Genomic DNA, 57,671 nt, shown 5'->3' on the forward strand with positions numbered 1-57,671 from the left:
TTGTCTAGCGCGCCGCAACAGGTCAAGGACGGCACGGCACTGTTCCTGCAGAACGCCGGCTTCCTGTGGGTGCCGCTGTTGCTGGCCTGCGTCGTCGCGGCGTGGTTCGGCATGAACGACATCGCCAGCGTGCGCTCGTCCTTCGCTCAGCAGGCGCTGATCTTCCGGCGCAAGCACAACTGGCTGATGTGCTGGCTGTACGTCGGCACCTTCGGTTCGTTCATCGGCTTCTCGGCCGGGTTCCCGATGCTGATGAAGACCCAGTTCCCCGAGGTCAACGCGCTGGCCTATGCGTTCCTCGGCCCGCTGGTCGGCGCACTGACGCGTCCGCTGGGCGGCATGCTGGCCGACCGCCTGGGCGGGGCGCGGATCACCTTCTGGGTGTTCGCGCTGATGGCTGCGGCGGTGTTCGCGGTACTGCACTTCCTGCCCGGCGCGCACGGCGCAGGCAACTTCTTCGGTTTCCTGGCCTCGTTCCTGGCGCTGTTCGTGCTCACCGGCATCGGCAACGGCAGCACGTTCCGGATGATCCCGGTGATCTTCCGCACGCTGCACGAGCGCTGGTCGTCGCGCGCCGATGCGCAGGGCAAGGCCGCGGCGACACGGCAGGCGGGCATCGAATCGGCCGCGGTGGTCGGGTTCTCCGGCGCGATCGGCGCCTATGGCGGATTCTTCATTCCCAAGAGCTATGGCTCGTCGATCGCCCTGACCGGCGGTCCGGAGGCGGCGCTGTACGTGTTCGTCGCCTTCTATTGCACCTGCCTGGCGGTGACTTGGTGGTGGTACTACCGGCGCGGTGCCGAGGTTCCGTGCTGATCCGGCCGCCTGGCCGCGCAACGATTGGAAACACCCAAGCCACGATGCACACATTAGCGATGGGAGAGGCACGATGAGTTATTTCCTGGACCGGCTGCAGTTCTTCAAGCGAGCGCCAGAGCGCTTCGCCGACGGACACGGGGTCACCAAGAGCGAGAGCCGCGAGTGGGAGAACGGTTACCGCGCCCGTTGGCAGTACGACAAGATCGTGCGGTCCACCCACGGCGTGAACTGCACCGGCTCGTGCAGCTGGAAGATCTACGTCAAGAATGGGCTGGTGACCTGGGAGACGCAGCAGACTGACTACCCGCGCACGCGCCCGGACCTGCCCAACCACGAGCCGCGCGGCTGCCCGCGCGGCGCCAGCTACTCCTGGTACCTGTACAGCGCCAACCGGCTGAAGTACCCGCTGGTGCGCGGCGCGTTGCTGCGCATGTGGCGGCAGGCGCGCAAGACGCTCTCGCCCGTGGACGCGTGGGCCAGCATCGTCGAGGATCCGGCCAAGGCCATCGCGTACAAGTCGCGGCGCGGCATGGGCGGCTTCGTGCGCGTGCAGTGGGACGAGGCCAACGAGATCATCGCCGCGTCCAATCTGTACACGGTCAAGGAGTACGGCCCGGACCGGGTGATCGGCTTCTCGCCGATCCCGGCGATGTCGATGGTGTCCTATGCCGCCGGCGCGCGTTACCTGTCGCTGCTGGGCGGCGCCTGCCTGTCTTTCTACGACTGGTACTGCGACCTGCCGCCGGCCTCGCCGCAGGTCTGGGGCGAGCAGACCGACGTGCCGGAATCGGCCGATTGGTACAACAGCCGCTACATCATCGCCTGGGGTTCGAACGTGCCGCAGACGCGCACCCCGGACGCGCACTTCTTCACCGAGGCGCGCTACAACGGCACCAAGACCGTGGCAGTCACGCCCGATTACTCGGAAGTGGCCAAGCTCACCGACCACTGGCTGCACCCCAAGCAGGGCACCGACGCGGCGCTGGCGATGGCGTTCGGCCATGTGATTCTGCGCGAGTTCCACGTCGACAGCCCCTCGCAGTACTTCACCGACTATTGCCGGCAGTATTCGGACATGCCGCTGCTGGTGCGGCTGGAGCGTCGCGCGGATGGACGCCTGGTGGCGGGGCGCTACCTGCGCGCCAGCGACCTGGGCGGCCTGGGCGAGGACAACAACCCGGAATGGAAGACGCTGGCGTGGGACGAAGCCAGCGGCCGCATCGTGGTGCCGAAAGGCTCGATCGGCTTCCGCTGGGGCGAGCAGGGCAAGTGGAACATCGAACAGCAGGACAGCGCCGGCGCTGCGACCCGCTTGCGGCTGAGCCTGAAGGACGATCACGAGGCGATCGAGGCGGTCAGCTTTCCATATTTCGGCGGCATCGAGAGTGCACCGTGGACAGCGTCCACGTTCCAGGACGTGCTCGAACGCAATGTGCCGGTGCGCCGCCTGCAAGGCGCCGACGGCACGATCGAGGTGACCACGGTGTACGACCTGCTGCTGGCGCAGTACGGCGTGGATCGCGGCTTCGGCGGCGGCAACGTGGCCACCAGCTTTGACGAGGACGTGCCCGGTACGCCGGCCTGGCAGGAACGCATCACCGGGGTGCCGCGTGCCGACGTGATCGAGATCGCGCGCGAATTCGCGCGTACCGCCGACAAGACCCGCGGGCGCAGCATGATCATCGTCGGTGCGGCGGTGAACCACTGGTACCACAACGACATGAACTACCGCGGCCTGATCAACATGCTGGTCATGTGCGGCTGCATCGGCCAGACCGGCGGCGGCTGGTCGCATTACGTCGGTCAGGAGAAGCTGCGCCCGCAGACCGGCTGGCAGCCGCTGGCGTTCGGACTGGACTGGAGTCGTCCGCCGCGGCACATGAACGGGACCTCGTTCTTCTATTTCAATTCGGACCAGTGGCGCTACGAGAAGCTGGAGGTGAAGGAAATCCTGTCGCCGCTGGCGGACCCGAGCAAGTTCACCGGCACCATCGCCGACCTCAACCTGCGCGCGATCCGCATGGGTTGGTTGCCGAGCGCGCCGCAGCTGGACCGCAATCCGTTGCAGCTGACCCGCGAGGCCGAGCGCGCCGGCGTGGCGCCGGCCGAGTACGCGCTGACGAAGCTGAAGGATGGCACGTTGGATTTCGCCTACGCCGATCCGGATTCGCCGCAGAACTTCCCGCGGGTGATGTTCATCTGGCGCTCCAACCTGCTCGGTTCCTCCGGCAAGGGCCACGAGTACATGCTGCGGCATTTCCTGGGCACCCGCCACGGCGTGCAGGGCAAGGACCTGGGCGAGGAGGGCGCGCGCAAGCCGGACGAGGTGAAGTGGCACGACGCGCCGGCCGAGGGCAAGCTCGACCTGCTGGTGACGCTGGACTTCCGCATGTGCACGACCGCGCTGTACTCGGACATCGTGCTGCCCACCGCCACCTGGTACGAGAAGGACGATCTCAATACCTCGGACATGCACCCGTTCATCCACCCGCTGTCCAAGGCGGTGGACCCGGCCTGGGAATCGCGCAGCGACTGGGACATCTTCAAGGGCGTGGCCAGGACGCTGAGCGCGATGGCGCCCGGCGTGCTGGGCGTGGAGCAGGACCTGGTGCTGGTGCCGATCCTGCACGACACCCCCAACGAACTGGCGATGCCGATGGGCGTGACCGACTGGACCAGGGGCGAGTGCGAGGCGGTGCCGGGCAGAACCATGCCGTCGATGACGGTGGTCGAGCGTGACTATCCGAACCTGTACAAGAAGTTCGCCTCGCTCGGCCCGCTGCTGGACAAGCACGGCAACGGCGGCAAGGGCATGAACTGGGATACCCGCGACGAGGTGGCCTTCCTCGGCAAGCTCAACCATACCGTGCTGGAGGACGGCGTCAGCCACGGACGTCCGGCGATCGAGTCGGCGATCGACGCCTGCGAGGTGATCCTGCACCTGGCGCCGGAAACCAATGGCCACGTCGCGGTGAAGGCATGGGAATCGCTGGGCAAGTTCACCGGCCGCGAGCACACCCATCTTGCGGTGGGCAAGGAGCACGAGGCGATCCGCTTCCGCGACATCCAGGCGCAGCCGCGCAAGATCATCTCCTCGCCGATCTGGTCGGGGCTGGAGGACGACCACGTCAGCTACAACGCCGGCTACACCAACGTCCACGAGCTGATCCCGTGGCGCACCCTGACCGGGCGCCAGCAGTTCTACCAGGATCACGAGTGGATGATCGCCTTTGGCGAAGGCTTCATGGGCTATCGCCCGCCTGTGGACACCAAGGCCGCCGCGCCGATGCTCGGGCGCAAGCCGAACGGCAACAAGGAGATCGTGCTGAACTGGATCACCCCGCACCAGAAGTGGGGCATCCACAGCACCTACAGCGACAACCTGATCATGCAGACGCTCTCGCGCGGCGGCCCGATCGTGTGGCTCAGCGAGGACGACGCGCGCAGCGCCGGCATCGTCGACAACGACTGGATCGAGCTGTTCAACGTCAACGGCGCGATCGCCGCGCGCGCGGTGGTCAGCCAACGGGTGATGTCCGGCATGGCGATGATGTACCACGCGCAGGAACGCATCATCAACACGCCCGGGTCGGAGGTCACCGGCACCCGCGGCGGCATCCACAACTCGGTCACACGAGTGGTACTCAAGCCCACCCACATGATCGGCGGCTACGCGCAGCTGTCCTACGGCTTCAACTACTACGGCACCTGTGGCACCAACCGCGACGAGTTCGTGGTGGTGCGCAAGATGGACAAGGTCGATTGGCTGGATGGCGAATCCGCGAAGGTCGCGGCAGGGGAGGTGGCGTGATGAAAGTTCGTGCGCAAATCGCGATGGTGTTGAACCTGGACAAGTGCATCGGCTGCCATACCTGCTCGATCACCTGCAAGAACGTATGGACCTCGCGCGAGGGCGTGGAATACGCCTGGTTCAACAACGTCGAAACCAAGCCCGGCGTGGGCTATCCCAAGGAATGGGAGAACCAGGACAAGTGGAACGGCGGCTGGGTGCGGACCGCCGCCGGCAAGCTGATCCCACGCGCCGGCGGACGTTTCCGGATGCTGGCGAAGATCTTCGCCAACCCCGACCTTCCGCAGATCGACGACTACTACGAGCCGTTCGAGTTCGACTACCAGCACCTGCATACCGCCCCGGACGTCAAGCACCAGCCCACCGCGCGCCCGCGCTCGCTGATCAGCGGCCAGCGCATGGAGAAGATCGAATGGGGGCCGAACTGGGAGGAAATCCTCGGCACCGAGTTCGCCAAGCGATCCAAGGACCGCAATTTCGACAACGTACAGAAGGAGATCTACGGCGCGTTCGAGAAGACCTTCATGATGTACCTGCCGAGGCTGTGCGAACACTGCCTGAATCCTGCCTGCGTGTCGGCGTGTCCATCGGGCGCGATCTACAAGCGCGAGGAGGACGGCATCGTGCTGATCGACCAGGACAAGTGCCGCGGCTGGCGCATGTGCGTGTCGGCCTGCCCATACAAGAAGATCTACTACAACTGGAAGAGCGGCAAGTCGGAGAAGTGCATCTTCTGCTACCCACGCATCGAGATGGGCGAACCGACCGTGTGTTCGGAAACCTGCGTCGGCCGCATCCGCTACCTGGGGGTGATGCTGTACGACGCCGACCGCATCCAGAGCGCCGCCGCGGTGCCGGCCGAAAAGGATCTGTACCAGGCGCACCTGGACATCTTCCTGGACCCGGAAGACCCGCAGGTGATCGCCGCCGCACGCGCCGAGGGCATCCCGGACAGCTGGCTGCAGGCGGCCAAGGCCTCGCCGGTGTACAAACTGGCGATCGACTGGAAGCTGGCGCTGCCGCTGCATCCGGAATACCGCACGCTGCCGATGGTGTGGTACGTGCCGCCGCTGTCGCCGATCCAGTCGGCGGCCGAGCGCGGCCACATCGGCATGAACGGCGAGCTGCCGGACATCGCATCGCTGCGCATTCCGGTGCGCTATCTGGCCAACCTGCTGTCGGCCGGCGACGAGGCGCCGGTGGTGCGCGCGCTGGAGCGGTTGATGGCGATGCGCGCGTGGCGCCGCGCCAAGAACGTGGACGGCGTGGAAGACCTCGCGGTGCTGCAGCAGGCCGGACTCAGCGTGGCGCAGGCCGAGTCGATGTACCGGTACCTGGCGATCGCCAACTACGAGGACCGCTTCGTGATCCCCACCGCACATCGCGAGTACGCCAACGACGCCTTCGGCGAGCGCGGCGGTTGCGGCTTCACCTTCGGCAATGGCTGCAATGGCGACAGCGCGGCGGACCTGTTCGGCAACCGCAAGCCCACCGGCCACACGGTGCCGTCGCCCAATCGGCGCGGAACCGAGGAGGTGGTCCGATGAGCCTGCTCAAGCTGATCGGCGTGCTGATGGATTATCCGCAGGACGCTCTCTGGCAACACGGCGAGGAACTGCTGCAGGCGGCCGACGATCCGGCCTTGTCGGCGCCGCGCCGCGCCGCGCTGTGCGGCTTCGTGCAGGAGCTGCTGGCCGAGGACCCGCTCGCGGTCCAGGACCGCTGGCTGTCCATGTTCGACCGCGGCCGGGCGATGAGCCTGCTGCTGTTCGAGCACATCCACGGCGAGTCCCGCGATCGCGGCCAGGCGATGGTCGACCTGATCGAGGCCTACCGCAAGAACGGTTTCGAGCTGTCCGCGCGGGAGTTGCCGGACTACCTGCCGCTGCTGCTGGAATATCTGGACCAGCGGCCCGACGCGGAGGCGCGCGACTGGCTGGGCCATGTCGGCCATATCGTCGGCCTGCTGGCGGCGCGCGCCGCCGAGCGCGAGAGCGGCTACGCGCTGCTGTTCGAGCTACTGCTGGAATACGCCGATGGCGAGGTGAACCTGGCGCTGCTGCGCAAACGCGCCAGCGGCGAGGCGCGCGACGACTCGCCCGAGGCGATGGACCGGTTGTGGGAAGAAGAAGCGGTGCGCTTCGGCGCGCAGGCGCCGGGCGAAGACTGCAAGCCGGTCCCGCGGCCCGTCGCAGGCATCCAGGCCATCAACGAGGTGAAGCCATGAACCACTTGCATCAGTTCGCATTCCAGATCTATCCGTACATCGCATTGGCGGTGTTCTTCGTCGGCAGCTGGGTGCGCTTCGACAAGTCCATGTACACCTGGCGCACCGGCTCCAGCCAGCTGCTGTCCGACCGCGGCATGCGCATCGGCAGCAACTGCTTCCATGTCGGCGTGCTGGCGATCCTGGGCGGACACCTGGTCGGATTGTTGACGCCACACGCGCTGTACGAGCACTTCATCACCGCGCCGCAGAAGCAATTGCTGGCGATGGTCGTCGGCGGCGTGTTCGGCGCGCTCTGCTTCGTCGGCATCGCCATCCTGCTGGTGCGCCGGCTGACCAATCCGCGCGTGCGCGCCACCGGCACCTTCGGCGATACGCTGGTACTGGTGCTGCTGTTCGCACAGTTGGTGCTGGGCTTGATCAGTATCGGCTATTCGACGCAGCACATGGACGGCGCAGTGATGATCCGGCTCGGCGAATGGGCGCAGCACATCGTCACTTTCCGCTGGGGCGCGGCCGACTACATCAGTGACGTCTCCTGGGTGTACAAGACCCACGTGTTTCTGGGGATGACCCTGTTCCTGATCGCCCCGTTCACCCGCCTGGTGCACGTCTGGAGCATTCCGCTGAGCTACCTGTGGCGCCCGTACCAGGTGGTGCGGCGGCGTCAGGCGCCGCTGAACTACGACGGGAGGCGCTGAAAATGGCCGCCACCTTGTCCGTGCCGCGGCGCCTGCCGCTCACCGTGATCGATTCGCAGCAGCCGGTGGCGGAGGAGGCGCACGCGCACCACGACGATGCGGATGCTGGCCCGCGCACGCTGGGCGCGCCGGCGCCGTGCCTGCTGTTCGTCGGCGATACGCCGATCAGCGAGGCGGACATCGCGCAGGAGATGCAGTTCCACCGCGCGATGCGGCCGCAGGTGTCGCGCGCGGCCGCGGCGCGCGCGCTGGTGGTGCGCGAACTGCTGCGCCGCGAGTGCGAGCGCCTGGGATTGGCGGCGCAACTGCCTGCCGACGGGCGCGAATCAGCCGAGGAGGCCACGATACGCATGCTGCTCGAGGGCGAGATCGAGCAGCGGGTGCCGGACGAGCAGGCCTGCGCGCGGTACTACGCGCAGAACGCCGAGCGCTTCCGCTCGCCGGACCGGGTCAAGGCCAGACATATCCTGTTCGCGGCGCCGGCCGACGATGTGGGCGGGCGCCACGAGGCGCGCCGCCGCGGCGAGGGCCTGATTGCCGAGCTGCAGCAACGCCCGGAGCTGTTCGCCGACTTCGCCATGCGCCATTCCGACTGCCCCTCGCGCGAGCAGGGCGGCGAGCTGGGCTGGCTGCAGCGCGGGCAGACCACGCCGGAGTTCGACCGCCAACTGTTCCGCCTGCGCCAGGGCCTGGCCGGGTTTCCGGTGGAATCGCGCTGGGGCTATCACGTCGTCGTCGTCGACGACATCGAGCCGGGCCTGCCGCAGACCTTCGAGCAGGTGCATCGGCGGATCGCCGACTACCTCGAACTGCAGTCGCGGCAACGCGATCTGCAACGCTACCTGCAGCTGTTGCAGGAACGCTACGGGGTGAGCGGCCTGGATGCCATCGAGGCGGAAGCGGAGGCCTGAGCCGGCATGGCCTCCCGCCATCCCTCCAACCGCCCAAGATGCAGGCAGGCGTGCCTGTGCCTTTCACTACGAATGCAGACCATGCGATGAACGCCGTCCTTCCCTCCGCTGCCCAGCAGCGCGCCTTGTGGCTCAGTACCTTCGCCTTCACCACGTGCTTCGCGGTATGGATGATCTTCTCGATCGTCGGCATCCAGATCAAGCAGCAACTGGGACTCAACGACACCCAGTTCGGCCTGCTCATCGCCACGCCGGTACTGAGCGGTTCGCTGATCCGGGTGAACCTGGGCGTGCTGACCGACCAGATCGGCGGCCGACGCCTGCTGACCGCGGTGATGTTGTGCGCGGCGGCGTCCACCTGGCTGCTGACCTATGCGCGCAGCTACCCGCAGTTCCTGTTGGCGGCGCTGTTCGTCGGCATCGCCGGCGGCGCGTTCTCGGTCGGCGTCGCCTACGTCTCCAAGTGGTTCCCGGCGGCGAAGCAGGGCACCGCGCTGGGCGTATTCGGCGCCGGCAACATCGGTGCGGCCGTGACCAAGCTTCTGGCGCCAATGCTGATGGTGGCGGCCGGCTGGACCACGGTGGCGAAGGTATGGGCCGTGGCGCTGGCGGTGATGGCGGTGATCTTCTACCTGTGCACCCAGGAAGATCCCTCGCAGGCCGAACGCAAGCGCTCGGGCGTCAAGCCGATGTCGTTCCGCGAGCAGATGCGGCCGCTGGCGAAGCTGCAGGTGTGGCGCTTCTCGCTCTACTACTTCTTCGTGTTCGGCGCGTTCGTGGCGTTGGCGTTGTGGTTGCCGCGCTACCTGATCGGCGCCTACGGCATGGACATCCGCCAGGCCGGCCTGGTCGCGGCCTGCTATTCGATCCCGGCGAGCCTGTTCCGCATCGCTGGCGGCCTGCTGTCGGACCGCTATGGCGCGCGCCGGGTGATGTACTGGACGCTGAGCGTATCGGTAGTGTGCACCTTCCTGCTGGCGTACCCGGATACCCGTTACGTGATCAAGGGCATCGACGGCGACATCGCCTTCCACCTGGCGGTTGGCGTGGTCCCATTCACCGTGCTGGTGTTCGTGCTCGGCTTCTTCATGTCGCTGGGCAAGGCCGCGGTGTTCAAGCACATTCCGGCCTACTACCCGCAGCACGTCGGCGCGGTCGGCGGCGTGGTCGGCATGATCGGCGGGTTGGGGGGCTTCGTGCTGCCAATCGCCTTCGGTGCGATGAACGACCTGATCGGGGTGTGGACCAGCTGTTTCATGCTGTTGTTCGTGCTGGTGAGCATCGCCCTGGCGTGGATGCACTTCGCGGTCCGGCGCATGGAGCATCGCCAGCATCCCGGCCTGCGCGCGCAGACCGACCTGCCGGAGATCGCCGAGGCCGCCGCCGCAGCGAACGCACCTCTGGCCTGAACCGCCTGCAGCGACGCCTGAGACAGGACGGCGCCCACGGTTGCGGGGCGAACCGGTCGGGCTGCGCCGCATCCGGAACGTCGGCGCATCCGTTCGCGACACTGCTCGCCCCGGCACACGGTCGACACCCGAGCGCGATCGTCGCGTTCGAGCGCCGACTTGATCTTGATCAGGGCCTGGCTGGCAAGTGGCCGCTAACGTGTCCGGCATGGAATGCTCCCCGTTCGCGATCGACCGGACTGCGCTGGCACGCTACCTGCCTGCAGCACCGCACTGGCCGTTGCATCCGCCTTGCGCGCACTACGTCTGCGGCTTCGGCGATGCCGATTTCGCCAAGACGGTGCGGGTCGGCAACGACCACCTGATCCCGCGCTCGCTGACGTTGTGCTTCGGCGCTCCGCGGGGCGGGTCGCCGATCGCGCCGGGCGAGTACCTGCACTGCCTGTTGCGCGCGCTGGCGCGGAGCGCGGCGCTGTTCGACGAGGATCGCGAAGTGCTGTACATCGTGCTGGGCGAAGGCTTGCCCGAGCTGATCGGCTGCGGCGGCGTGGCGCGCTTGCTCAATGCGATCCCGCAGTCGCTGCGCACGGTCGCACGCGCGGACGTGGCCGTGCTGTTGCGGCCAGGCAATTCGGTGGCGGCGCGTTCGCTGGTGGCCGCGGGCTGTACCCGCGGGGTACTGCTCGACGACGGCACCGCGTCCGCGGCGTCGCGGCTGGCCGCGCGCGAGGCAATCGCCGGCGCCGGCTTTGCCGCCACCGGTCACGTGCTGGCCGGATACCCGGATGCCTTGCGGCTGGAGGAGGTATTGTCGTGGCGACCGGATCGGGTGGGACTGGCCTGGCTGGCGGCGGTCGGTCCCACGCTGCCGCGCCTGCTGGCCGATGCGGTGCAACGGCTCGGCGAGGCCGGCTATGCGCCTGCCGGGGCGGACACCTTCGCCGTGGCGTCCAGCCCGCCCTGGCGCCGCGGCAGCCGTGCGCAGTATTGCGACCTGACCGGAACGGTGCGCGCCGAGCGTACCGACCTGATCGGCATCGGTGCGGGGGCGGAGAGCCAGCTGGGCGAGGTGTTCTGCCAGGCGATCGGCGATCCGGCGCGCTGGTGCGCGGCCGTCGCCGCCGGGCGGCTGGGCATCGAGCGCGGGCTGGTGCAATCGCAGGACGAGGCCATGCGCGCGGAGATCATGCAGTCGCTGGCCTGCGACTACCGGCTGGATGCGCGGGCGATGCAACGCACCGATGCCATGCCGTTCCACGACGATTTCGCGCTGGCGCTGGCGCGGCTGCGACCGCTGGAGGAGCAGGGACTGGTCAGCTGGAACGACCAGGTGCTGTCGCTGTCATTCACCGGCACGCTCCTATGGCGTATCGTTGCCGCATGTTTTCAGCATCCAGCGTCGGCTCTCTAGCCGGTAACCCGTCGCCGCATTGCGGCATCCTCGTTCGCGTGTCCAGGTGCGGCCGATGACGTCGTCCGCTCCCCCGCTCAATCCGGCCGCGTCGAGCGATGGCGACGAGCTGCGCTTCTGCTCGACCTGCGCGTTCTCCGATGCCTGCATCTCGCAGGGCTACGACAAGTCGATGCTCTCCGAACTGCATGTGCTGGTGGATCATGTCGGCCCGTTCCATGCCGGCGACTACATCTTCCGCACCGGCGAGGAATTCCGCGCCATCGCCGCGGTCCGGGCCGGCATGGTCAAGACCTTCGTCAACGACAGCAACGGCAACGAGCAGGTACTGGGCTTCAGCCTGCCGGGCGAAGTGATCGGCCTCAACGCGATCCATTCCTCGCGCTTTCCCTGCAACGCTGTGGCGCTGGACACGGTGCTGCTGTGCCAGTTCTCCTTTCCCAAGATGACCCTGCTGGCCTCGCGCATGCCGGGCCTGCAGGCCAAGCTGTTCAGCCTGCTCAGCGCGGAGATCGGCAAGGCGTCGATGCTGGCCGCCGACTACCGCACCGAAGAGCGCATGGCCGCATTCCTGCTCGACCTGTCGCGGCGCTACGCGCAGCGCGGCTTCTCGGCCACGCGTTTCAACCTGACCATGGCGCGCACCGAGATCGCCAACTACCTGCGCATGGCGCCGGAAACGGTCAGCCGCGTGCTGCGCCGGCTCGGCGACGACGGCATCATCGCGATCAAGCAGCGCGAAGTGGTGTTACGCGATCCGGCGCGGCTGGAGGCGTTCGCGTCCGGCGGGGGAGCCCCGTAGCCAGATGCTTCTAGATCGCGCCGCTCGCGTCGCGGCCAGCGACACGTGCCGCATGCGCTGTCTTGCGCGTTCCTGCAATGCACGAATGTGAGCCCCGGTCCGCTTGACTGCGGTCAAGGCGGTGCCGCGTACCGCGGCCTACAGTGTCCGTGTCCCGGATGCGACCGCAGTTGCGCGGCGCGACGGTGCATGCACGAGAGACCGCCATGTCCATCCATTCCGAAACGCCGCTGACGGCGGAACGCATCGCACTGATGCAGGCCGCGTTGCGAACCACCGATCCTGGCGCCGAACTCAGCGTCGATCGGGCCAGCGGCCAGCTCGACATCGTGACCTCGCTGCCGGCGCACGAGGTGCTGGCGGTGCTCGGCAGGTTCGGCGCGAAGCCCGAACTGGTCGCCGATGGCAATGCGCCAGCTGACGGTGGCGGCTGCTGCGGGTGCTGTGGCGGATGAACGCGCGGCGGGACGCGGCATCCGCGCGCGCCACCGCCACGCCGGTTGCGTCGCCACCTAGGCACACGAGCGCACTCCACCCGCCGGTACCGCGCCGGCTGCCGATCTGTCCCAATCGCAACGGCAGCGCCATGCGGCAATGCCTGATCTGCGATGTCGGCGCGCTCTGCCTGGCCCGTGGTCACGAGCAGCGCGTGCACGACATGCACCTGCATGTCGTGCACAGCGGCCCGTACCCGGCGGGCGCCTGCCTGTTCCACGAAGGCGATCCGATGTCGGCGTTGCTGGTGGTGCGCAGCGGCACGGTCAAACTGGTCGTCGGCGCGCCGTCGGGCGAGGAACAGATCCTCGGTTTCGCGATGCCCGGAGACGTGATCGGGCTGGACGCCATCCACGCCGAACGCCACGGCTGCAGCGCGCGCGTGCTTGAGGCCACATCGCTGTGCCGCCTGCCGCTGGCGACGGTCACGCGGTTGACCGAGACCGTTCCCGGCCTGCAGCGCAACCTGTTGGACCTGCTCAGCCGCCACCTCGATCGGAGTACCCGCCTGCTGATCGGGCGCTACGAGGCAGACCAGCGCCTGGCCGCCTTCCTCATGCTGCTGTCGCAGCACGCGCAACGGCGCGGGCTGTCCGCGCAGCGGCTGCACCTGGGAATGCCGCGTACGGACATCGCCAACTACCTGCGGCTCACTCCGGAAACCGTGAGCCGCACATTCCGGCGCTTGCAGTTGCGGCGGCTGATCGACGTGAGCAGGCGCGAGCTGCAACTGCTCGACCTGGCGGCGTTGCATCAGATGGGTGGCGCGCTGCTGCCGGTCTGACGCGCCATGGTGCGCCGGTCGCCTTTGGCGACGCGGGGTTTACGAAGCATGCCAGTGGGCGCGCCCCGCCCGCGATGGTGGCGCTCAGCCGCCCTTGCCGTCGCGGCGCGGACTCAGGGAGATGCGGCCGATCCGGGCTACCCAGGGAGCCAGCGCCAGCAGCCAGCCGACGGCGGCCGCCACCTGCCAGCGCAACGGGTCCGGTGTCAGTTCGGCGACGACCCGCATCGTGGCCACACCCTGGATCGCGGCGAACGCGAACCAGGCCACCGGCGGCATCGTCAGCGGGCGGCCGGAATGGCCCTGCGTCACCCGCGTCACCATCGCCACCAGCAGGCTGCCGAACAGGCCGATGGACAAGGCGTGGATCGGCCCACGGCCCAGCAACAACTGCCCGGTGAGCAGACAGCCCACGCTCTGGACCACGTATAGCGCGTAGGTGACCGGCAACCAGGCCATGCCGATGAACAGCGCGGCCAGCAGACCGGGCATGCGGCCGCGTGGCCACCAGCGCCATAGCGCGTACGCGGCGAGCGCAAGCGCAGGCGCGTCGGCCAGCCATAGCGAGGCGTCGGCGCCGGCCAGGGCCAGCGCCAGGTGCGCGAGCAGCGTTGCCCACATCGCAGCCAGCCACCACAGTGGGCGCCACGCCACGTAACCCGGCACCGCGTTGCCGGCGAAGAACGGGAACATGCGATGGGCGACGCTCAGGTACAGCGGCAGCAGCAGGCCGAAGCTGCCCAACGCGACGTTGATCGCCATCAGCCTGCTCTCGCCGGCGGCCACGCCCGCGAACGCCAGCAGGCCCAGCCAGCCAAGCAACAACGCCGCGTAGCACGAGTATGCGTGCCAGGTACGGCCGCGCTCGGCCTTCAGCAGCCCGCCCAGCACCACCAGCGCGCCGCTCCAGCCGGCGATGGCCAGCGCCAGTCCCAACCACAGGCCCGGCGCCCAGCCCAGCATCGCCAGCAGCAGCGCCGCCTGTCCGCCGAACAGCCCGGCGCCGATCGGCACATAGCGTCGGCGCGGCAGTTCCGGCAGTCCCATCCAGCGCGGGAACACGGTCAGCAGGAAGCCGAACACGAAACTGGGCAGCACCAGGTACTGCATCGCCAATGCGTGCAGCCAACCGGCCGGCAACGGTGTTTGCGGCAGCGACCAGCCGCCGTGCAGGCCGGCCAGCCACAGGGCCCACCAGGCCATCAGCAGCAACAGGTTGCCCGCGCCGACGAAGAACAGCAGCCGATGCGGCGCGCGCGCCAGCATGGCCGGAGAAGGATGCGCGTGGGACGCGGGTAGGTTAGGCATGGCCGCTAGTTTCCAGTCGCGGCCCGGGCGTGTCCTTGACCTTGGTCAGGCGCCGCCGCGATACCTGGCGGCGGTCTGTAAGAGGCGCTCGCGACCGCTTCGCTAAGCCCACGTGCGGGCAGGTCAATTGCACGATTGCCGGACTGCGTCCCCTGTCGACGGGAAGGCACAGGTGCACCAGGGTGCCCTGCCAAACATCCCGTTGCCAGTACCGCGGCGGAATGAAGCCGAACAAGCTGATGGTAGCGATCACCGTCAACGAGGGGGCGGTGTCAAGTTTGGGTGCTGAATTCCAATCTGAGCGCAGGATGTCCAGGGCTGCCCAAGAACGTCCTACCAAGTGGTTGAACAATAGTGAGTCAAATTGCGAGTCAAAGTGGTGGACCGTCCTGATGAAGTTTTAATTTTTACAATGGCTTGTAGGGTTAATTCGGTTGCTGGTGGGCACCACAAGCATGCAAAGGCAATTGCATGTTATCTGCTCTTGAAAAATAAGCGGACGTGAGAAGTAAACCTGCCCCGGTTTTGTTCCCTCTGTCTCGCATGGTCGCTAGGTGCTAGCGTGAGCTCACGAGACGAAGGTCAGCGCGCTTGTGACCAGATCGCGCGCCAGAGTTGCCACCTTTAAGCCCGGTTAGCGCGAGTCCAAATACGAGTTGGTCAATTTCCTCGACGGTGACGCAAAGTTCGCTTGCGATGTCACTCTTGGAAATGTCTTCGTCGCGAAGTGCTGCGAAGACCTTCTGAAGAACTTGCGATGTTTCGCGCTGTCCTTCATTTGGTTCGCTTTTCCGGTAGCCGCGTTTGGAAATCTCTACAAAGAGAGACTGGTAGTGCCAGTCGCTCAATGCGCCAACTGTGTGCAAGCGATAGGTGAGCGCTGCCACCGAAACGCCCCAAGTCCTCTTGAGCTGGATGAGCCGATCCACAGTTGCCATGTGTGGTGCCTCGGCAAGTACGCTTGCTTGTGGCATTAGGAACGCCGAGGCAAAGCTGTTGGCTTCCCGCTCCGCTTCCCTTCCTTGAGGCGAACCGTGGCGGTGCAATACGAGATGCCCCAACTCGTGCGCCGCATCGAAGCGGCCGTGCTCAGCCGACTTGCCCGTGTTAAGGAATACGAAGGGGGTGCTCTGCCGCCACATGGAGAAGGCATCAACCTCGGCAGCGTCGATAGAAAGTGAAAAGACCCTTATGCCTTTGGCTTCTAGCAGGTGAATCATGTTCTTGATAGGAAGCTCGCCCAAGCCCCACGCGGCACGAAGTGCCTGCGCAGCAGCTTCCGGACTGGCTTCACGACTGAGATCCGGCAGGTCATGGGCGGGTAGCTGAAACCGTTGTTCGATCCAGTCGTTGAGCATGAGCGCGATGGCGCCGCTGCCCAACGCGGTGTCGCGTTGGGCAGCTGTCATCTTTGACAGGGCACGGAAACTGGCGATATCGGGGGTGGGTTCGTCCACAGCCTCCCCATAAAAAAATGAAACAGGAAAACCAAGCGCACTACTTATGGCAGCCAGGCGTTCGGTATCGGGGCTGAACTCGCCCTTCTCATAGGCAGAGACAGAACGAAGCTCGACGCCGATAAGCGCGGCGAGCTTGGTCATCGTCAATCCCCGACGCTTCCGCGCCAGGGTCAAGCGCGAAGGGTTGAAGATGACAGGCACGTTCATGCCCGTCGTTTGATGTCGATCGTGATATCCGGCTGATCATTGGTACTTGGCTTGATCTCGTCGAGGTCTGGATCGTTGGGCAGCATGCCAAGCATGATACGTTCGCGCCAAGCGTCGATATATCCGTCGTTATTGATGGACAGGGGTAGTGACAGCTCGCTTCTGACACCCTCTGCGCCGCGATGGACGAGAAGAATCCAGGTCATCCGGTTTTCGTCTTGTGTAATAGCAGGTTCCGGAATCGGGGGGCAGTCCAGAGGCAGCAGCAACTGGTTCTGGTTGGCGATGACGACATCCACGGTGCGGGGGCCCTTGGATGATTTTGTTGTCGGACTGGCATATGACTGGCCAGTGCCCTCATCGCCGGTAGCAATCGCAATGGCAATCTCGCCTTGTGGATCGATTACCAGACAATAGTTATTCTCGTTTGACCGCGACCATCCTTTTGGCAGCAGGTACTCACGTGATGCCCGAATCATCTGCGCCCAGGCAGTGAAGCCCGGATACAGGGGTGGGTCGTTAGCGGTGCAGGCCGCATGCGCGTACTGCCCCCGGCGTACGATATTGGTTAAGATCGTATGGTTGAGGCCAAGGGTCTGCAAACGGCCCAAAACCTCGTCCGCCTTCACATAGATATTGGGGAGCATTGTCTCGGTTCCTGCACCGGGGCATCCGGCTTCCGGTTTTTTTACCACGATCCAGGGAGAAAAACCAGAAGTAATCGGGTTTGACAGCGGTGCGGATGACTAGGAACCTTGGCCTCACAGGGCCTGCCGGCCCATGGCACCAGAGGAAGTCCGGAAGCGGCCTGAGCCGGACTGGTCTTTTGTCGCCTCTTTGCCAGTATGGCGCCAGCTGCCTTCTATTGACTTTTGCTATCGGGCAGCGAGTCCTGGACCTGTAAAGTCCGTGCGCCGACGGCGCGCACTGGGTTGATGGCGCCTGCCACGAGTGCCTTGGTCGGTCGCTTGCGTCTCAAATCAAAATTGTAGTAACGTAACTACATTGAAGATGTAGGAGGTGCCCAATGACCATCACAACCCTATCCAGTCGGGAACTGAATCAGGACGTGACGCGGGCAAAGAAGGCCACTAAGAGCGGCCCGGTGTTCATCACGGATCGCGGCAAGCCTGCGCATGTGTTGTTGAGCTTCGAGGACTATCAACGGCTGACCAGGCAGCGGCGCAACATTGCCGACGCACTGGCGATGCCAAGTGTTGCAGACATCGAGTTCGAGCCGCCGCGCGTGACGATTGGAGCCAGGCCGGCTGATCTCTCGTGATGTACGTGCTCGACACCAACGTGCTGTCCGAGCTGCGCAAGGTGCGGCTCGGCAGAGCGGATGCGAATGTGGCGGCGTGGGCGGAAAGCGTCGATGCCGCCGATCTCTTCATCTCGGCCATCACCGTCATGGAGCTTGAGCTGGGCGTTCTGTCGATCGAACGCAAGGACGCTACCCAGGGCGCCATGCTGCGTTCATGGCTGGAACACCACGTATTGCCTGAGTTCTCCGGGCGCACATTGCCGATCGACACCGCTGTGGCGCAACGCTGCGCTCGGCTGCATGTACCAGACAAGCGTGGCGAGCGCGACGCGCTCATCGCGGCGACGGCGTTGGTGCATGGCATGGTGGTGGTCACGCGCAACGTCTCTGATTTCGAGCCCACGGGAGTTCCCATTGTCAATGCGTGGGAGCCGTTGCCATGATCGCCTACGCGCTTATGCGCAAGGCAATTTGAAGTTGTCCGCTATGAAAAAAGTGAGGGTTGGAAGTCAACCCGACCCCGTTGATTGCACTTATCGAGCATTTAGCCAACCGCCGCGATGTGGCCTGGGGGTTATGACAAAGATCCTAGGCCGCGCGGCGCCGACATTAGTATCTGTTGTAGTCGAATCGACAGCGGAATAACACCTCGGTGGGCTCATAAGCTCCGCGTCTGCCACGTGACCGGCCTGTCTCCGAGATCAGGTGCAGGTTCTTGCGAGCGCGCGAAGCCAGGACATATAGCAGCTTGTTTGCCGCGACATCACCGTCGGCATCGCTGAAGTGGGGCACCATACCCTGGAGAAGCCCGAATGCAATAACGACGTCGAACTCTGCGCCCTTAACTCCGTGGATCGTCGACACAGTAATTCCGTTTCGCTCGCGGAACACTTTTTGGAAAAACGACAAGTTAGTGATGTAGGCCGCACCAGCGTTCTGCAACCGCTCCAGCCGTGCCTGTGAACTCGCGAAAAATGCCTCGCGGTGCTCCAGAAGCCCGGGAAACAAATTCAGATTGATTCTCAGGCGATCAAGCAAAGCGACGAACGCCTTGTCAAGATATTTCAGGCCGTCTACTTCCTTGATGCTCAGGGAGTTGGACTCCCGCAGCAGTGCCTTTCCAGTGATCCTCGACGTGTCGACACCGAGATCTCTCAGGTCGGAGATAACGTCCCTGGCCCATCGCATGCGTCGCACCAGCATTTGAGGCGATGACTCAGTCAGCAAGATCTTGGAGAGTTTAAACCAAAAGTTATCGGGGTCATTGCTGAATGGCACCAATCCCGGGCCGTCGAACTGCTGCTCGGGAAGCAGCGCGACAAGCTTTCGGGTGGTCGATGCCAGCAGAATCCACCACGGAGCCAGAACGCAGATCTCTTCGGGCGCATGCCCTTCAGACAAACTCTTTTGAATAAGTCTAACCAGCTCATCATTAAGGTCTGCATGCGCAACAAGCCGGTTATAAGAGACTTGGCTTGGAAAGCCAGCCATCTTTCCGGCGCCCTGTATGTCGGTCGCGTGTACATTGAAATTGGAAAAGTGTCCAATGATCCTAGCGCTTGAGCGATAGTTCAATCGCAGCGCCATCTCCCTAATGGGGATGTTCGTGAGCGCGCGAAATTCCGTCGCTGAAATTGCATATCCGCCAAGCGATCCGTAAATCGCCTGATTCGGATCTCCTACGATGAAGGTCCTAGTGCTACCAGCTCCCGCCCTCAGGATGGCTCCCACCAGGTTGTACTGGATCTGCTTTGTATCTTGATACTCATCGACGAGTACATAGGAAAATACTTGGGCGAGCAGCGCCCCGATATGCGGCTGATCCCGAATCAGCACCTGTGAGTACCAGAGGATCAACTCGAAATCGATCCTCCTCGCATTCGCCAGCTCTCGAAAGTAAGCCGATAGCACCCGGTGGATGTTTTCATGCTTCCGTGTGTCGGGACACCCCAGCCGGTAACCATTCTCTTCGAAGTAATAGTCGCAGTCATACAAGGTTACGTCTCGGTACGGTGCGCAGAGCCGCTCAAGCATCTTTTCCTGGTCGTGTCGATCCAAAACCGTGTACCCACGTGCGAGCTCCGGAACATAGATTCCGTAAGGTTTGATGATCCATTCGAGACAGAACGAATGGATGGTTCCGATCCATAGCGCCGTAGTATCGACCCCGAGTGCCTCGATTCGCTCCTGAATCTCGTCAGCGGCCCGGTGGGTGTAGGTGATGGCCACGACGATGCGCTTGTCACTGCGCCGGGACAGCTCATAAGCAATCTTGTATGTCAGCGTACGCGTCTTTCCGCTGCCCGGGCAGGCGACCAAGAAGACGCTCGACGGCTCTTCGACTGCGGCCGCTTGCTCGGGATTCAGTTCGGTGGCATCCCAGACGAACATCAGGTCATCCCAGCCAGGAACGCATGGACCACGTCACCTGGCAACGCCGTTACAGCCGCGACACGAAGGGTTGGCAAATCGGTCTCCGAGCGACCGAAACGCTCCAACTCTGTGTTGAAAGCCGTCAAGCGCGGACGCGCGAGGAAATCGACGGCCAACAAGCAGCTCATTCGATGCCGAAGGATTCGCATGATCAACGGTCGTGAGAACTGACCATGCGCAAACAGCACGGCGTCGCGGATGTATCCGGGAACCACGGCTTGGTGATCCAGTGTTTGCGCAAGCAAGATGGCGAACCAACCCTTGCCTCCTTGCTCGGCCATCGTCAGGGTGCGGAAGCCACTGTGATGAAGGAGGCCCGAGCGAAGCTCGGTCGTTGCCTGCGCGATCGTCGCTGGTGCCTTGTAGACTTTGTCGACGCAGCGCACGATCGCTTCATGATTACCCGCCCCGACAAAATCCACCTCGAAGGTGTGCGCGGCGTAGAAGCTCCGCACCCATACGTTGCCAGCCCCAAATGTGTCCAGATCGGTCTTCCGATGCGCCCCAGCCGTTTGCGAGCCGATCGCCTTGCGCTTCCTAGCTGCAAAAGCGTCGTCGTCCGCCGGGTTCGGCGTAGTGTCGAAGAAGATCGTGTCCAGGTCCGTTACGATCGCGCACCGCTTGCGGATCCGGAGGTCGTGAAACAGGACCGCGACGTTCTTGAATCCGGTGCTGCGGATATTAATGACGCTGAGTCCCAACTCGTCCACGCTCAGGCCCAAGACCTGCTTCACAAGCGCGGGGATTAGGATCTCTTCCGCGTCCCCTTCCACCAGGATCACGCTCTTGGCGAACAGCAGGTTGCTCCGAACTGCGTCCAGGTATCGCTGGATGCTGGTTACCTGAGCAACATCCAGTCCGGTCGCTGGCTGGTAGGCCTCGCAGAACGCGCCGCGTCGTCCCAGGATGTTGACGCTGCTCACGTTGCTCACCTCAGAGATGTGCGTGGAGTGCGTCGTGTAGATGACCTGGGCATCTTCGTAGCCGATGCGATCGAACAGCGTCTTCTGAATGTGGGTGTGGATATGTGCTTCGGGCTCTTCGATGAGCAGAAAGTTCGCGATCGCCATCTTCTCGCGCTGGTACTTGAACTCCAGCAGCTTGAGCGTCAGGTAGATCAGGTTAGCGCCGCCAAGGCTGAGCTCATTGATCGTCCCCTCATACCCGTCCTCTGACTCCCCGACAAACAGACGCAGCGACTGAAACAGCTGCTCCGCTTCCTCGGGCAGGTCCGACCGGATCGACAGCGACGCTGGGGAGTAGGTTTGGCCGGCAGTGTCTTTAATGGTCTCGCGGATGTGCTTGCGCACCGACTGCACGTCCTCGAGCCCTTCGATGGCGCCATTGAGAGCGCGCACTTGGGCCACGATGGGCAAGAGAGCTGCCGCGTTGATCTCACCGCTCTTGCTCTTCAGAAGAGTGAGCAGCGGATTGGTGCGGTTGTTGTGAAACTCGGCCACGACGTCGCGCAGCGCCTGTATGAAGGTGAGTGACACCTCCTTGGTGACCGACAGAAAGCCCGGCACCTTCGCGCCAAGTTCGGGGAACTCGGTTTCGTCGTTGAAGGAACAGAAGTCGAAGTGTCCGACGATCCGTTGATACGTAGCTGGTTCATTGAAATCAGCGCTGCTTCGGCCGGTGAAGATGGTCTCGTAATCGTCGATGGTGATCCCGTCGCGAATCGCCTTCAGCGCCGCAAAGTCTAAGTCATCGAGGGCGGCCAGCTTAAGCCGAATTTCCTTCTTGGGGCGAAAGATTAGGTTGTATGTAGCCTTGGAAATTGGTCCTGCGTGGATCTCAGCTGTGCCGTGCAAGAACAGCGCCTGAACTACCTCGTCAGGGCTGAGGTTGTCGAATTCCATGCTAATGATGATCCAATGGCCCTTCCACTGATCCAGCGTGCGGCTGAAATCGGACTCTTCCAGCCGGTAAGCTGCGCGGACCATGTTGTCGTCCAGGAGCAGACGGATGGCGCGTAGGATGTTGGACTTGCCCGCGCCGTTCTCTCCGATGATGGTGTTGACACCACGCTGAAACTTCAGTGTGGTGTTTTTGAAGTTTCGGTAATTGACAAGCGTGAGTTTGGAAATGTGCATGTCTTTTTGCCTTGTGCTCCCTGGGGAGTCAACGTCCATTTGAAGGCTATCGTAGCGTGACAGCGACGGCGAGAGCGCAGTCGCTGGCGGCCAATTGCCGCAATCCCGCATGACCCACGCCCAGAAAGTTGGGTCACCGAAAGCGGACGTCGGAGGGCAGCAGCGCTATAAAGTGATGCAGCTTAGGAGGCAACCTGGTCCAAACAGCGCAGAATGGCTCTAGGTTCACCTCTTCCGTAGTCACATGGCCCTCGATATCGGGGTCAGGTTGACTTAATCCGCACCGGAAGGATGTCCTGCAGATGTCTACAGGCGCCCTATTTTAAGCGTTGACAGCTTCTTTGGGTCGAGTAACTATTTACTTGCTGCGGCAAATTCCGCAGCCGGGTTTGGTCTCCCGAAATCACTTGGCGACTCCCACCCAGATGGAGGACGTCATGTCCGGTAGTGATTACGCTCGTTCAAAGACCAAATCCCCTCGCCGCGCCGCCAAGGCGCCGCCATGCTGGCTCAAGCTCGAATCGCCCGACCCCTTGGACGCGATTGCCGCCGAACCGCTGCCTGGTGCAGCGTCTGCACCGCCTGAGTGCCCTGACGCCGACGCCGTCGTCGCGCCCAGGCGCTCGGTCCCGCGCCGGCCCACGCAATGCACCATTGGTTATCGCTACTACGATGTGGACCGCGGCGGCATGCGGGTCGGGCGGCAGGTGCCCAGCCTGCGCTTGCATGGCCTGTGGCTGGAAGGCCTCGGCTTCGCGGTGGGCGGCAAGGTGCGCATCACGATGGCCAATGGCGCCCTGCTGATCACGGCCGTGCCGGTGGAGCCACCGCCTGCGGCGAAGAAGCGACGTAGGTTCAAGGTGGCGCCGTAGCCGCTCGGTTTTGGAGGTGGCGTTGCCGGGGCGGCCGGCGTGCGCCGAAGCGCTTGAGGGGTGGAGACGGCGCGGCGCTGGCCGCGTCGTCGCTACGCGCCAGCCCCTTGGGCGGAGTCGCCTCCTCATAAGACGGGTGCATCGGCCGTCCCTGTGGGCAATGCGGACGATGTGCGGCGATTGGCCGCCCCAATCTCTGCAGAAAGCGCGGTGATTGTGTCTGCGGAGAATCGCTCCCATCGTCACCGCATCATGCGCGGTGAACGCCCTACCTCTGGCAACGCAAGGACTGGTCGAACTGGTGATGCACCAGCTGGGACCTGGTGCATGATCCGATGGATGAGCGATGAGGGCGTTGCTGGCTGCGCCGATGCCGACGAGGCTGCGGCGTCCAACCGTCGGTGACGGTGCATGCAGTAGGTCAATTTACCTGCATATCAGTTATTTGAACTTTATTTGTTTTGCAGGTATTTTGCGTTTAGCTGGATGACGGGTACCACCCAATGCCTACACGCCACGTTCTGGTCACCGCGACGCAGCTTGGCGCGACGCTGCAGGCCGCACGCAAGGCCCAGGGGCTGACCCAATCTGCCCTGGCCGGCCGTCTCGGCCTGAGCCAGTCGCGGGTTTCCCATCTGGAGTTGAACGCCCATGCCTTGAGCGTGGAACAGCTCCTGGCGTGGTGCGCGGCGCTGGGGTTGGAGTTGACCATCGGCACCCGCGGCGACCCTGCCGCGTCCTCCAGCACGCAAGCGGAGTGGTGAGATGGGGCGTCGATCGCACGGCCGCAGCCTCTCCATCTGGACCAATGGTGTGCGCGTGGCGCGCTGGACGCTTCCTGCGCGCGGAGACATGGAACTGCACTACGACGCGGACTGGGTCGGCGCCGACCTGGGCCGGCCGCTGTCGCTGTCGCTGCCGTTCAATCTGCAGAATCTGCCGCTCAAGGGCGAGAAGGTCTTCAACTACTTCGACAACCTGCTGCCGGACAGCGATGCGATCCGCCGGCGCGTGGCGCAGCGCTTCAGGGCGCCATCCACCGATCCCTTCGATCTGCTGAGCGCGATCGGGCGCGACTGCGTGGGGGCCGTGCAGATTCTGGGCGAGGACGAGGTACCGCAGGATATCGAACGTATTGACGGCGTACCGCTGTCCGAAGGGGACATCGAACGGCACCTGATCGAAACCGTCTCGCCGCACGCCTTTGCCGCGCACCACGACCCGGATGCGGACTTCCGCATTTCCTTGGCTGGTGCGCAGGAGAAGACGGCCTTGCTGTGGTGGGAGGGGCAGTGGTACGCGCCGCGCGGCGCCACGCCGACCAGCCACATCTTCAAGCTGCCGATGGGCCTGGTGGGCGGGCGGCGGGCGGACTTCAGCACCTCGGTCGACAACGAATGGCTGTGCCTGCGGCTGTTGAAGGCCTATGGCTTAAACGTGGCCGATGCGCGCATCGCCCGCTTCGGCCAGCAGCGTGTGCTGGTGGTGGAGCGCTTCGACCGGCGCCTTGCGCCCAATGGGCAGTGGCTCATGCGCCTGCCGCAGGAAGACTTCTGCCAGGTCGCAGGGTGTTCGCCGTTGCGTAAGTACGAGAACGAAGGCGGCCCAGGGCTCACCGCCTTGTTCGGCACATTGCGTCAGTCGGTCAATGCCGACGCCGACATGAAGACGCTGCTGGCCGCGCAGGTGCTGTTCTGGTTGCTGCGCGCGCCCGATGGTCATGCCAAGAACTTCAGTATCCAGCTTCTGCCACATGGCCGCTTCCAGTTGACTCCGCTGTATGACGTGATGTCGGCCTATCCGGTCTTGGGCGACGGCCCCAATCAGTGGTCGCCCTACGACATCAAGTTGGCCATGGCTCTGCTGGGCAAGAACAAGCATTACGCCATGTACAGCATCCAGCGCAGGCACTTCAGCAGTACGGCGCAGCGGGTCGGCTATGGGTCGACGGCCGAGCCGCTCATCGAGGAGATCCTGGCGCGCACGCCGGCCGCCATCGCCGAGACGCGCGCGGACCTGCCGCAGGACTTCTCGCCGCGCGTTGCCGACGCCATCCTGGGCGGGCTCGAACAGGCAGCCGCCGCGCTCGAAGGAATGGCCGCTTAGCGGGGCGAGCAATCGCCAGCGGGCCGTTGCAATCCGGATGCAGCCTCTGCGCTCAAGTGGGTGGCAACGGACGCATCTCGCGGCCGCCAGCGGTGCCGCCTGACCCTGGCGCGGTAGCTGCCTGGGAGCACAGTGAGGCCCGGCAGGCCATCGCCGCCACCTGCCGCCCCGCAAGTCCTTGGCTTCCAGCGATGTCGTTGGCCACCTGAAGCCGTTGCAGGCTTCGAGCAAAAGCCGGAACGGCCAGGCGTGTCAGGCGAAGCGCCTGGCGCGCTCGCCAGTTCAGTCCGCCTCCGCCGCCCACTGCACCGCATCCGCCCCGGCCGGCAGATACAGCGGCGCCGACGGATCGGTGGCCGCGCGCCAGACCGCTTCGGCGACGTCCTGCATGCGCGTGCCCGGGCCGGTGGATTCGGCCATGCGCGCGATGGTGTGGCGCATGAAGTCGCCATAGACCGCGTCGTCCATGCCGCGCAGGCGGGTGCGGGCGGTGTCGCGAAAACGCGTCTCGCCCGAGGAGCCCGGCAGCACGAGGCGCACGCGCACGCCGAACGGTTCGACTTCGCTCGCCAGCGATTCGGTGAAGGCATTCACCGCCGCCTTGGCCGCGCGGTAGATGCCGACCAGCGGCAGCGGTTTGTAGGTGACGCTGGAGGTGACGTTCACCACGACGCCGGCACCGCGCGCGCGCATCTGCGGCAACACCGCCTGGGTGAGCGCCATCGTGCCGAAGGTGTTGGTGTCGAACAGGGCGCGCACGGTGTCCATGTCCATCAATTCGAACGGGGCCGGTGCGCCGAAGCCGGCGTTGTTGACCAGCACGTCGATCGGGCCGGCCGCCGCGACGGCCGCGCCGATGCTCTGCGCGTCGGTGACGTCCAACGGCAGCACGCGCAGCTGTGCCGATGGCGGAAACAGGTCGTCGCGCGGGGTGCGCATGGTGGCGAGCACCCGCCAATCGCGGGCGAGGAAGTAGCGGGCGGTTTCCAGGCCGAAGCCGGAGGAGCAGCCGGTGATCAGGACGGTCTTCAAGGGGATTCCTTTGCGCGTGGACGAGAACCCACGATAGATTGCCGTCCCCGTACTCGCTACGATCCGGAGTCCTTGATTCGTTTGCGAGCGTCCAGCGATGGTGGATCCCCTTGCCGAGGTGGTGACGCTGCTGCAGCCGATGGCCCGGTTCTCCAAGCAGGTGGTCGGTGCCGGTGCCTGGCGCATCCGGCGTTCCGACGCCGGGCAGCCGTTCTACTGCGCGGTGCTGGAGGGCGGCTGCCACATGGCGCTCGACGGCGGCGCGCCGATCCTGCTGCAGGCAGGCGATTTCGTCCTGGTGCCCGCGGCTTACCGCATCACGATGTCCAGCCTTGCGCCGCACGCGGACGTGGCCGAGACCATGCCGACCGCATTGGGGAACGGCGTGTTCCGGATCGGCACGCAGGACGGCCCGACCGACCTGCGCATCCTGGCCGGCCACTGCAGTTTCGGCTCGCCGGATGCGGCGCTGCTGGTCTCGCTGCTGCCGCAGATGGTCTATGTGCACGGCGAGCACCGTCTCGCCACGCTGGTGCGCCTGGTGAGCGAGGAGTCGCGCGAGGCACGCCCCGCACGCGAGGTGGTGCTCTCGCGTTTGCTGGAAGTGCTGCTCATCGAAGCGCTGCGCTCGGCCGCGGGCACGGCGGCGTCGCCGGGCCTGGCGCGCGGGCTGGCCGATGCGCGCCTGGCCGCGGCGATCCGCGCGATGCACGCGCAGCCCACGCGCGCATGGACGGTGGCGGCCTTGGCGAAGGAGGCCGCCTTGTCGCGCTCGGCGTTCTTCGAGCGCTTCGGCCGCACGGTGGGCATGGCGCCGATGGAATACCTGCTCGCCTGGCGCATGGCCTTGGCCAAGGACCTGCTGCGCCGCAACGAGTTCGGCATTGCCGCGATCGCCGAGCGCGTCGGCTACAGCTCCGCGAGCACCTTCAGCGTCGCGTTCGCCCGCCATGTCGGACAGCCGCCGACGCAGTACGCGCGCGCAGGTGGCCACGGCGCCACGCGCGGCGAACCGTCGTTCTCCGACCACGTCGAGGGCGTGCAGTAGGCATTCGGCGTGGATTACCGCTTCCGGGCCGGCGACCTCGTCGGAGGCGGTGCGGGTTGCGCAAGGATCGCGCCGGTCACGAGTTCGAACAGGCGCTCGGAGCGCTTGGCGTGCGATGGCTGTTCGCGCAGCCAGGCCAGCGCGGCAATCAGGTCGAACAGTTCGTCCCCATCCATGTCGGCGCGTGCCTTGCCATCCTCCTGCGCACGCGCCAGCAGGGCGGCGCCTGCGGAGCGCAGCCGCACGCAGGACGCGTGCAGCGCGGAGGAGGCGTCTTCGATGGCGGACATCATCGGGGCGAGGATGCCGCGCTGGCGATGGGTGAAGGCGATGATCTCCTCAAGCCAGGCCAGCAATGCCTGATCCGAGGCCGCTGCCGTGCGCAAAGCGTCGGCCTTCGCCGCCAGGTCCTCGAAGTCGTTGCGCAGCAGCGCCTCGAGCAGGGCTTCGCGGGTAGGGAAGTGGCGGTACAAGGTGCCCAGGCCGACTTCGGCGCGGCGGGCGATGTCCCGCAGCGAGGCGTCTGCGCCGGTCTCGGCCAGGGCCTCGCGGGCCACGTCGAGCAGGCGTTGGTAGTTTTTCTGAGCGTCGGCGCGCATGCTTTCCTTTACATGTGGAGCAGTGCTCCGTATATTCGGAGCACTGTTCCGATCAGGATACGCCATGCACAGCTCCAACGACACACGGCACATGATGAAAGCGGTCCGCCAGCAGGCCTTCGGCGGCCCCGAAGTGCTCCACTACGAGGACGCGCCTCTGCCCGTGGTGCGACAGGGTGAGGTACGCATCCGGGTTCACGCCATCGGCTTGAACCCGCCGGACCTGTACCTGCGCGAGGGCTACAGCCGCCTGCCTCCGGAATGGCGCCCGCCGGTGGCGTTCCCGCTGATCCTGGGCACGGACGTGTCGGGGGTGATCGAGGCGGTGGCGGAGGATGTGGACGGGCTGTCGCGCGGCGACGCGGTCTACGCGATGGTGCGCTTCCCGGACGGATTGGCCGGCGGCAGCCAGGCGTATGCGCAGTACGTCACCGCGCCCGCCACCGAGGTGGCGCGCAAGCCGGCCGGGATCGACCACGTGCACGCCGCGGGCGCGCCGATGTCGTTGCTGACGGCGTGGCAGTTCCTGATCGCGCAGGGCCACGCCGTGGCCAATCCGCTGCAGCCCATGCCGCATGTGCCGGTGCCGTTGCAGGGCAAGACGGTGGTGGTCAATGGGGCGGCCGGCGGCGTCGGCCATTTCGCGCTGCAGCTGGCCAGGTGGCAAGGCGCGCGCGTGATCGCGGTGGCTTCCGGCAAGCACGAGGCCTTCGTGCGTGCGCTGGGGGCCGAGCGCTTCGTCGACTACACCAAGGCCGCGCCGGAGGAGGTGCTGCGCGACGTGGACCTGGTGGTGGATGCCGTCGGCGGCCCCGGCGCCGGCAGGTTCCTGCGCACGCTCAAGCGCGGCGGCGCGCTGTTCCCGATCTTCCCGCTCGGCTTCGACGGGCACGCCGAAGCGGCGGCGCGGGGCGTGACGGTGTCCACCACCCAGGTGCGCTCCAGCGGCGCGCAACTCGCCGAACTCGCGGCGCTGCTGGAGGCGGGCACGGTGCGCGTGGCCATCGACAGCACCTTCGCGCTGTCGCAGGCGCGGCAGGCGCACGAACGCGCCGAGCAAGGGCACATCCAGGGCAAGATCGTGATGACGGTCGACTGAGGCCGCGGGCCGGGGCGTTGCCGCCTGCATCGATGCTGGCGATCCCGGCAGGCGGTGCGCGCGCTGGCCGCCGTGGCGACGCCACGCAGGAGCGACGGCGATCGTCTGACTGCGCGGCAGGCGCTGTTGCCGCCTTCCCCGTGCCGGGAGCCGGTGCGCGCGGCACGTTGGCCGGTGCATCGTGGCAGGGATTTCGCCACGGCACGTGCCGGTGTCTCTGCGCGCGCCGACGAATCTGTATACCCTCATGGCGCCATGGGATCGCTGTGGCGACTCAAGGGAGAGACACACATGTCACAACACGAAGAACAATCGACCGCGGCACTGGATACGGATGCGTTGCTGGCTGCGGCCCATCACCCCGACTACCTGCTGCAGGATCTGGTGGCGATCGCGAACCTGGGCGTGCAGATCGGGCTGACGCTGACGGTGGGCGGCAGCACCATCTCCGGCATGCTGATCGGCGGCAAGGAGTTCATGCAGCGGCTGACCGAGTCGATCACCGAGGTGGCGCCCGACGAGCTGGTCGCGCCGCTGCAGGAGCGCTTCCAGCCGTACCGCGACATCTACGAACAGAGCGAGCTGAAGCCGGCCACCTTCGTCCATCTCGCCGATGCGCGGGTGGTGGCGACGGGCGGCGAGTTTCCGGTCAACGGTTGTCTGTGGCGGGGACGGATCAGCCAGGTCTCCGGCTTCAGCATCGGCGTGATGTCCAGCGTCTGAGGCGATCCAGCGGCACGGCAAGACCCCGCTTCGGCGGGGTTTTTTTTGTCCGCTACATGGAAAATCGGTCTCTGCCCGCCTGTTTCGCCCGGTACAGCGCGGCGTCGGCCATGCCGACCAGTTCCGCGGCGGTCCAGCGCTGATCCTCCATGTGCACGCTTGCCACGCCGATGCTTACCGTCACCCGCGCGTCGGTCGGGCTGGACGCATGCGGCAGGTCCAGGTCGCGCACCGCGGTGCGTACCTGCTGCGCCAGCGTCTGCGCGCCCGCGGCGTCGGTGAACGGCAGGATCACCGCGAATTCCTCGCCGCCGTAGCGGGCGGCGATGTCGTGCGGCCGCTGCGCGCAGGCGGCCAGCGCCTGTCCCACGTGCCGCAGGCAGGCGTCGCCGTTCACGTGTCCGTAGGTGTCGTTGTAGAGCTTGAAGTGGTCCACGTCGATCATCAGCAGCGAAATACTGGAGTGCAGGGCTTCGCTCTGCTGCAGCGCGCCGCGCAACTTGTAGTCGAAGCCGCGTCGGTTGTAGATGCCGGTGAGCGTGTCGCTCCAGGCTTCCGTGCTCAGCTTGGTCTCGCTGGCCTGCATGCGCCGCAGTTGCTGGTCCAGCCAGAGGCCGAGGCCGACGAACAGCGCGCACGCGATCACCGCGATGCACGAGCGCCGCACGGCCACCGCGCGCCAGGGCGCAAGCACTTCGTCGGTGGACACGCCGATCAGCACCCAGAACGGATAGCGCTGGACAGGGGCGAATCCGGAGATCCGCTCCACTCCGTCGATGGGCGATACGGCGGCGATGGAGCCGCGGCGCACTGCCTGCATGGTCCGATGGAAGGGCGTGCCGGCGATGCTGCCGCCGCTTCGGCCGATGTCTCCGGGGGAGCGGGAGACGACAGTGCCGTCGTCGCCGACGATCGCGATCGATCCGTCGTGTCCGATGTCGAACAGGCGGTGGAAGCGGGCGAAATAGTCGATCGGGATGCCGACCAGCACGATGCCGGCGAAGGAGCCGTCGGGCTTGTCGATGCGTCGGGTCAGCGGGACGATCCAGGCGCCATCGGCCGGGCTGCGGATCGGCCCGCTCAGCAGCGCCAGGCGGTCGCCGTGGTGCCGATGGTGTGCGAAGTAGGCCGGTTCGGAACCGTTGCGGTGCTTCGCGCCTGCAGGGAGCGAGGAATTCACCGGGTGCCCGTGCGCGTCGTAGACGACGATGACATGCACGCGGTCGGAGCGGTCGACCTCTTCGCGCATGGAGTCGCGCAGGGCGTCCGGCGCCAGAAGGCCGCTCTCGACGCCGGCGACGACGCCTGTCAGCACCGTCTCGGCGATGGCGAACGAATCGCTGGTGTGCTGGGCGAGGGAGCTGGCCAGGTTCAGCGCATTGGTCCGTGCGGTCTGCAACGCCGTGTTCCTGGCGTCGCGCAGCGACGAGTACTCCGACCCGGCCAGCACCGCCCACGCGGCGGTGACGAACAGGTAGAGCGCCACGCGCTGGGCCAGGTTTCTGCGGCGCTTGCCTTTGGTCATGCCCGCCGCCCCCTCGCGGCGCGTCTCTCAACTCCCCTGGCGGTTATCGGCAGCGGAGCCCCGGGCTGAACCACCACGGAAGTACGACGGGCACGCATGCCGCCAGGCGCATGGCCGCCGTGGGCGCGTTGGCGTCAACTCACCGCCCGCGGTTGGAGCGAACGTTTGAGGGACGACGCGTTTTCGCCAAGGGCGGTCGTTAGCTGGCACGTGAAACGTAAATGAGTCACGTGTACGCATGTTCCGGCGGTCCGCATGCGCATCGTCGACATCGACGACGCGCGGCACGGCCCACTGCGCCGCACCTGCACGCTGCGCAGCCGCTCGCTCGATGCGCAGGCCGGCTTCTGGATCGGGATCGGCATGCTGTGCGTGCGAAGCGCATCTGGCGCGCATACCGGACGCGATCACCGAGGTGCGCGCCACCTGCCGCAGGACGCTTCGTCGCGCGTTGCCGACGCCATCCCGCGCGGCGGCCGCGGTGCTCGAAGGGATGGCGGCGTAGCGAACGCGAGGACGTGTCGCGACCTGCGCGAGAGTGCGGCGCGTCGACGCGCGTTGGACGTGGCGTTGGGCCACGGATGAGGCCATGGCTGTTGCGCAGCAGCATGCAACCCCGAAACGGGCGTGTTACATCTACCCGCGTTGGATCGATCCAAAGCCGTCGATGCATTGCATCCTGGGGAAGACGGCGAGTGGGGGATCGCGTGCCACGCGTCTGCTGATGGTCGCTGACGGATCCGCATGCACCTGCGGCCGCGGCGATGCGTCGGCGCCGACGTTGCGCGCGGTCCATCGGGTCGATCCGGTCCACGTTGCGTTCTCGCATCGCGCGCCGTTGTCACTGCGATTGCGCGCTGCCCATGCGCGCCGCGGGTGCCACCGACCGACACTTCCTGGGAGCCTGCCATGACGTTCCGCCCGCGCTTCGCGCACCTGCCTGATGCTTCGCGCCGGTGGCTGGCGTCCGTCGTTGCGGCGGCGTTGCTGCTGGCAGGCACCGGCGCGGCGTGCGCGCACGACAGCGGCTTCGCCTCCTCGTTCGAGCGCGGCGAACCCGCGCCGGCGCCGGCTGCGCAGCCCGGCCAGCAGGGCGTGCAGATCGCTGTCGGCAACGGCCCCGCGCATCCCTACGCGGCCAAGGCCGGCATGGGCTACACCGGGTTGCACGCGTTGCGTTATCGCGCCGCTGCGGCCGGGCGGGCGTCGCTGTTCGCGGTCGATGTTGCGGTGGAGCCGGACACGGTGCTGTCGTGGATGGTGCTGCCGGAAATCGTGGACGGCGACACGGTGGCCTCGACCGGTGTGGCGGTGGATCTGCTGTTCGACGATGGGCGCCGGTTGTCGGAGCTGGGCGTGGAGGATCAGCACGGTGCGCTGGTCAGCGCACAGGGGCAGGCGGCGTCGCAAACGCTGTATCCGCAGCAGTGGGCGCTCAAGCAGGTGCGGCTGGGCGAGGTGGCGGCCCTGCGCGGCAGGCGCATCCGCGCCATCGAGCTGCAGGTGCAGCCTGGCGCCGGCAAGCTGGCGTCGGGCTGGATCGACGATGTCGCGCTGCGCCGCGAGGCAGCGCCGCAGGCGGCGCGACGGCCGAGCGACGAGGTGGTGACCACGCGCGGGACGCAGTCCAACGGCACGTTCTCGCGCGGCAACAACATTCCCGCCACCGCGATGCCGCATGGCTTCAATTTCTGGGTGCCGGCGACCGATGCCGGTTCGCTCGGCTGGCTGTACCGCTGGAACGAGCAGAACGGCGAGGACAACCGGCCGCGACTGCAGGCGCTGTCGATCAGCCACGAACCCAGTCCATGGATGGGCGATCGGCAGACCTTCCAGGTGATGCCCTCGTCCACGCGCGGAGTGCCGGAGGCGGACCGCGGCAAGCGCGCGTTGTCGTTCGGTCACGACCACGAAGAGGCGCGCCCGCATCTGTACCGGGTGGACTTCGACAACGGTATCCGCGCCGAACTGGCGCCGAGCGAGCGGGCGGCGATCTTCCGCTTCCGCTTTCCGCGCGGTGGCGACGCCAATCTGCTGTTCGACAACGTCGATGCGCGCGGCGGCCTGACCCTGGACGCGGCGACGCAGACGCTGCGCGGCTACTCCGACACGCGCAGCGGGCTGTCCAACGGCGCCACGCGCCTGTTCGTGTATGCGCGCTTCGACCGTCCGTGGATCGCCAGCGGCAAGATCGCCACGGGGCGCCCGACCGGCTACGTGAAGTTCGCGCCGGGCGCCGAGCGCGAAGTGGTGATGCGCATCGCCACCTCGCTGATCTCGGTGGAGCAGGCGCAGCGCAACCTGCAGCAGGAGATCGGCGACGCCGGGTTCGACGTGGTGCGGGGGCGCGCGCAGGACGCGTGGGACGCGGTGCTGGGACGGGTGCAGGTGCAGGGCGCCAGCCACGACCAGCGGGTCACGCTGTACTCCAATCTGTACCGCCTGTTCCTGTATCCGAACATCGCCCACGAGAACGTCGGCGATGCGGCGCATCCGGATTGGCGGCATGCCGACCAGAACACGTGGTCCAAGGACAGCGCCGGCGGCGACGCCGAGCGCAGCTCCGCGCCGGTGGCGCCGGGCAAGATCTACGTCAACAACGGCTTCTGGGACACCTTCCGCACCAGTTGGCCGGCCTACGCGCTGTTCGCCCCGGAGCAGGCCGGGGCGATGATCGACGGCTTCCTGCAGCAGTACCGCGATGGCGGCTGGGTGGCGCGCTGGTCCTCGCCCGGCTACGCGGACCTGATGGTCGGCACCAGCTCGGACGTGGCCTTCGCCGACGCCTGGCTGAAGGGTGTGCACGGTTTCGACGCGCACGCCGCCTATGCCGCGGCGCTGCGCAATGCCACGGTGGTGCCGCCGGTGGCGAACGTCGGCCGCAAGGGGCTGGCCCGCTCGATGTACCGTGGCTACGCCGCCAACGATGTGCACGAAGGCCTGTCGTGGACATTGGAGGGCGCGCTCAACGATTTCGGTCTGGCGCAGATGGCGCAGGCGCTGGCTGCCGAGGAACAGGATCCGCAGCAAGCGCAGCGCTATCGCGAAGAAGCCGAGTATTTTCAGGCGCGTGCCACCGACTACGTGGCGCTGTTCGATCCCGCGACGCGCTTCTTCCGCGGGCGCACGCCCGCCGGCCAGTGGGGCGTGCCGGCGTCGGGCTTCGATCCGCGCGTGTGGGGCGGCGACTACACCGAGGCCAATGCCTGGACCTTCGCCTTCACCACCCCGCACGACGCCGCCGGCCTGGCTGGGCTGCTCGGCGGCGAGGATGCACTGGCGAGGCGGCTGGACGATTTCTTCGCCACGCCGGAGACGGCGGACCCGCAGTTCGCCGGCAGCTACGGCGGCGTCATCCACGAGATGACCGAGGCGCGCGACGTGCGCATGGGCATGTACGCGCACAGCAACCAGCCGTCGCACCACATTCCGTGGATGTACGTGGCGGCGGGGCAGCCGTGGAAGACGCAACGCATCACCCGCGAGGTACTGCGCCGGCTGTACCTGGGCAGCGAGATCGGCCAGGGCTATCCCGGCGACGAGGACAACGGCGAGATGTCGGCGTGGTACCTGTTCGCGATGCTCGGGTTGTATCCGCTGCGCATGGGCGCGCCGGAGTATGTGATCGGCTCGCCCGCGTTCCCACGGGCGGAGGTCGATCTCGGCAACGGCCGCAAGCTGGTGGTGATCGCACGCAACAACAGTGCGCGCAACGTGTACGTGCAATCGCTCACGCTCAACGGCAAGCCGTGGACCAAGGCCTGGCTGCGCCATCGGGACATCGCCGACGGCGCCACGCTGGAGTTCGTGATGGGCGAGACGCCGTCGCGCTGGGGCAGCGTCGCCGCTGCGCTGCCGCCGTCGCTGACCCCGCCCGGCAGCGCGCCGCGCGGCCTGCAGGACGTGGCGTCGCAGGCCGTGGCAGTGTCGTTGAATGGACAATCCAAGGCCGCCGCATTGATCGACGACGACGCGACGACGGCGCTGTCGCTGCCGGCCGGCGCCAGCGTCGACCTGCGCTTGGCGACACCGATGCGCGCCACGCACTACACGCTGACCAACGCCGACAGCGCATTGTCCGGCCTGGCCTGGACGCTGGAAGGGCGCAACGGCGACGGCGCCTGGACCATGCTGGACCAGCGGGGCGCGCAGGCGTTCGCCTGGGCGCGGCAATTGCGGCCGTTCCGCATCGCCCACCCCGGCGCCTACGCTGCGTACCGCTTGCGCCTGGAGGCGGGCGAGGGCGTGGCGCTGGCCGAGATCGAACTGTTGCAGCCGGTGGCCCGGCAGGCCGTGCCATGAAGTGGCGACAGCGCAGCGCGTGCGACGTCCGTCGCCCGCTGCAGGAGAACGCAATCCGCTAGACCGGTGGCGCGACAACAGGTTCGCCGCGAAGTACCGAGGTATCTGATTTTTTAAGTGATTGGGACGATCCAATCCGGTTTGTGCAGGACAGGAGGAAAGAAACGCAAGGCCGGCTCGCCGCAGTGACGCCGGATGTTTTCCTGCCGCGACGCGCGCACGTTCCGCTCGGTCTTTGGATCGATTGAAACCCGTCGTCGCCGCAGCCGATCAATCTTTGGGAGAGGATGATTGAAATGAACCGCATGTCACACGTACGCCTCCGCAGCACCTTGTCTGTGGGGATCGCCATCGCCTTGTGCGCGAGCGCCGCCTCCACCACCGCCTTCGCTCAGCAGGCCGACAGCACGCCGGCGCCCTCGGGCCAGGCCGAACTGCAGGCCAAGGACCTGGACGCGGTCACGGTCACCGGCTACCGCTACGCGATCGAGAAAAGCCTGGAACAGAAGCGCAACGCCAATGCCGTGGTGGACGTGATCACCGCCGAGGACGTCGGCAAGTTCCCCGACAAGAACGTAGCCGATGCGTTGCAGCGCGTGCCCGGCGTGGTGATCAGCCGCGACGGCGGCGAGGGCAAGAACGTCAGCGTGCGCGGGCTGTCCTCGGAACTGGTGCTGACCGAGTTGAACGGCAACTACATCGCCACCGCCGAGTCCAACGGCGACCCGACGCGCTCGTTCAACTACACGCTGCTGCCGTCGAACCTGCTGGGCAGCGCGGAGTTGTACAAGACGCCGGAAGCGCGCATCGACGAAGGCGGCATCGGCGGCACGGTGATCCTGCAGACGCGGCGGCCGCTGGAGCTGGAACCCCATTCCGGCTTCGTCTCGGTCGAGGGCACCTGGTCCGATACCAGCAAGAAGACCGACGGCCAGTTCTCCGGTTCGTACTCGTGGCACGACAAGGACAACCGCTTCGGCGTGTTCGTCGGCTACACGCAGCAGAAGCGCACGGCGCGCACCCTGGACGCCAGCACCGAGGACTGGCAGTGGTACGGCCGCGACGAAGTCGGCCCGGCCGTGGACGTGAACGGCAATCCGTCGGCGTTCAACTCCAACTGGTGGGGCGGTACCGGCTTCTGGGACCAGAACGGCAATTACCGCACCGGCTTCATGATGCCGACCGCGGTCAGCCTGGACGTCAAGCAGGAGGAGCGCGAGCGCAAGGGCGGCCAGCTGACCTTCCAGTTCAAGCCGACCGACGACCTGACCCTGACCGCGAACTACTTCCGCTTCGATCTCTCGCAGAACTCGCAGACCAACACCGTCAAGATTCCCGAGTGGAACATCGCGCGCTACTACGGCGACGGCAACTGGCGCGGCGGCCGCCTGCTCGACGGGCTGCACCTCGATCCCAGCGGCACCATCGTCACCGGCGCCGACTACAGCCTGCATCCGGGCAAGGCGTACTACTGCAGCGAAGCCCAGGCCGCGGCGGCCGGCCTGCCGCCGGGCGGCTGGGGCTCGGACGACTGCACCGTGCCGACGCCGCAGATCACCGGCAGCTACAACATCGAAAAATCGCTGTCGCAGACGGTGGACCTGGGCGGCGAATGGCGCGGCGAGAGCGTGGACGTGTCCTTCAAGGCCGGCCGCACCTGGGCCAAGGGCGGGCCGGAGCTGCAGTTCTCCCTGCCGATCAAGCCGCGCCTGCAGAACCCCGACGGCAGCTGGACCAACGGCAACTTCGCCAGCGCCTGGGACCTGACCGGCACCCCGACCATGACGTTCTCGCCGGAACTGATGCAGAACCTGCGCGACGGGATCCTGCAGGTCGATCTGGGTTCGACCGGCTCGTCCTGGACCCGCAACACCAACCAGCAGAAGTACGCGCAGATCGACACCACCTGGCATATCGACGGCGAGGTCTTCGATTCGCTGCAGTTCGGCCTCAAGCGCCGCGACGGCGGCATCCACCGCAACACCGGCAACAACTACTGGGTGTGTCCGGGCACCGACCCGGGCGACTACGACAACCGCTACTGGAACGGGCGCTGCAACGCGATCGCCACGCAGTTCTCGCCGGACCTGCTGTATGCGATGGACAACTTCCCCGGCGGGGTGAAGGCCAGTGCGTTTCCGGCGATCAACTTCCCGGGCTACATCGGCTACTTGAACAACACCTACGGCGCGATGCAGACCCGCAGCGAAGACAACTTCGTCTACAACGTCGACGAGAAGATCTATTCCACCTATCTGCAACTCAACTTCCACACCGAGCGCCTGCGCGGCAACGTGGGCGTGCGGGTGGCGCGCACCGGCCAGCACGCCGATTCCACCGACAAGGTGACCGCCTACAACGATTACTTCTTCGACGGCGCGGACGGCAACCCGCTGGCCTGCCAGCAGGGCGCCGCCATGCCCACCGGTGCTCCGGCCGACACCTACTGCGGTACCGAAGGCTACTGGCGGTTGTCGGACAGCGAGCAACGCAACGAGTCGTTCGTCATCAGCGGCCTGGACCGCAACTACACCGACGTGCTGCCGAGCTTCAACCTGGCCTACGACCTGACCGAGAACCTGCTGTTGCGCGCGGCGGCGTCGAAGGTGATCGCACGGCCCAGCTATACCGACATCGCCGCGCCCGGCAGCCTGGAGTACTACAGCCCCGAGTACGTGGCCGACCGGCGCCTGACCGGCGGCGCCAGCGAGCAGGGCTGGTACGGCTCGGGCAGCAACAAGAACCTGGAGCCGTACAAGGCCAACCAGTTCGACCTGGGGCTGGAGTGGTACTTCCAGCCGGGCTCGGTGGCGGGTGTGGGGCTGTTCCGCAAGAACGTCGAGAACTTCGCGGTCGGCGTGATCAGCGACGTGAGCATGATGGTCGACGGGCAGATGGTCACCGTGCAGAACTACAGCACCCAGGCCGGCGGCCAGGATGCGGTCTCGCAAGGCGTGGAGCTGTACGCGCAGCACACGCTGGCATCCGGCCTCGGCGTGCAGTTCAACTACACCTACAACGATGCCAGCAAGGCGGCGGTGCGGCTGGAGGACGGGACCGAGGTCGGCAAGACCTCCATGCCCGGCAGCGCCAAGAACCAGACCAACCTCACCGTGTTCTACGAGACCGACCGCCTGCTGCTGCGCGCCTCGTACAACCGTCGCGGCGAACTGGTGCAGGGCCTGGTCAACGGGCTGAACATCTACGAGGAGCCGTACTACCAGATCGATCTGAACGCGGCCTACAACATCACGCCGGCGCTCAGCCTCTCCGCGTCGGTGCTGAACCTGACCAAGCAGGAGACGCGCCAGCACCTGGGCGATGACACCCGCGATCGTTTCTATACCAGCGGCTACGCCGGCCGGCTGGCGTATCTGGGGCTGACCTACAAGTTCTAGGCGCGCCCCCGGTATCCGGGCCCATGCGGCACTCCCGTTCGGCGGGAGGCCGCGCGGGCCGGACGCCGTTTTTCGTTGCAGGCCACGACCGTTCCCGTCGCGCGGGGCGGTCGCTCACCACAGGACCACACCGCATGACGCTTCCCCCGCTGCCCTCCCTGCTCCACACGCTCGCCCTGTCCTTGTTGCTGACTGCGCCGGCGCTGGCGGCCGCGCCACGGCCCAGCGCCGAGGTCAACACCTTCATCGGCAGCAAGGACGACGGCAACACCTTTCCTGGCGCGTCCGCACCGTTCGGGATGATCCAGGTCAGCCCGATCGGCGCGCACTACGCCGGCTGGCGCTACGACGATCCGCAGATCCGCGGCTTCGGCCATTCCTTCCTCTCCGGTGCCGGCTGTTGGGAACAGGGCGGGCAGGTCTCGGTGCTGCCGGTGACCGGGCGCATCGGCCCGGGCGGCGAGTTCGATACGGCCGATCCGAAGGCGTTCGACCACGCACGCTACGGTGCGCGCTACCAGCACGATGGCGAGCGTGGCCAGGCCGGCTACTACAAGGTACGGTTGACCGATTACGGCGGCATCGATGCCGAAGCCACCGCGCTGACCCGGGCGGCGGCCGAGCGCTACACCTTTGCGACCTCGGGCGAGGGCCATGTGCTGGTCAACATCGGCCAGGCCAACGCCCGCCATGTCGTCACCGGCAGCACCCTGAGCGTGGTCGGCGACCGCGTGGTGGAAGGCAAGCTGGTGACCGACAGCTTCTGCGGCGGCCACCAGTACACGACCTGGTTCCGCCTGGAGTTCGATCGTCCGTTCAAGGCCTTCGGCACCTGGGGCGAGGCCGGCGGCGTGCCGGGGTCGCGCCATGTCATGGAAGGCGAGGGCAAGCCGAGCGGTGCCTGGCTGACCTTCGACCTGGGCAAGGACCGCGCGGTCACCGCCATCTCGGCGATCTCGCACGTCGATGCCGAGGGCGCGCGCAACAACCTGCGCAGCGACGGCATGGCCGATGGCCGCCTGCTCGGCTTCGATGCGATGCGCGCCCGCGCGCAGCGGACGTGGGACAAGGAGCTTGCCAGCGTGCGCGTGCACGGCGGCAGCGGCGACGACCGCGTGGTGTTCTACACGGCGCTGTATCACGCGCTGCTGCAGCCGCTGACCGGCAGCGATGCCGATGGCCGTTACCGCGGCTACGACGACCTCATCCACCGCGCCGACGGCTGGACCTACCACGAGTATTTTTCGCTGTGGGATACCTACCGCTCGCAGAACCAGTTGCTGGCCCTGCTGCGGCCGCAGCGGGTCGCCGACATCGCACGCTCGCTCCTGGCGATCGATGAGCAGGGGGGCTGGCTGCCGCGCTGGGGCTATGCCAACTTCGAGAGCAACGTCATGACCGGCGATCCGGTCACGCCGTTCCTGGTCGACCTGTGGCGCTTCGGCGCGCTGCAGGGGCGCGAGGCCGAGGCCTACGCCGCGCTGCGCCGCAACGCGTTCGAGATGCCGCCGTTGAACTCGCGGCATGCCGGCCGGTCCGGCAATGCCAATTACCTGGCGCACGGCTTCGTGCAGTACGACCGCGCATTCCCGTCCAAAGGCATGGATGTCGATCCGCACCACGGCGGCTCGGCGACGCTGGAGTACGCGCTGGCCGACTGCGCGCTGTCGACGATGGCCGGCGCGCTGGGTCACGCCGAGGACGCCGCGGTGCTGAATCGCCGCGGGCGCAACTGGCGCACGCTGTGGGACCCGACGGTGCGCGATGCGCAGACCGGCTTCAGCGGCTTCCCGCGGCCGCGCACCGAGGACGGTGCGTGGTACACGCCGTCGGATGGCCATTACGACCCGCGCTCGCAGCACGGCTTCCATGAGGGCACGGCCTGGCAGTACCAGTGGCTGGCGCAGCAGGACGTGCCGGGCCTGGTACAAGCGATGCACGGACCGGAGCAGGCCGCGCGGCGCCTGGACGCGTTCTTCGCCTACGACGCGCTGCTGGCCGATCCGGCCGGCGCCGCGCGCAAGGAATGGGTGGTGGGGCCGTACAGCTACTACAGCCAGTTCCGCTACAACCCCAACAACGAACCCGATCTGCACGCGCCGTGGATGTACACGCTGATCGGCCAGCCATGGAAGACCAGCACCGTGCTGCATGCGGCGCAGACGCTGTTCACCAATGCGCCGAACGGCGTCACCGGCAACGACGACCTGGGCACGATGTCGGCGTGGTACTTGTTCAGCGCCATGGGCCTGTATCCGGCGGTACCCGGCACCGGGCAGTTCCTGCTGCATGCGCCGCGCTTCTCGCGTATCGAGCTGGACGTGGGGCCGGGCCGCACGCTGCGCATCGACGCGCCGCAGGCCGGCGACGGCGCGCTGCGCTATATCCGCGGCGTGACCCTGGACGGACGCACGCAGGCGCCGGTCTGGCTGGACTGGGCACAGCTGCGCCAGGGCGGCCGCTTGCGCTTCGAGCTGAGCGAGGCGCCGCAGCCGCAGGGCTGGGGCACGCGCCCGCAGGACCTGCCGCTGTCGCCCTGTGCCGCCGAATCCGCTGCGGCGGGCATGACCTTGCGCTGAGTCCACACACGACACCGGCAGCGACGCGCAGCCGATGGTTTACGCTGCGCGTCTCGTCAGAAGGGGATCGATCCGATGCGCCAGAAGCGTCCGCCCCGTGCCGCATCCATACGCGCGTCCAAGGCCGTCCTGCCCACGCCGGCACCGGCGCCGGACGCGGTGGATGTCGTGGGGAAGGCCGCGCCGGCCGCCGCGGCACGCGACCGCCAGCGTGTGGTGACCGTCACCGACATCGCCGATGCGGTCGGCGTCTCGCGCGCGACCGTGTCGCTGGTGCTGCGCGGCAGCCCGCTGGTCCACGCCGACACGCGCGCGCGGGTGGAAGCGGAGCTGAAGCGGCAGCGCTACGTCTACAACCGTGGCGCGGCCAATCTGCGCCGGCGCACCTCGACCAGCGTGGCGCTGGTCATCAACGACCTGGCCAATCCGTTCTTCGCCGAGTTCGCGGCCGGCGTGGACGAGGCGCTGGGCGAGCAGGGCTACGTGACCCTGCTCGGCAGCACCGGCGAGTCGCCCGCGCGGCAGCAGGCGGTGCTGGGCTCGCTGATGGAGCACACGCCGGCGGGCGTGATCCTGTCGCCGGCCGAGGGCAGCGATGCCGCCGAGCTGCACACGGTGCTGGACGCGCGCGCGAACGTGCTGCTGTTCAACCGCGAACTCGCCGGCGCCGACGACTGGGGCTTCCTCGGCCTGGACAACCAGCGCGGCGCGCAACTGGCGACCGAGCACCTGATCGCACTCGGCCACCATCGCATCGCCTTCTACGGTGGCCATGCCGCGTCCAGTTCGTGCCGCCAGCGTCGCGCCGGCCACGCGCAGGCGATGCGCAACGCCGGATTGCCGGTCGACCCGGCCTGGCTGATCGAGTCGGCGCCCAACCGCCTGGAAGCGGCCGCGCGCCACGGCGAGCTGTTCGCCGTCGCGGCGCCACCGACGGCGGCGGTCTGCTACAACGACACGGTCGCGCTGGGCCTGATGCTGGGCCTGCTGGCGCGCGGCATCCGGCCCGGCCAGGACTTCGCCGTCACCGGCTTCGACGACATTCCCGAAGCCGCGGTGAGCACGCCGGCGCTGACCACCCTCGCCGCGCAGCCGCGCGCGCGCGGCCGGCAAGCGGCGCAGCTGGTGCTCGCGCAACTGGACGACCGCGCCGCGCCGCGCAGGACGATCGCGCCGGTGAGCCTGTCGGTGCGCGAGAGCAGCGGAGCGCCGATCGTTGCCGCGCTCGCGTAGCGCTGCGGTCGCGGGTGCGGCCGAAGCGGCGAGTCCGGACGACACGACCGAGCACGCCGTTCCATCGCGACACCCTCTAGACAGAGACGGGCAGATAGTGGATCGCACCACCACCGCGGAGCGTTCCGCGGCTTCGTGGTGAGCGGGCGATTCGCCCCATTCCTCCCTTCGTCGAGAGCCGTCTCATGCATCTGCAGACTGCAGCGCGCCGTTCCGTGGTGGCCAACGCCCTCTACGGCCTGCTCAACCCCATCCCGTTCGGCTGCTTCGTCGCCGCGCTGATCTTCGACATCGTTTATGCCCGCAGCGGCGTGATCCTGTGGACCAAGGCGGCGGCCTGGCTGATCGCGATCGGCCTGGTCATCGCCATCGTGCCGCGCCTGATCAATCTGACCCAGGTCTGGATCACCGCGCGACGTTCCGCGCTGCCGGGGGAACGGCTCGACTTCTGGTTGAACCTGCTCGCCATCGTCGCCGCCATCTTCAATGCCTTCGTGCACAGCCGCGATGCGTATGCGGTGGTCCCCGCGGGTCTCTGGCTCTCGATCGCCACGGTCGCGCTGCTGGCGATCGGGTATGTGCTCATCGCCATCCGCACGACGCCACGCGAGGGCTACGTCCATGGCTAAGCGCCTCTGCACGTCCGCCTTCGCCCTGAGCTGCGCAATGGCCCTGGCCGCCTGCAGCGGCAAGGCCACGCTCGAACCGACCCAGCAGGCGGGCAACGCGCCGCGGTTGCCGGAAGCCCGCAACTTCCTGCTGCCGCCGATGCGGGTTCCCGAGGGTGTGGGCTGGAAGGAGGGGCAGGCGCCCACGGTGGCGGCGGGCCTGAAGATCGAGAAGATCGCCGGCGGCCTGAAGCATCCGCGCCAGCTGTACGTGCTGCCCAACGGCGACGTGCTGGTGGTGGAGGCCAACTCGCCGGGCATGGAGCCGGTCACCACGCCCAAGCAGCTGATCGCCAGCCTGATCCAGAGCCGCTCCGGCAAGAGCGCCAAGGGCGGCAACCGCATCACCCTGCTGCGCAGGACCGCGGACGGCAAGTGGGAGCAGCATGCGTTCCTGAAGGGGCTGCACTCGCCGTTCGGCGTGCAGCTGATCGGCGATGCGCTGTACGTCGCCAACACCGACAGCATCATGAAGTTTCCCTACGTCGCCGGCCAGACCGAGATCACCGCGGCCGGCACGCTGTTCGCCGATCTCCCCGGCACGATCGAGCACCACTGGACCAAGGCGCTGCTGGCCAGCCCCGACGGCCGCAAGCTGTACGTCGGCGTGGGCTCCAACAGCAACATCGGCGAGAACGGGCTGGACGTGGAGTACCGCCGCGCGGCGGTACTGGAAGTGGATGTCGCCTCGGCCAGCAGCCGCATCTTCGCCTCCGGCATCCGCAATCCGACCGGACTGCAGTGGGAGCCGCACACCGGCGCGCTGTGGGCGATCGCCAACGAGCGCGACGAGATCGGTGCCGACCTGGTGCCCGACTACCTGACCTCGGTGCAGGACGGCGGATTCTACGGCTGGCCGTACAGCTATTACGGGCAGAACGTGGATGTGCGGGTCAAGGATCAACGGCCGGACCTGGTGGCCAAGGCGATCAAGCCGGACTACGCGCTGGGCTCGCATGTGGCCGCGCTGGGCCTGTGGTTTTCCCGCGGCGAGACGCTGCCCGCGAAGTACCGCGAAGGCGCGTTCGTGGCCGAGCACGGCAGCTGGAACCGCTCGCCGCTCAGCGGCTACCAGGTGGTCTACGTGCCGTTCCAGCAGGGTCGGCCGGCCGGTCCGCCGCAGACCGTGGTCAGCGGCTTCCACTCGCAGGACCAGTCGCAGCTGTTCGGCGCCCCGGTCGGCCTGGCGCAGGACAAGGACGGCGCGCTGCTGATTGCCGATGACGTCGGCAACAGCGTCTGGCGGGTGAGCTTCTGACCGAGCGCAGACTCGCTCCGCCCACCTGCAGGCGGGCGGAGCGAGTCTGCGCACGATGCGGCGCCTGGCGCGGGCCACGCCGGCGGCCGCCGATCTGAGGCGGCAGGAACGCAACCGTCGGGCGTGCGTACGCGCGCCTGTGCGCCACATCGAGACGGACGCTGTTCCCCGCTTTTGCGGCTGGTCTGCGCGTCTGTGACGCACCTTCGGCGTATCCCGTCCAGCGCTACGAAATGCAGAAGGAGCGGCGTCCTGCGCATCCGTTGCCGCCGCCCTCGTGCCGGGGATGAGCGCGGCAGTCGCGCGCGAGGCGTGTATTGTTCGCGATATACGAATCGTATATGATTCATGTATCCCGGACACAGGAGCCCCCATGGGCATCGTCAACATCGACGACGAACTGCACGACCAACTGCGCCGCGCCTGTACGGTGACCAGCCGCTCGATCAATGCGCAGGCCACCTTCTGGATCAGGATCGGCATGCTGTGCGAGATGCATCCGGAGCTGTCGTTCCAGGACCTGGTGGCGCGCGAGTTGCGTGCGGCCGGGGTGCAACCGCAGGCGTTGAAATCGGGCCGAGCGTGATCAAGCGGCCGGACGAACTCGCGCTGATGGCCGAGTCCGGCCGACTGCTGGCGCAGGTGTTCCATGCGCTGGACCAGCTGCCGCTGGAAGGCCGCAGCACGCTGGAACTCAACGACTTCGTCGAACGGATGATCGTGGAAGAACTGCACGCGCGGCCGGCCAGCAAGGGCCAGTACGGATTCCCGTTCGTGCTCAACGCTTCGATCGACGACGTGGTCTGCCACGGCGTGCCCTCGGCCGACGACGTGTTGCGCAGCGGCCAGATCGTCAATCTGGACATCACGCTCGAAAAGAACGGCTACATCGCCGATTCCAGCACCACCTACCTGGTCGGCGAGGTCGCCTATCCGGCGCGGCGGCTGGTGCAGGCGACCTACCAGGCGATGTGGAAGGGCATCGCCGCGGTGCGCCCCGGCGCGCGCCTGGGCGACATCGGCCACGCCATCGCCCGCCATGCGCGCGAGCACGGCTACAGCGTGGTGAAGGAATACTGCGGGCACGGCATCGGCCGCGAGATGCACGAAGATCCGCAGATCCTGCACTACGGCCACGCCGGCACCGGGTTGGAGCTGCAGGAAGGCATGGTGTTCACCATCGAACCGATGCTCAACCAAGGCCGCGCAGCGATCCGCGCACTGCCGGACCAATGGCCGGTGCATACGCGCGACGGCAAGCTGTCGGCGCAGTTCGAGCACACGGTGGCGGTGACGCGCAGCGGCGTGCGGGTGCTGACGTTGCGGCCCGGCGAGAAGCCGCTTTGCCGGGTCGATTGACGGGGAACAGCAGGAACTGAGCGCTACGCCGCAGGATCGTCGAAGCCGAAGACCTGCCCGGGCTCGGCGGCGACGAAGCTGGCAGCGGCAACGCCTTCCAGGCGTAGCGCGTCCGACAGCGCTTCGCGCGGCTCCTCGCGGCCTTCGTCGGTGAGTTGGAAAGTTCCCCAGTGAATGCCCAAGGCATGGCGGGCGCCGGTGTCCTGGAAGATGCGCACGGCTTCGGCGGGGTCGATGTGCTGGGGCGCCATGAACCAGCGCGGCGCGTAGGCGCCGATGGGGATCAAGGCCACATCGGGTGCGCCGTGCCTGGCGCGGATCTCGCGAAAGATGGCGCCATCGCCGTAGCCGGTATCGCCGGCGAACCAGACGGAACCGCGCGCGGTCTGGATGAAGAAGCCGCACCACAGCGCCATCCTGCGGTCGCGCACGCCGCGGCTCGACCAGTGGTTGGCGCGGGTGAGGGTCACTGCCGCGGTGTCGCCGATCGGCAGCCGATCGTGCCAGTCGCCGGTTGCGATCCGTGCATCGGGAACGCTGTTGCGCAGCAGGAGGTCGTTGCCCAGCGGCATCACGAACAGCGGGCGATGCGCTCGATGCAGCTTGCGCAAGGTCGCGATGTCGAAGTGATCGTAGTGGTTGTGGCTCAGCAGGACCGCATCGATCGGCGGCAGGTCAGAGAACTTCACGCCCGGTGCCGTGACCCGCTTGGGGCCCGCGATCTGCGAAGGGCTTGCGCGTTGCGACCAGACCGGGTCGGTGAGCAGGTTGATGCCGCCCATCTGGATCAGCAGCGTGGCATGGCCGACCATGGTGACGCGGATGCGATCGCTCCGCTGCGCAGGAACGGTGGGCGTCACCGCTACCTGCGCGGGCCAGCGCACCGCGCCCATGGCGGCTTTCCAGCGCAGCACGTTTGCCAACGAGTTGTCGATGGTCGGCTGGCCTGGATTGAAGAAGCGCACCCCGTCGAAGTGGTCGCTGACGGGGCCGCTGTAGTAGGGGTTTTTCATCGGAAAGGTGATCGGTGCGAAGGGGGGTGATGGCGCAGGCAGAGCGGCGAGGAAGGGGGCGGGAAGCCCGACTTCGGCTTATCCGACACCGGCTCTCGGCTCGATTCCGTGCAACAGCAACCGCCCATGCTGTTCGGCCAGCGCGCCGAGATCCGGCGCGTGCGCGCTGTCGCTGCCGAAGACCTGGTGGAACAGCATCGCCATCATCATCGGCCCCATGATCGACAGCACGTAGAGCTTGGGATCGCCGGCGGGGGCCGCGCCGCGCGCCTGGGCTTTTTCGATGATGCCGGCGACGGTGGACATCACCCGGTCGATGGCTTCGGCGTGCCAGATGCGGGCGAGTTCCGGAAACGCGCGGCTCTCGCCGATCACCATGCGCACGATCGCGGGCAGGCGTTGGTCGCCCATGCGCTCGGCGGCGCGCGTCAGCAGCAGGGTGGTGAGTTCGGCGAGCCCGCCTTCGAAGGTGGCGGCGGCGGCCTCGATCGGGGCGAGGTTGGTCAGCAGTCCATGGCGCACGACCGCGGCGAACAGGTCCTGCTTGTTGTCGAAATACAGGTACAGCGTGCCTTTCGCCACGCCCGCGCGCTTGGCCACGTCCGCCAGCTTGGTCTCGGCAAAGCCGTTCTCGGCGAAGGCGTCGAGCGCGGCGCTCAGGATCTCCGCAGGGCGGTCGTCCTTGCGGCGTTTCCATTTGGGTGTCGTCGGTTGCGTCATGCGGTCTCGATGCTAGTGCAGGCTGTATCCGTGGGACACACGATACGCATCCAGCGCCGTGAGTGATGCATCGGCCGCGGCGAAGGCGACATAGCCGTCGGGGCGCAGCAGATAGGCCGCGTCCTGCGCGAAGCCGGCAGCGTGATGTTCGGGCTGCCATGCGAAGACGCGCAGGACGATGTCGCGAGCGTTGCACCATGCATCCAGCTCGGGCGGCGCGCTGCCGTAGACGTGCAGCTGCCAGCCGATCTGCGGCAAGGGCGCGTAGTTGTCGGCGTCGGCGGTCTTCACCCACGGCAGGCGATCGCCGCCTTCGACGGCGCCGGCCCTGCCGGCGCTCAACGGGCCGTCGCGATAGTGCAGCATCGTCTGCGACACGGTGCGGAACATCAGCTCGCTGACGTTGCGCAGCCGGTAGGCCAGGCTGGCCAGGGTCGGGGCGACGTAGGTCCTGACGAAACCGGCGACGCTGCCTTCGGCGGTGACCAGGCTGAAGGCGCGGTCGGTGGTATTGACCAGGCTGCGCGCGAACGCCTGCCGTTCGGCGGCGTAGCTGTCGAGCACGGCGTCGGACGCGCGGCCCTTGAGCACGTCGGCGAGTTTCCAGGACAGGTTGATGGCATCGAGGATGCCGGTGTTCATGCCCTGGCCGCCGACCGGGCTGTGGACGTGCGCGGCATCGCCGAGCAGGAACACACGGCCGTGGCGGAAGCTGTCGGCGACGCGATGGTGCACGCGATAGGTCGAGAACCAGTTGACCTGGTCGATGCGCACGCCGAGGTTGCGGATGGCATCCTGGCTGACGTCGCCGAAGGTCAGGCTCTCCGCCCGGTCGGCGCGCTCGTCGCGCACGGTGCCGATCAGCCGGTAGTGCCCGGTCTTGCTGTAGGCCAGCACGAGGATGAAATCGCCGTCGCCGAGTGCGATATGCGCTTCGTCCATCGACTGCAGGCCGCCGAGTTCCACGTCGGCGACATAGAACACCTGCCTGTAGGTGCCGCCTTCGAAACCGATGCCGAGTTGATGACGCGCCGGCGAGCGTGCGCCGTCGCAGGCCGCCAGATAGCGCACCTCCGCGGCCTGCTCGCTGCCGTCGGGCAGGCGCAGGCGGGCGGCGACGCGATCGCCGTGGTCCTCGAAGGAGAGCAGTTCGGTATTGCGCTCGACGGCGACGCCCAGCGACTGGAGCTGGGCGATCAGCAGGCGCTCGTGCTGGTCCTGCGGGTACACCAGCACGAACGGGTAGGGCGAGATGCCCGCCGCGGAATCCTGCAGTGCGATCCGCGCGCGGCGCTTGCCGCGCGCCCACAGGTTCATCGCCGGGGTGCGATGGCCGGCGGCGACGACCGCGTCCGCAATGCCCACCTGGCGGTACAGCTCGAGGGTGCGCGCCTGCACTGCCATGGCACGCGAGGTCTCGCCCGGGCCGGCGCTCTTGTCGATGAGGCGCACGCCCACCCCCTGCCGGGTCAGCCACAACGCCAGGGTGAGTCCGGTAGGGCCGGCGCCCACGATCAGTACTTCGGCCATGGCATGCTTCCTCGATGTAAATGACCAGCGGGTCATTTATTGCAGGCCCAGGTCTGGGAGTCAAGCAACGGCCGCTGGGCGGACGCATGAAGTCTTCCCAAAAGCGACGCAAATCGGAGCCTGCTTGTGCCGATGCGGCGATGACGGCGTTCAATGTCCGCAGAAAATGCGGCGATCGTGCGTACGGCCATGGCCTCGCCTGTTCGGCGGCTTCTGATCACCGGCAAGTGGCGGCGCTGGCCGAATGCGACAGCGACACCGCATTGCGCGGCATCGCGGAACGAGCGCAGCGTGGCGTGCTCTGCGCAGATCCCTGGCGGGGGACGCAGCACCAGCTACGAGATGGTGGCGGGAGACGAGCGTCGTTCGCGGCGGCGGACCGGATCGGGGGCCACAGGCGGGCTCAGCCGCGCCGCGCGGCTTCGATCGCGGCGATGTCGATCTTGATCATGCCCATCATCGCCTCGAACGCGCGCCTGGCCACCGCCGGATCGGGATCGGTGACCGCGGCGGTCAGCACGCGCGGGGTGATCTGCCACGACACGCCCCACTTGTCCTTGCACCAGCCGCAGGCGTTTTCCTGGCCGCCGTTGCCGACGATGGCGTTCCACAGGCGGTCGGTCTCGGCCTGGTCGTCGGTCGCCACCTGGAACGAGAACGCCTGGCTATGCGGGAACGCGGGGCCGGCATTGAGGCCGAGGCAGGGAATACCGAGCACGCTGAACTCGACCGTCAGCACGTCGCCCTGCTTGCCTGCGGGGTAGTCGCCGGGCGCGTGGTGCACCGCCTTTACCGCACTGTCGGGAAAGGTCTCGGCGTAGAACGTTGCGGCCTCCAGCGCGGTGCCGTCGAACCAGAGGCAAATGGTGTTCTTGCTGATCATCTGGACTCTCCTCAATGAACAGGGATACCGCATCGAGTGGCGTGGCCGCTGCGCGACAGGGGACAGCCGTGGCGCGCATGCGCTGCGACACGCCACGCGGCCGGCACGTGCCGCTGGATGCTGCGGCACGATTAGGCGACGGATGGCGCCGGAAGGCATGTCGCACGGCAGCATGGCGCATGCGGGCCGGCGCGGGCCGCGGGCCGTCGAGGCGGGCACGGGCTAGCAAGCCCTTCACCTGCGGTGTGGTGTTTTAGAGGCCGCACAACCACACGGAGCTTTGCATGGACACCACGCTGATGCCCTGGGTCGCCGGACTGTTCATCCTGTTCGTCGGATCGGCCTTCTATCTGGTTACCCGGGCCAAGAAGAATCGCGACCGCCCGGCCAAGGACGCAGCCGCGACGAAGTCCGGCGACGATGCGTCGCTGAAGAAGTAGCGTCGCATGGCCGGCGTGCGCATGGCGCGCTGCCGCGAGCGTCCTGTCGCGACGCGGCAATCCGAATGCCGCTGTTCCTGCGGTTTTCCCGCCTGCAATCGGATGTGAGAACGCCACGCTGATCGTGCGCGCCGCGCGTGTGGAGGAATCCAGCCTGGCTTGGCGTCGCGTTGACCATCGCACAAGGCGATGTCGGGTGCGTGCGCCGTCCCGAACGAACGCCGTCAGGGCATGCCGTAAGCCAGGTTGCCCGGACGAGCACAGCCGTGTGCGGCAGCCTCCGTTGCTGTCCGCCAGGCGGCCCTGGCCGTCCTCGCCGTCACGAGAAAATGTCCGCCACGTAGCGGCCGTGCTCGCGTTCGATACGGTCGGCCCAGGCGTTGGCGTCCTCGGCGCTGACGCCCATGCTGTCTTGGTAGATGCGCACGAAGGTGTCGCGCACCGCCGGCGCCATGTGCTCGCCGTCGCCGCAAACGAACACGGTGGCGCCTTGCTGGAACAGCGCCGATACGCGCTCGCGGTCCTGCCACATGCGGTGCTGGACATAGGCCACGCCGTCCTGCGGCGCCTGCGAGAAGGCCAGGCGGACATCGACCACGCCCATGTCCTGCCAGCGTTGCAATTCGTCCTTGTACAGGCAGTCGACGTCGGGATGGTCGATGCCGAAGAACAGCAAGGCGTCGCCGACCTCGCGCCCGCCCGCCTTCTGGATCGCGCGTTCCTGCAGGAAGCCATGGAACGGGGCGATGCCGCTGCCGGCGCAGACCAGGATGATCGGCGTGGCCGGATCTTCCGGCGGGTGGAAGCTCGCCTGCGAAGGCCGCACCGCGACCGACACCAGCGCGCCTGCTTCGAGACCTGCCAGATAGGTGGAGGCCACGCCGCGGCGTCGCCCGATCCCCGACAGCGCCGGCGCGTCGAGCACGGCCACGGTCAGCGAACACTGCGCCGGGTCGCGCAGCGGCGAGGAGGAAATGGAATATTGCCGCGCGCGCATGGCCGGAAGCGCGCCGAGAAACGCGCCCAGCGCCAGTTCGCAGGCGGGGAAGCGCTCCAGCAGGTCGAGCAGGCTGATCTTCCTGGCGAGCACCTCGTCGGTATAGGCCGGCTCGGCGGCCAGCGTTTCCAGTGCGGCGCGATCGGGCGGGCAACGCGTGGCGGCGGCCAGTTGCGCGACCTGCGCGCGCGTGGCCGGTTGCGCCAGTTCCACGTAGTCGGCGAGCACCTGCGCCAGCGCGACCGGATAGCCGCTGGGCAGGCCGGATGCGGCACCAGGCCGCTGGCCGATGATGACCTGGGTATCGCTGGCCAGGCCGAAGCGCCGCAGCACGCGCTCGATCTGCGCGGCGGGGTTGCGCGGCAGCACCGCGAGATAGTCGCCGGTGCGGTAGCGCATGCCCTCGGGCAGGGCGATCTCGATGTGGCGCTTGGAGCGCGCGAACGGGGCGGACATGTCGACCAGTTCGCGATTGTCGACGATGCGCCCGTGGTCGAGTTCGGTCAGCCGCAACGCGCCGAGCCGTGCGGCCGGCACGATCTGCACCTCCAGCGCCTGCGCGGTGTGCTCCTGCGTCGCCTTGCCCAGCGCCTGGCCGAGGTCCGGCCACAGTCCGGCGTACCAGGCATCGAAGCCGCCGAAGAAATCGCCGCCGGCGTCGGTTTCGCCGCGGGGTCTGACGCGTGCGGCACCGGCCGCCTCCAGCGCGGCATCGACCCGTTTCGGAATCGCCTGGTAGGTGCGCGCCCATTGCCGGTTGCCGGATCCGAACACGGCGTAGCGCACGCCGGCCAGATCGCCGGGGGCCAGCGCTTCCACCCACGCGAGGAAGCGGCGCGCATTGTCCGGTGGCTGGCCTTCGTAGGACGAGGTGACCACCACCACCGCGCGGTCGCGCGGCAGGCGGCCGACATGGTCGTCCAGCGGCGCGACCACCGGCGCATAGCCCTGCGCGGCGGCGTCGCCGCCGATGCGCTGCGCGAACGCCTCGCACGAGCCGGAATTGCCGCCGTACAGCACCAGCAGCGGCGTCCCCGCTGCCGTGCTGGCGGGGGCAGGCGTGGTGGCCGGCGCCAGGATTTTCTGCGGCGCGGACGGTACCGCGCTGCGGCGGCGCAGGGCGAGGTCGTCGCGCCGGCGCGCACGGATGCGGAAGCCGTCCGGCTTCAGGGTCAGGGTTTCCGCGACGTCGAGCTGGTAGTTCGGATCGACCTCGTCCAGGTCGAAACGTTGCAGGATCATGCTCAGCACCAGCTGCGCCTCCTGCATCGCGAAGCCGCGCCCGATGCAGGCGCGCGCGCCGTTGCCGAACGGTTTCCAGGCATTGGGCGGGAGCCGTTCGGCCGCGTCGGGCGCGAAGCGCTCCGGCCGGAAGGCCTCCGGTTCCTCCCACACCTTCGGATCCCGGTGCAGGGTGGGAATCAGCACGAGCAGGGTGTCCTGCGGCGTCACCGCATAGCGGCCGGCCAGCGTGGTCGCCTCGCGCGCCGTGACCGCAAACGCCGGGGCGGTCGGCCACAGCCGCAGGGTTTCCTGCAGGATCTGCTCGATGTAGCGCAGCTTGGCCAGGTCCTCGACCTGTGGTAGCTGCGTGCCCAGCGCGGCGTCCACTGCCTGGCGCGCGCGCGCCATCGCCGCCGGGTGGCGCAGCAGCAGATACAGCGCGAACGACAGCAGGCCGCTGGTGGTCTCGTGGCCGGCGATCAGGAAGGTCACCATCTGGTAGCGGATGTTCTCGTCCGACAGCGCCTCGCCGGTCGCCTGGTCGCGTCCGTACAGCATCAGGTTGAGCAGGTCGTCGCGCGCGGCCGCGTTCGGGTCGGTCCGGCGCTCGGCGATCAAGGTGTCGGCGACGCCGCGGATCATCGCCAGGTCGGCCTCGTAGCGGCGCCGGCCGGGCGCGAGCAGGCGGTTGGCGATGTCGGGCCGGCGCGCGCGCGATCCGGCCTCGGCCAACGCGCCCACCATCGCCGCGACGAAGGGGTGCATCTCGTTCTGGTAGAAGCTGTTGAAGCGGTAGTCGAAGGCGCACAACGCGATCGTGTCGAGCGTCAGCCGGGTCATGTTGTCGGCCACGTCGATCACCGCGTCCGGGCCGAACCGCTCCCAGCGCTGCAGCATCTGTTCGGCGATGTCCTCCATGCGCCCGAACATCGCGCGCACGCCGATCGGACCGAACGCGGGCATCAGCAGCCGGTGCGCCTTGGCCCAGTTGGGTTCGTCGTTGTAGGCGGTGAACAGGCCGTCGCCGCCGAGGTCGCGCAACGTCTGCAGCGGACGGTGCAACTTCTTCTCGAAGCGGGTTTCGTCGCAGACCTCGTCCACCAGGTCCTGTCCGCTCAGCACGGTCAGCGACAGCGGTCCGCTGTTCAGGCGAAAGATCGGGCCGTGCACCTTGGCCAGCCGCATCAGGCTCTGCACCGGCGCATCGCCATCGAGATGGTGGAAATTGCCGAGCAGCGGCAGCGAACGCGGTTGCGGGATGGTCTGCGTCATGGGGTGCCTTCCTGGGGAGCGTGCAGTGGCGCGACCGGCGCGCGACCGGTGTCGCGATGCGGGGGATGCAGCAGGGTGGCGAGTACGGTGTCGACCAGCCGCGCCCGCGCCTCGCCGGCCGCGATCTCCGGGGCCAGCCGCGCCAGCAATTGCGGGAACTCCGGCGGCTGGCTCAGCATGCTGTTGAGCAGGACGAAGAACAGCGCCGGATGCGTCGCCTTCACGATGCCGGCTTCGATGCCGGCAAGGATCAGCGCATGGCCGGCCTCGTAGGAGGGACGCAGCAGGCGTTCGGCGACGACGGTGGCGCGCTCTGGGCGTTCCGACACCACGCGCGCGACGAAGTCGCGGACCGCGGGATTGGCCTCGTAGAAGGCGGCCATGATCAGGATGGCGTCCGTCAGCCGCTCGTGCAGCGGGCGCTGGTCGTGGCGGGTCAGCGTCGCCATGGCGTCGAGGCGCGGGACGACGTCCTGCGCGAGCTGGTTCACGCAGGCGTTCCACAGCTCGGCCTTGCTGCCGAAATGCACGCGCACCAGGCTCGGACTCACCCCTGCGGCGGCGGCGATGGTGCGGATATCGGCCCGCTCGAAGCCGTACCGGGCGAAGCTGGCGGTGGCCGCCGCCAGCAGCGCCTGGCGGCCGTCGGCCTGGTCCTTGCCCGGGCGGCCGCGGGGGCGCGGGGGTGGCTTTGTCGCCATGGTCGGCGTTCCTGCGTAAATGTTCAGTTGTACATTTAATGGCAGTCGGCGACCTTTGCAACTTGGCCGTTCAGCAGGCAGAGCGTTTGCGCGGCTGCTGGCGCAGGCGCGGCATCGCCGCGTTCCTGCCCGAGAAGCGGACGGTGCGCCGTGGCGCGAACTGCGGCGAAATACGTGTCCATCCGCGCCGCAGGCGCGGCCCGATCGGCATGCAACTCCAGGGGGCGCGCGGCCGTGCAAGCGCTGCAAGCCGCAGCGCCTGCCGCTATCGCGATGCGGCCCGCATGCGCTTCACTTCGGGGTGCCCAGCCCGCCGATGTTGACCATCACCCGCAGGCCGATCACCAGCGCGTTGTCCGGCGCGCGGCGCGCGGCGGTATTGCCCAGGATGTCGGGATTGACGATGTACTGGACGTTCGGAACCAGCGACAGCGGCAACTGCGCGACGCGATAGCTGTAGTTGAGTTCGAAGATGGTCTCGTTGCGCGAGATGTCCGGCGCGGCACCGCGCTTGCGCAGCAGGTCGTTCATGTAGCCCTGCTGATCGGCGCTGAAGCGGTAGTAGTTGGCGACCGCACCGAATCCGTCGCCGGGCCGCGAGGCGAACGGGCCGCTGTAGTACAGGCCGGCGGTGACCTGCAGGTCGTACACCTGGCGCGCATCCAGCGGCGCAGCGATGTTGCCGAACGCGACCAGCATGCGCTTGCCGGCCATGCCCTGCGGCCGGTAGAGCGCGCGTTCGCCCATCACGTAGGTGCCCCAGCGACCGCCGTCGTACATGCGCGCCTGCCCACCGACCAGGCCGCGCAATCCGCCGCTCCGGTTGTAGCGCAGGTCGCTGTAGTCGGCCGAGTTGTACCAGACGCCGGCCACGTAGCGCGGTGCGCCCCGGCCGAGCGCGGGGTCGGGCTCGTAGCCGACTTCCAGGGTGCCGAGCACGCCGCTGCTGTCGGCGGTGCTCCAGTCCAGGCCGTCGTTGTTCTTGCGCTGCGGATTGAGTTCGAACGCGCCGACCGAGACATAGCGCGCATCGGGCTTGTAGCGCAGCTTCGCGCCCCAGTTGACGTAGGGAAAGCCGACGAAGCCGCCATCGGCCTGGCTCAGCTGGAACGGGCAATCCGATGCGCCGACGAAGCGGCAACCGTAGCGGCTGCGCGCGAATTGCCAGGTGGTGTTCATGCGTCCGGCGACGAGTTGCCAGCGGCCATCGTCGAACGCCTGTTCCCAGGTCAGCTGCGCCAGCTGTGCTTGCTGCTGCTGGTACCAGTAGCCCTGCACCTTGACGCCGTTGCCGATCTGGCGCTGCGACAGGCTGTTGCCGTAGTACCAGGCGCCGGTGACGTGCAGGGTGGCGCCGGGAATGCCGAACAGGCGCTGCAGATCCAGGTCGGCGCCGGCGACCACGCCGCCGGCATTGCGATCGCCGCGCGACAGGCCGCCATCGGCGTTGCGCGCATAGTCGTTGGACCAGACGAAGCGCGGCGCGATGCCGTGTTCGTCCAGCCATCCATCGGGATCGGCGGCCATGGCGGTGGCGGGAAGGGCAGCGGCCGCCAGCAACGAGACAAAAGAAAGGGTTCTGGACATGGGACGCTCCACGGACGAGACGATGCGCTCGCTGGACGTGCGCGGCAGGTGCGCGGCGTCGCGGCAGTGCGCGAAGGGGAGACACCTTCCGGTCGTGGAGCCGCAGGACAGCGTCGCGTCCGTCGGCGACGGACACGGCCTGTGCGCAGATCTGTGGGGGGACCGGCAAAAGACGCGGTGACACAGCACAAAACGCGGTGCGCGGCGCCGATCCGCGAGCCATCGGCGCAGCGGATGGGCCGCGCCACTGCGCGGCCCATCGGACTGGCTGGAACCCGTCGGGTCAGGCCACCTTGCCGAGGCCGGCGGCGGCCATCGCGTCGGCGATTTCCTTGTCGGCGCCGTCGGCCAGCGGCAGCAGCGGCGAACGCACGGTGGCGTGATCGAGCAGGCCGCGTGCGGCCAGCGCCCACTTCAGCGCGACCGAGCCTTCCATGTGCGAGCCGCGGTGATAGACGCTCTTGGTCACCGGCAGCAGGCGGTCGTGCAGCGCACGCGCCTTGGCGTAGTCCTTGGCCTTGCCGGCGGCGATCATCTCGATCAGCGGCTCCGGGGCGATGCAGCCGTAGCCCACCAGCGCGCCGTCCACGTCGAACATGGTGTGCAGCAGGTATTCGTCGTGGCAGGTCAGCACCGGCACGTTCGGCCGCTCCTTGCGGAACACCGGGATCTCGGTGTCCCAGCGCTTCATGTTGCGCACGCCGTTCTTCATCGCGATCACGCCCGGCAGCGCGGCGATCTCCAGCAGCGTTTCCAGGTTGTAGGTGGCCTTGGTCACGTCCGGGTACTGGAACAGGATCATCGGCAGGCCGCTGGCTTCGTGGATGGCCTTGTAGCGATCCTGCGGCGCGCCCTTCTGGTAGCCGAAGCGCAGCCAGCCGTGCGAGGGATAGATCAGGCCCGCCGAGGCGCCGGCGGCGACCGCGCGCTTGGCTTCGTCGGCGGCCACCCGGGTGCCTTCCAGGGTGATGCCGGCGATGATCGGAATGCGGGCGTCGACGGCGTCGCGGAACGCCTCGATCACCTTGGCCTGCTCGTCGCGCTCCAGGAAGGTGCCTTCGCCGGCGTGGCCGAGCACGGTCAGGCCCTTGACGCCCTCGATGCCGCCCAGCCACTTGCCGATGCGCTTGATCGCGGGATAGTCGACGGCGCCGTCGCGGGTGAACGGGGTGACGGGCGCGGGAACCAGGCCTTTCAGGTCGATGTTGCTCATGCTGTTTTCCTCTTCTTCGGGTCAACGGGGGATGGAGTCGAACGCGGGGTCCGACGTGGGGTGGTGCGAAGCGAAGGCGCGCGGCGGGCTGCGCCGCCGCGGCCGGCGCCGGACTCAGGGCGAGAGTTCTTCCAGCGATTTGCCCTTGGTTT

46 protein-coding genes (2 of these 46 cut by a window edge) are annotated in these 57,671 nt (G+C 67.2%); 29 read left to right on the forward strand and 17 right to left on the reverse strand.

All coding sequences use genetic code 11. The features are described 5' to 3' along the window. The 11 genes from AB8810_RS03500 to AB8810_RS03550 form a co-directional block, all read left to right on the forward strand. Positions 1–816, forward strand: partial view of a NarK family nitrate/nitrite MFS transporter gene (locus AB8810_RS03500; protein WP_369915569.1) — the 3' portion only. Its footprint begins 603 nt before the window's first position; only the last 816 of its 1,419 coding nucleotides appear in the window; the start codon falls outside the window, past its left edge; the stop codon is at positions 814–816. A 73-nt stretch (positions 817–889) separates the two neighbouring features. Further along, the gene (locus AB8810_RS03505; RefSeq protein ID WP_191825150.1) at positions 890–4,630 is read left to right on the forward strand and encodes a nitrate reductase subunit alpha; all 3,741 of its coding nucleotides are present in this window, start codon (positions 890–892) and stop codon (positions 4,628–4,630) included. Beyond that, a complete protein-coding gene (gene narH / locus AB8810_RS03510) occupies positions 4,630–6,177 on the forward strand; it encodes a nitrate reductase subunit beta (RefSeq protein WP_191825151.1) in 1,548 nt (515 codons plus the stop codon). The genes AB8810_RS03505 and narH overlap by 1 nt, the downstream gene beginning before the upstream one ends. Then, on the forward strand, positions 6,174–6,857 hold the full coding sequence (gene narJ / locus AB8810_RS03515) for a nitrate reductase molybdenum cofactor assembly chaperone (RefSeq protein WP_179567630.1): 684 nt from the start codon (positions 6,174–6,176) through the stop codon (positions 6,855–6,857). Before narH ends, narJ begins: the two co-directional genes overlap by 4 nt. Then, a complete protein-coding gene (narI, locus tag AB8810_RS03520) occupies positions 6,854–7,558 on the forward strand; it encodes a respiratory nitrate reductase subunit gamma (RefSeq protein ID WP_179567628.1) in 705 nt (234 codons plus the stop codon). Before narJ ends, narI begins: the two co-directional genes overlap by 4 nt. 2 nt (positions 7,559–7,560) lie before the next feature. Then, positions 7,561–8,469, forward strand: a complete 909-nt coding sequence (locus AB8810_RS03525; protein WP_369915570.1) for a peptidylprolyl isomerase — start codon at positions 7,561–7,563, stop codon at positions 8,467–8,469. Positions 8,470–8,555: 86 nt separating this feature from the next. After that, positions 8,556–9,878 carry a nitrate/nitrite transporter gene (locus AB8810_RS03530; RefSeq protein ID WP_191825155.1) on the forward strand — a complete coding sequence of 441 codons (1,323 nt, stop codon included), beginning with the start codon at positions 8,556–8,558 and terminating at the stop codon, positions 9,876–9,878. Between the two features lie 208 nt (positions 9,879–10,086). After that, complete coding sequence (locus AB8810_RS03535; protein WP_369915571.1) at positions 10,087–11,289, forward strand: coproporphyrinogen III oxidase; 1,203 nt, start codon at positions 10,087–10,089, stop codon at positions 11,287–11,289. A 55-nt stretch (positions 11,290–11,344) separates the two neighbouring features. Further along, positions 11,345–12,091: a helix-turn-helix domain-containing protein gene (locus AB8810_RS03540; RefSeq protein WP_179567620.1), complete on the forward strand. Its 747-nt coding sequence runs from the start codon at positions 11,345–11,347 to the stop codon at positions 12,089–12,091. A gap of 206 nt (positions 12,092–12,297) precedes the next feature. Beyond that, positions 12,298–12,546, forward strand: a complete 249-nt coding sequence (locus AB8810_RS03545; RefSeq protein WP_179567618.1) for a hypothetical protein — start codon at positions 12,298–12,300, stop codon at positions 12,544–12,546. Further along, positions 12,543–13,370, forward strand: a complete 828-nt coding sequence (locus tag AB8810_RS03550; protein WP_369915572.1) for a cyclic nucleotide-binding domain-containing protein — start codon at positions 12,543–12,545, stop codon at positions 13,368–13,370. The genes AB8810_RS03545 and AB8810_RS03550 overlap by 4 nt, the downstream gene beginning before the upstream one ends. Before the next feature lie 84 nt (positions 13,371–13,454). Here AB8810_RS03550 and AB8810_RS03555 read toward each other — a convergent pair whose 3' ends face one another. The 3 genes from AB8810_RS03555 to AB8810_RS03565 all read right to left on the reverse strand — a co-directional run bounded on the left by AB8810_RS03555 (position 13,455) and on the right by AB8810_RS03565 (position 16,992). Then, positions 13,455–14,678, reverse strand: coding sequence for an NnrS family protein (locus AB8810_RS03555; protein WP_369915573.1), 1,224 nt, complete (start codon positions 14,676–14,678; stop codon positions 13,455–13,457). Positions 14,679–15,235: 557 nt separating this feature from the next. After that, positions 15,236–16,279, reverse strand: coding sequence for a helix-turn-helix domain-containing protein (locus AB8810_RS03560; protein WP_369915574.1), 1,044 nt, complete (start codon positions 16,277–16,279; stop codon positions 15,236–15,238). A gap of 62 nt (positions 16,280–16,341) precedes the next feature. Beyond that, on the reverse strand, positions 16,342–16,992 hold the full coding sequence (locus tag AB8810_RS03565; RefSeq protein ID WP_369915575.1) for a hypothetical protein: 651 nt from the start codon (positions 16,990–16,992) through the stop codon (positions 16,342–16,344). 380 nt (positions 16,993–17,372) lie between these two features. On the opposite strand from AB8810_RS03565, the gene AB8810_RS03570 reads away from it, so the two are divergent. Beyond that, positions 17,373–17,627 carry a type II toxin-antitoxin system Phd/YefM family antitoxin gene (locus AB8810_RS03570; protein ID WP_369915576.1) on the forward strand — a complete coding sequence of 85 codons (255 nt, stop codon included), beginning with the start codon at positions 17,373–17,375 and terminating at the stop codon, positions 17,625–17,627. After that, complete coding sequence (locus AB8810_RS03575) at positions 17,627–18,052, forward strand: type II toxin-antitoxin system VapC family toxin (protein ID WP_369915577.1); 426 nt, start codon at positions 17,627–17,629, stop codon at positions 18,050–18,052. Before AB8810_RS03570 ends, AB8810_RS03575 begins: the two co-directional genes overlap by 1 nt. Positions 18,053–18,218: 166 nt before the next feature. Here the strand turns inward: AB8810_RS03575 and AB8810_RS03580 are convergent, their stop codons facing one another. Both AB8810_RS03580 and AB8810_RS03585 read right to left on the reverse strand, forming a co-directional pair. Further along, a complete protein-coding gene (locus AB8810_RS03580) occupies positions 18,219–20,000 on the reverse strand; it encodes a UvrD-helicase domain-containing protein (protein WP_369915578.1) in 1,782 nt (593 codons plus the stop codon). Further along, the gene (locus AB8810_RS03585; RefSeq protein WP_369915579.1) at positions 20,000–22,138 is read right to left on the reverse strand and encodes an ATP-dependent endonuclease; all 2,139 of its coding nucleotides are present in this window, start codon (positions 22,136–22,138) and stop codon (positions 20,000–20,002) included. The genes AB8810_RS03580 and AB8810_RS03585 overlap by 1 nt, the downstream gene beginning before the upstream one ends. A 437-nt stretch (positions 22,139–22,575) precedes the next feature. On the opposite strand from AB8810_RS03585, the gene AB8810_RS03590 reads away from it, so the two are divergent. The 3 genes from AB8810_RS03590 to AB8810_RS03600 all read left to right on the forward strand — a co-directional run bounded on the left by AB8810_RS03590 (position 22,576) and on the right by AB8810_RS03600 (position 25,116). Continuing rightward, positions 22,576–23,010, forward strand: coding sequence for a SymE family type I addiction module toxin (locus tag AB8810_RS03590; RefSeq protein ID WP_369915580.1), 435 nt, complete (start codon positions 22,576–22,578; stop codon positions 23,008–23,010). A 503-nt stretch (positions 23,011–23,513) separates the two neighbouring features. Beyond that, entirely contained in the window at positions 23,514–23,774 is a 261-nt protein-coding gene (locus AB8810_RS03595) for a helix-turn-helix domain-containing protein (RefSeq protein WP_369915581.1), read from the forward strand. A gap of 1 nt (position 23,775) precedes the next feature. Further along, on the forward strand, positions 23,776–25,116 hold the full coding sequence (locus AB8810_RS03600; RefSeq protein WP_369915582.1) for a type II toxin-antitoxin system HipA family toxin: 1,341 nt from the start codon (positions 23,776–23,778) through the stop codon (positions 25,114–25,116). 282 nt (positions 25,117–25,398) lie between these two features. Here AB8810_RS03600 and AB8810_RS03605 read toward each other — a convergent pair whose 3' ends face one another. Beyond that, positions 25,399–26,148 (reverse strand): SDR family oxidoreductase, encoded by a 750-nt coding sequence (locus tag AB8810_RS03605; RefSeq protein WP_369915583.1) that lies wholly within the window; start codon positions 26,146–26,148, stop codon positions 25,399–25,401. Positions 26,149–26,245: 97 nt separating this feature from the next. Here AB8810_RS03605 and AB8810_RS03610 point away from each other — a divergent pair, with 97 nt between their 5' ends. Beyond that, positions 26,246–27,196 (forward strand): AraC family transcriptional regulator, encoded by a 951-nt coding sequence (locus AB8810_RS03610; RefSeq protein WP_369915584.1) that lies wholly within the window; start codon positions 26,246–26,248, stop codon positions 27,194–27,196. Positions 27,197–27,210: 14 nt separating this feature from the next. On the opposite strand, the gene AB8810_RS03615 is transcribed toward AB8810_RS03610, so the two are convergent. Further along, on the reverse strand, positions 27,211–27,795 hold the full coding sequence (locus AB8810_RS03615) for a TetR/AcrR family transcriptional regulator (RefSeq protein ID WP_179567594.1): 585 nt from the start codon (positions 27,793–27,795) through the stop codon (positions 27,211–27,213). A 64-nt stretch (positions 27,796–27,859) separates the two neighbouring features. Here AB8810_RS03615 and AB8810_RS03620 point away from each other — a divergent pair, with 64 nt between their 5' ends. Together AB8810_RS03620 and AB8810_RS03625 are read left to right on the forward strand one after the other, a co-directional pair. Continuing rightward, positions 27,860–28,894 carry an NADP-dependent oxidoreductase gene (locus AB8810_RS03620; protein WP_218848158.1) on the forward strand — a complete coding sequence of 345 codons (1,035 nt, stop codon included), beginning with the start codon at positions 27,860–27,862 and terminating at the stop codon, positions 28,892–28,894. 291 nt (positions 28,895–29,185) lie between these two features. Continuing rightward, entirely contained in the window at positions 29,186–29,617 is a 432-nt protein-coding gene (locus tag AB8810_RS03625) for a gas vesicle protein (RefSeq protein WP_179567592.1), read from the forward strand. A gap of 52 nt (positions 29,618–29,669) precedes the next feature. Here AB8810_RS03625 and AB8810_RS03630 read toward each other — a convergent pair whose 3' ends face one another. After that, on the reverse strand, positions 29,670–31,142 hold the full coding sequence (locus tag AB8810_RS03630; protein ID WP_369915585.1) for a diguanylate cyclase: 1,473 nt from the start codon (positions 31,140–31,142) through the stop codon (positions 29,670–29,672). Positions 31,143–31,397: 255 nt separating this feature from the next. On the opposite strand from AB8810_RS03630, the gene AB8810_RS03635 reads away from it, so the two are divergent. The 9 genes from AB8810_RS03635 to map all read left to right on the forward strand — a co-directional run bounded on the left by AB8810_RS03635 (position 31,398) and on the right by map (position 45,939). Further along, complete coding sequence (locus AB8810_RS03635; RefSeq protein WP_369915586.1) at positions 31,398–31,727, forward strand: hypothetical protein; 330 nt, start codon at positions 31,398–31,400, stop codon at positions 31,725–31,727. Between the two features lie 324 nt (positions 31,728–32,051). Continuing rightward, the gene (locus AB8810_RS03640) at positions 32,052–35,444 is read left to right on the forward strand and encodes a GH92 family glycosyl hydrolase (RefSeq protein ID WP_369915587.1); all 3,393 of its coding nucleotides are present in this window, start codon (positions 32,052–32,054) and stop codon (positions 35,442–35,444) included. A 287-nt stretch (positions 35,445–35,731) separates the two neighbouring features. After that, entirely contained in the window at positions 35,732–38,842 is a 3,111-nt protein-coding gene (locus AB8810_RS03645; protein ID WP_369915588.1) for a TonB-dependent receptor, read from the forward strand. A 134-nt stretch (positions 38,843–38,976) separates the two neighbouring features. Beyond that, entirely contained in the window at positions 38,977–41,421 is a 2,445-nt protein-coding gene (locus AB8810_RS03650) for a GH92 family glycosyl hydrolase (protein WP_369915589.1), read from the forward strand. A gap of 75 nt (positions 41,422–41,496) precedes the next feature. Further along, positions 41,497–42,654, forward strand: a complete 1,158-nt coding sequence (locus tag AB8810_RS03655; RefSeq protein ID WP_369915590.1) for a LacI family DNA-binding transcriptional regulator — start codon at positions 41,497–41,499, stop codon at positions 42,652–42,654. A gap of 185 nt (positions 42,655–42,839) precedes the next feature. Then, on the forward strand, positions 42,840–43,283 hold the full coding sequence (locus AB8810_RS03660) for a DUF2231 domain-containing protein (protein ID WP_369915591.1): 444 nt from the start codon (positions 42,840–42,842) through the stop codon (positions 43,281–43,283). Further along, positions 43,276–44,580 carry a sorbosone dehydrogenase family protein gene (locus tag AB8810_RS03665; RefSeq protein WP_369915592.1) on the forward strand — a complete coding sequence of 435 codons (1,305 nt, stop codon included), beginning with the start codon at positions 43,276–43,278 and terminating at the stop codon, positions 44,578–44,580. The genes AB8810_RS03660 and AB8810_RS03665 overlap by 8 nt, the downstream gene beginning before the upstream one ends. Positions 44,581–44,953: 373 nt before the next feature. After that, positions 44,954–45,166 carry a ParD-like family protein gene (locus AB8810_RS03670; protein ID WP_179567582.1) on the forward strand — a complete coding sequence of 71 codons (213 nt, stop codon included), beginning with the start codon at positions 44,954–44,956 and terminating at the stop codon, positions 45,164–45,166. Further along, positions 45,163–45,939 (forward strand): type I methionyl aminopeptidase, encoded by a 777-nt coding sequence (gene map, locus AB8810_RS03675; protein ID WP_369915593.1) that lies wholly within the window; start codon positions 45,163–45,165, stop codon positions 45,937–45,939. The genes AB8810_RS03670 and map overlap by 4 nt, the downstream gene beginning before the upstream one ends. A gap of 23 nt (positions 45,940–45,962) precedes the next feature. Here the strand turns inward: map and AB8810_RS03680 are convergent, their stop codons facing one another. The 4 genes from AB8810_RS03680 to AB8810_RS03695 all read right to left on the reverse strand — a co-directional run bounded on the left by AB8810_RS03680 (position 45,963) and on the right by AB8810_RS03695 (position 50,085). Further along, complete coding sequence (locus AB8810_RS03680) at positions 45,963–46,904, reverse strand: MBL fold metallo-hydrolase (protein ID WP_369915594.1); 942 nt, start codon at positions 46,902–46,904, stop codon at positions 45,963–45,965. A 126-nt stretch (positions 46,905–47,030) separates the two neighbouring features. Continuing rightward, positions 47,031–47,672 (reverse strand): TetR/AcrR family transcriptional regulator, encoded by a 642-nt coding sequence (locus AB8810_RS03685; protein ID WP_179567568.1) that lies wholly within the window; start codon positions 47,670–47,672, stop codon positions 47,031–47,033. Positions 47,673–47,684: 12 nt separating this feature from the next. Further along, complete coding sequence (locus tag AB8810_RS03690) at positions 47,685–49,202, reverse strand: FAD-dependent monooxygenase (protein ID WP_369915595.1); 1,518 nt, start codon at positions 49,200–49,202, stop codon at positions 47,685–47,687. Between the two features lie 403 nt (positions 49,203–49,605). Further along, positions 49,606–50,085: a VOC family protein gene (locus tag AB8810_RS03695; RefSeq protein WP_179567564.1), complete on the reverse strand. Its 480-nt coding sequence runs from the start codon at positions 50,083–50,085 to the stop codon at positions 49,606–49,608. Positions 50,086–50,369: 284 nt separating this feature from the next. Between AB8810_RS03695 and AB8810_RS03700 the strand changes: the two genes are divergently transcribed. Continuing rightward, positions 50,370–50,525 carry a hypothetical protein gene (locus AB8810_RS03700; protein WP_179567562.1) on the forward strand — a complete coding sequence of 52 codons (156 nt, stop codon included), beginning with the start codon at positions 50,370–50,372 and terminating at the stop codon, positions 50,523–50,525. A gap of 319 nt (positions 50,526–50,844) precedes the next feature. On the opposite strand, the gene AB8810_RS03705 is transcribed toward AB8810_RS03700, so the two are convergent. The 5 genes from AB8810_RS03705 to AB8810_RS03725 all read right to left on the reverse strand — a co-directional run. After that, a complete protein-coding gene (locus AB8810_RS03705; protein ID WP_369915596.1) occupies positions 50,845–54,018 on the reverse strand; it encodes a bifunctional cytochrome P450/NADPH--P450 reductase in 3,174 nt (1,057 codons plus the stop codon). Continuing rightward, a complete protein-coding gene (locus tag AB8810_RS03710) occupies positions 54,015–54,719 on the reverse strand; it encodes a TetR/AcrR family transcriptional regulator (RefSeq protein WP_369915597.1) in 705 nt (234 codons plus the stop codon). The genes AB8810_RS03705 and AB8810_RS03710 overlap by 4 nt, the downstream gene beginning before the upstream one ends. A 291-nt stretch (positions 54,720–55,010) precedes the next feature. Beyond that, positions 55,011–56,306, reverse strand: a complete 1,296-nt coding sequence (locus AB8810_RS03715; RefSeq protein ID WP_369915598.1) for a carbohydrate porin — start codon at positions 56,304–56,306, stop codon at positions 55,011–55,013. 283 nt (positions 56,307–56,589) lie between these two features. After that, positions 56,590–57,519: a dihydrodipicolinate synthase family protein gene (locus AB8810_RS03720; protein ID WP_369915599.1), complete on the reverse strand. Its 930-nt coding sequence runs from the start codon at positions 57,517–57,519 to the stop codon at positions 56,590–56,592. Between the two features lie 114 nt (positions 57,520–57,633). Then, positions 57,634–57,671, reverse strand: the end of a protein-coding gene (locus AB8810_RS03725; RefSeq protein WP_241093858.1) for an MFS transporter. The gene runs 1,360 nt beyond the window's last position; only the last 38 of its 1,398 coding nucleotides appear in the window; its start codon lies beyond the right edge, outside the window — the gene reads right to left on this strand; its stop codon occupies positions 57,634–57,636.

It is taken from the genome of Xanthomonas sp. NCPPB 3005 (assembly GCF_041228095.2).
GTDB classification, from domain to species: domain Bacteria; phylum Pseudomonadota; class Gammaproteobacteria; order Xanthomonadales; family Xanthomonadaceae; genus Xanthomonas_A; species Xanthomonas_A bonasiae.

Coding starts and splice junctions, on each gene's coding strand:
- narJ (WP_179567630.1), top strand. CDS start 6,174: ATGAGCCTGCTCAAGCTGATCGGCGTGCTGATGGATTATCCGCAGGAC.
- AB8810_RS03650 (WP_369915589.1), top strand. CDS start 38,977: ATGACGCTTCCCCCGCTGCCCTCCCTGCTCCACACGCTCGCCCTGTCC.
- AB8810_RS03595 (WP_369915581.1), top strand. CDS start 23,514: ATGCCTACACGCCACGTTCTGGTCACCGCGACGCAGCTTGGCGCGACG.
- AB8810_RS03630 (WP_369915585.1), bottom strand. CDS start 31,142: ATGACCAAAGGCAAGCGCCGCAGAAACCTGGCCCAGCGCGTGGCGCTC.
- AB8810_RS03580 (WP_369915578.1), bottom strand. CDS start 20,000: ATGTTCGTCTGGGATGCCACCGAACTGAATCCCGAGCAAGCGGCCGCA.
- AB8810_RS03670 (WP_179567582.1), top strand. CDS start 44,954: ATGGGCATCGTCAACATCGACGACGAACTGCACGACCAACTGCGCCGC.
- AB8810_RS03600 (WP_369915582.1), top strand. CDS start 23,776: ATGGGGCGTCGATCGCACGGCCGCAGCCTCTCCATCTGGACCAATGGT.
- AB8810_RS03555 (WP_369915573.1), bottom strand. CDS start 14,678: ATGCCTAACCTACCCGCGTCCCACGCGCATCCTTCTCCGGCCATGCTG.
- AB8810_RS03695 (WP_179567564.1), bottom strand. CDS start 50,085: ATGATCAGCAAGAACACCATTTGCCTCTGGTTCGACGGCACCGCGCTG.
- AB8810_RS03550 (WP_369915572.1), top strand. CDS start 12,543: ATGAACGCGCGGCGGGACGCGGCATCCGCGCGCGCCACCGCCACGCCG.
- AB8810_RS03710 (WP_369915597.1), bottom strand. CDS start 54,719: ATGGCGACAAAGCCACCCCCGCGCCCCCGCGGCCGCCCGGGCAAGGAC.
- AB8810_RS03530 (WP_191825155.1), top strand. CDS start 8,556: ATGAACGCCGTCCTTCCCTCCGCTGCCCAGCAGCGCGCCTTGTGGCTC.
- AB8810_RS03640 (WP_369915587.1), top strand. CDS start 32,052: ATGACGTTCCGCCCGCGCTTCGCGCACCTGCCTGATGCTTCGCGCCGG.
- AB8810_RS03525 (WP_369915570.1), top strand. CDS start 7,561: ATGGCCGCCACCTTGTCCGTGCCGCGGCGCCTGCCGCTCACCGTGATC.
- AB8810_RS03585 (WP_369915579.1), bottom strand. CDS start 22,138: ATGCACATTTCCAAACTCACGCTTGTCAATTACCGAAACTTCAAAAAC.
- AB8810_RS03540 (WP_179567620.1), top strand. CDS start 11,345: ATGACGTCGTCCGCTCCCCCGCTCAATCCGGCCGCGTCGAGCGATGGC.
- AB8810_RS03685 (WP_179567568.1), bottom strand. CDS start 47,672: ATGACGCAACCGACGACACCCAAATGGAAACGCCGCAAGGACGACCGC.
- AB8810_RS03715 (WP_369915598.1), bottom strand. CDS start 56,306: ATGTCCAGAACCCTTTCTTTTGTCTCGTTGCTGGCGGCCGCTGCCCTT.
- AB8810_RS03720 (WP_369915599.1), bottom strand. CDS start 57,519: ATGAGCAACATCGACCTGAAAGGCCTGGTTCCCGCGCCCGTCACCCCG.
- AB8810_RS03565 (WP_369915575.1), bottom strand. CDS start 16,992: ATGCTCCCCAATATCTATGTGAAGGCGGACGAGGTTTTGGGCCGTTTG.
- AB8810_RS03505 (WP_191825150.1), top strand. CDS start 890: ATGAGTTATTTCCTGGACCGGCTGCAGTTCTTCAAGCGAGCGCCAGAG.
- AB8810_RS03660 (WP_369915591.1), top strand. CDS start 42,840: ATGCATCTGCAGACTGCAGCGCGCCGTTCCGTGGTGGCCAACGCCCTC.
- narI (WP_179567628.1), top strand. CDS start 6,854: ATGAACCACTTGCATCAGTTCGCATTCCAGATCTATCCGTACATCGCA.
- AB8810_RS03590 (WP_369915580.1), top strand. CDS start 22,576: ATGTCCGGTAGTGATTACGCTCGTTCAAAGACCAAATCCCCTCGCCGC.
- AB8810_RS03535 (WP_369915571.1), top strand. CDS start 10,087: ATGGAATGCTCCCCGTTCGCGATCGACCGGACTGCGCTGGCACGCTAC.
- AB8810_RS03635 (WP_369915586.1), top strand. CDS start 31,398: ATGCGCATCGTCGACATCGACGACGCGCGGCACGGCCCACTGCGCCGC.
- AB8810_RS03615 (WP_179567594.1), bottom strand. CDS start 27,795: ATGCGCGCCGACGCTCAGAAAAACTACCAACGCCTGCTCGACGTGGCC.
- narH (WP_191825151.1), top strand. CDS start 4,630: ATGAAAGTTCGTGCGCAAATCGCGATGGTGTTGAACCTGGACAAGTGC.
- AB8810_RS03610 (WP_369915584.1), top strand. CDS start 26,246: ATGGTGGATCCCCTTGCCGAGGTGGTGACGCTGCTGCAGCCGATGGCC.
- AB8810_RS03665 (WP_369915592.1), top strand. CDS start 43,276: ATGGCTAAGCGCCTCTGCACGTCCGCCTTCGCCCTGAGCTGCGCAATG.
- AB8810_RS03575 (WP_369915577.1), top strand. CDS start 17,627: ATGTACGTGCTCGACACCAACGTGCTGTCCGAGCTGCGCAAGGTGCGG.
- AB8810_RS03655 (WP_369915590.1), top strand. CDS start 41,497: ATGCGCCAGAAGCGTCCGCCCCGTGCCGCATCCATACGCGCGTCCAAG.
- AB8810_RS03560 (WP_369915574.1), bottom strand. CDS start 16,279: ATGACCAAGCTCGCCGCGCTTATCGGCGTCGAGCTTCGTTCTGTCTCT.
- AB8810_RS03625 (WP_179567592.1), top strand. CDS start 29,186: ATGTCACAACACGAAGAACAATCGACCGCGGCACTGGATACGGATGCG.
- AB8810_RS03690 (WP_369915595.1), bottom strand. CDS start 49,202: ATGGCCGAAGTACTGATCGTGGGCGCCGGCCCTACCGGACTCACCCTG.
- AB8810_RS03645 (WP_369915588.1), top strand. CDS start 35,732: ATGATTGAAATGAACCGCATGTCACACGTACGCCTCCGCAGCACCTTG.
- AB8810_RS03700 (WP_179567562.1), top strand. CDS start 50,370: ATGGACACCACGCTGATGCCCTGGGTCGCCGGACTGTTCATCCTGTTC.
- AB8810_RS03545 (WP_179567618.1), top strand. CDS start 12,298: ATGTCCATCCATTCCGAAACGCCGCTGACGGCGGAACGCATCGCACTG.
- AB8810_RS03570 (WP_369915576.1), top strand. CDS start 17,373: ATGACCATCACAACCCTATCCAGTCGGGAACTGAATCAGGACGTGACG.
- AB8810_RS03705 (WP_369915596.1), bottom strand. CDS start 54,018: ATGACGCAGACCATCCCGCAACCGCGTTCGCTGCCGCTGCTCGGCAAT.
- AB8810_RS03620 (WP_218848158.1), top strand. CDS start 27,860: ATGCACAGCTCCAACGACACACGGCACATGATGAAAGCGGTCCGCCAG.